The organism is Paraburkholderia rhynchosiae, assembly GCF_002879865.1.
In the GTDB taxonomy this organism is placed as follows: domain Bacteria; phylum Pseudomonadota; class Gammaproteobacteria; order Burkholderiales; family Burkholderiaceae; genus Paraburkholderia; species Paraburkholderia rhynchosiae.
Window position 1 is genome coordinate 57,672 of sequence record NZ_PNXY01000014.1, and the last position, 57,671, is coordinate 115,342.

The 57,671-nt window shown below is 63.2% G+C and carries 47 protein-coding genes (2 of these 47 cut by a window edge); 15 read left to right on the forward strand and 32 right to left on the reverse strand.

Going from position 1 to position 57,671, the window contains the following annotated elements:
• Together car and C0Z16_RS20185 are read right to left on the reverse strand one after the other, a co-directional pair.
• Nucleotides 1-1,296, reverse strand: partial view of a carboxylic acid reductase gene (gene car / locus C0Z16_RS20180; protein ID WP_208638635.1) — the start only. It extends 2,259 nt beyond the left edge of the window; only the first 1,296 of its 3,555 coding nucleotides appear in the window; it begins with the start codon at nt 1,294-1,296; the stop codon falls past the left edge of the window.
• Nucleotides 1,297-1,474: 178 nt separating this feature from the next.
• Nucleotides 1,475-2,539, reverse strand: a complete 1,065-nt coding sequence (locus tag C0Z16_RS20185; RefSeq protein ID WP_102633876.1) for a hypothetical protein — start codon at nt 2,537-2,539, stop codon at nt 1,475-1,477.
• 272 nt (nt 2,540-2,811) lie between these two features.
• Between C0Z16_RS20185 and C0Z16_RS20190 the strand changes: the two genes are divergently transcribed.
• Entirely contained in the window at nt 2,812-3,747 is a 936-nt protein-coding gene (locus tag C0Z16_RS20190) for a FadR/GntR family transcriptional regulator (RefSeq protein ID WP_102633877.1), read from the forward strand.
• Between the two features lie 123 nt (nt 3,748-3,870).
• Here the strand turns inward: C0Z16_RS20190 and guaA are convergent, their stop codons facing one another.
• From guaA to guaB, 3 genes are all read right to left on the reverse strand, one after another.
• Nucleotides 3,871-5,454, reverse strand: coding sequence for a glutamine-hydrolyzing GMP synthase (guaA, locus tag C0Z16_RS20195; protein WP_102633878.1), 1,584 nt, complete (start codon nt 5,452-5,454; stop codon nt 3,871-3,873).
• 232 nt (nt 5,455-5,686) lie between these two features.
• Nucleotides 5,687-6,469 (reverse strand): hypothetical protein, encoded by a 783-nt coding sequence (locus C0Z16_RS20205; protein WP_102633880.1) that lies wholly within the window; start codon nt 6,467-6,469, stop codon nt 5,687-5,689.
• A 6-nt stretch (nt 6,470-6,475) separates the two neighbouring features.
• Nucleotides 6,476-7,936, reverse strand: a complete 1,461-nt coding sequence (gene guaB, locus C0Z16_RS20210; protein ID WP_102633881.1) for an IMP dehydrogenase — start codon at nt 7,934-7,936, stop codon at nt 6,476-6,478.
• 248 nt (nt 7,937-8,184) lie between these two features.
• Here guaB and C0Z16_RS20215 point away from each other — a divergent pair, with 248 nt between their 5' ends.
• Nucleotides 8,185-9,162: a DMT family transporter gene (locus C0Z16_RS20215; protein ID WP_102633882.1), complete on the forward strand. Its 978-nt coding sequence runs from the start codon at nt 8,185-8,187 to the stop codon at nt 9,160-9,162.
• Between the two features lie 134 nt (nt 9,163-9,296).
• Here the strand turns inward: C0Z16_RS20215 and C0Z16_RS20220 are convergent, their stop codons facing one another.
• Both C0Z16_RS20220 and C0Z16_RS20225 read right to left on the reverse strand, forming a co-directional pair.
• Complete coding sequence (locus C0Z16_RS20220; protein WP_102633883.1) at nt 9,297-9,629, reverse strand: RnfH family protein; 333 nt, start codon at nt 9,627-9,629, stop codon at nt 9,297-9,299.
• Entirely contained in the window at nt 9,626-10,063 is a 438-nt protein-coding gene (locus tag C0Z16_RS20225; protein ID WP_102633884.1) for a type II toxin-antitoxin system RatA family toxin, read from the reverse strand. Before C0Z16_RS20225 ends, C0Z16_RS20220 begins: the two co-directional genes overlap by 4 nt.
• A 100-nt stretch (nt 10,064-10,163) precedes the next feature.
• On the opposite strand from C0Z16_RS20225, the gene smpB reads away from it, so the two are divergent.
• Nucleotides 10,164-10,610: an SsrA-binding protein SmpB gene (gene smpB / locus C0Z16_RS20230; RefSeq protein ID WP_020065648.1), complete on the forward strand. Its 447-nt coding sequence runs from the start codon at nt 10,164-10,166 to the stop codon at nt 10,608-10,610.
• Between the two features lie 202 nt (nt 10,611-10,812).
• On the opposite strand, the gene C0Z16_RS20235 is transcribed toward smpB, so the two are convergent.
• From C0Z16_RS20235 to ppsA, 3 genes are all read right to left on the reverse strand, one after another.
• Nucleotides 10,813-11,745: an SPFH domain-containing protein gene (locus C0Z16_RS20235; RefSeq protein WP_102633885.1), complete on the reverse strand. Its 933-nt coding sequence runs from the start codon at nt 11,743-11,745 to the stop codon at nt 10,813-10,815.
• 54 nt (nt 11,746-11,799) lie between these two features.
• Complete coding sequence (locus tag C0Z16_RS20240; protein WP_102633886.1) at nt 11,800-12,255, reverse strand: NfeD family protein; 456 nt, start codon at nt 12,253-12,255, stop codon at nt 11,800-11,802.
• A gap of 166 nt (nt 12,256-12,421) precedes the next feature.
• Nucleotides 12,422-14,827 (reverse strand): phosphoenolpyruvate synthase, encoded by a 2,406-nt coding sequence (gene ppsA, locus C0Z16_RS20245; RefSeq protein ID WP_102633887.1) that lies wholly within the window; start codon nt 14,825-14,827, stop codon nt 12,422-12,424.
• A gap of 530 nt (nt 14,828-15,357) precedes the next feature.
• Between ppsA and ppsR the strand changes: the two genes are divergently transcribed.
• Nucleotides 15,358-16,173: a posphoenolpyruvate synthetase regulatory kinase/phosphorylase PpsR gene (gene ppsR, locus C0Z16_RS20255; protein ID WP_102633889.1), complete on the forward strand. Its 816-nt coding sequence runs from the start codon at nt 15,358-15,360 to the stop codon at nt 16,171-16,173.
• Between the two features lie 45 nt (nt 16,174-16,218).
• On the opposite strand, the gene C0Z16_RS20260 is transcribed toward ppsR, so the two are convergent.
• The 16 genes from C0Z16_RS20260 to rpsB form a co-directional block, all read right to left on the reverse strand.
• Entirely contained in the window at nt 16,219-17,004 is a 786-nt protein-coding gene (locus C0Z16_RS20260) for a TrmH family RNA methyltransferase (protein ID WP_102633890.1), read from the reverse strand.
• A 113-nt stretch (nt 17,005-17,117) separates the two neighbouring features.
• Nucleotides 17,118-17,879, reverse strand: coding sequence for a ribonuclease HII (rnhB, locus tag C0Z16_RS20265; protein WP_102633891.1), 762 nt, complete (start codon nt 17,877-17,879; stop codon nt 17,118-17,120).
• Nucleotides 17,876-19,045, reverse strand: coding sequence for a lipid-A-disaccharide synthase (gene lpxB / locus C0Z16_RS20270; protein WP_102633892.1), 1,170 nt, complete (start codon nt 19,043-19,045; stop codon nt 17,876-17,878). Before lpxB ends, rnhB begins: the two co-directional genes overlap by 4 nt.
• Nucleotides 19,046-19,048: 3 nt before the next feature.
• Complete coding sequence (lpxA, locus tag C0Z16_RS20275) at nt 19,049-19,837, reverse strand: acyl-ACP--UDP-N-acetylglucosamine O-acyltransferase (protein ID WP_102633893.1); 789 nt, start codon at nt 19,835-19,837, stop codon at nt 19,049-19,051.
• Between the two features lie 92 nt (nt 19,838-19,929).
• Entirely contained in the window at nt 19,930-20,394 is a 465-nt protein-coding gene (gene fabZ, locus C0Z16_RS20280; RefSeq protein WP_020065638.1) for a 3-hydroxyacyl-ACP dehydratase FabZ, read from the reverse strand.
• 185 nt (nt 20,395-20,579) lie between these two features.
• Complete coding sequence (lpxD, locus tag C0Z16_RS20285; protein WP_102633894.1) at nt 20,580-21,692, reverse strand: UDP-3-O-(3-hydroxymyristoyl)glucosamine N-acyltransferase; 1,113 nt, start codon at nt 21,690-21,692, stop codon at nt 20,580-20,582.
• Nucleotides 21,693-21,791: 99 nt separating this feature from the next.
• The gene (locus tag C0Z16_RS20290) at nt 21,792-22,313 is read right to left on the reverse strand and encodes an OmpH family outer membrane protein (RefSeq protein ID WP_027799514.1); all 522 of its coding nucleotides are present in this window, start codon (nt 22,311-22,313) and stop codon (nt 21,792-21,794) included.
• A 47-nt stretch (nt 22,314-22,360) separates the two neighbouring features.
• On the reverse strand, nt 22,361-24,673 hold the full coding sequence (bamA, locus tag C0Z16_RS20295; RefSeq protein WP_102633895.1) for an outer membrane protein assembly factor BamA: 2,313 nt from the start codon (nt 24,671-24,673) through the stop codon (nt 22,361-22,363).
• A 67-nt stretch (nt 24,674-24,740) separates the two neighbouring features.
• A complete protein-coding gene (rseP, locus tag C0Z16_RS20300) occupies nt 24,741-26,198 on the reverse strand; it encodes an RIP metalloprotease RseP (protein ID WP_102633896.1) in 1,458 nt (485 codons plus the stop codon).
• A gap of 7 nt (nt 26,199-26,205) precedes the next feature.
• Entirely contained in the window at nt 26,206-27,411 is a 1,206-nt protein-coding gene (locus C0Z16_RS20305; RefSeq protein ID WP_102633897.1) for a 1-deoxy-D-xylulose-5-phosphate reductoisomerase, read from the reverse strand.
• A 10-nt stretch (nt 27,412-27,421) separates the two neighbouring features.
• Entirely contained in the window at nt 27,422-28,243 is an 822-nt protein-coding gene (locus C0Z16_RS20310; RefSeq protein ID WP_102633898.1) for a phosphatidate cytidylyltransferase, read from the reverse strand.
• Nucleotides 28,237-29,019: a polyprenyl diphosphate synthase gene (gene uppS / locus C0Z16_RS20315; protein WP_102633899.1), complete on the reverse strand. Its 783-nt coding sequence runs from the start codon at nt 29,017-29,019 to the stop codon at nt 28,237-28,239. Before uppS ends, C0Z16_RS20310 begins: the two co-directional genes overlap by 7 nt.
• Before the next feature lie 164 nt (nt 29,020-29,183).
• Entirely contained in the window at nt 29,184-29,744 is a 561-nt protein-coding gene (frr, locus tag C0Z16_RS20320) for a ribosome recycling factor (RefSeq protein ID WP_095418998.1), read from the reverse strand.
• Between the two features lie 100 nt (nt 29,745-29,844).
• Nucleotides 29,845-30,558: a UMP kinase gene (gene pyrH, locus C0Z16_RS20325; RefSeq protein ID WP_006048674.1), complete on the reverse strand. Its 714-nt coding sequence runs from the start codon at nt 30,556-30,558 to the stop codon at nt 29,845-29,847.
• A 221-nt stretch (nt 30,559-30,779) separates the two neighbouring features.
• On the reverse strand, nt 30,780-31,661 hold the full coding sequence (tsf, locus tag C0Z16_RS20330; RefSeq protein WP_102633900.1) for a translation elongation factor Ts: 882 nt from the start codon (nt 31,659-31,661) through the stop codon (nt 30,780-30,782).
• Between the two features lie 227 nt (nt 31,662-31,888).
• A complete protein-coding gene (gene rpsB, locus C0Z16_RS20335) occupies nt 31,889-32,641 on the reverse strand; it encodes a 30S ribosomal protein S2 (protein WP_102633901.1) in 753 nt (250 codons plus the stop codon).
• 557 nt (nt 32,642-33,198) lie between these two features.
• Between rpsB and map the strand changes: the two genes are divergently transcribed.
• The 3 genes from map (at nt 33,199) to C0Z16_RS20350 (ending at nt 38,865) form a co-directional block, all read left to right on the forward strand.
• Nucleotides 33,199-34,008 carry a type I methionyl aminopeptidase gene (gene map, locus C0Z16_RS20340; RefSeq protein ID WP_102633902.1) on the forward strand — a complete coding sequence of 270 codons (810 nt, stop codon included), beginning with the start codon at nt 33,199-33,201 and terminating at the stop codon, nt 34,006-34,008.
• Between the two features lie 75 nt (nt 34,009-34,083).
• Nucleotides 34,084-36,663: a [protein-PII] uridylyltransferase gene (locus C0Z16_RS20345; protein WP_102633903.1), complete on the forward strand. Its 2,580-nt coding sequence runs from the start codon at nt 34,084-34,086 to the stop codon at nt 36,661-36,663.
• Between the two features lie 6 nt (nt 36,664-36,669).
• Nucleotides 36,670-38,865: a pseudouridine synthase gene (locus C0Z16_RS20350; RefSeq protein WP_102633904.1), complete on the forward strand. Its 2,196-nt coding sequence runs from the start codon at nt 36,670-36,672 to the stop codon at nt 38,863-38,865.
• Nucleotides 38,866-39,000: 135 nt separating this feature from the next.
• On the opposite strand, the gene def is transcribed toward C0Z16_RS20350, so the two are convergent.
• The 5 genes from def to C0Z16_RS20375 form a co-directional block, all read right to left on the reverse strand.
• The gene (def, locus tag C0Z16_RS20355) at nt 39,001-39,534 is read right to left on the reverse strand and encodes a peptide deformylase (protein WP_102633905.1); all 534 of its coding nucleotides are present in this window, start codon (nt 39,532-39,534) and stop codon (nt 39,001-39,003) included.
• The gene (gene ligA / locus C0Z16_RS20360; protein WP_102633906.1) at nt 39,531-41,597 is read right to left on the reverse strand and encodes an NAD-dependent DNA ligase LigA; all 2,067 of its coding nucleotides are present in this window, start codon (nt 41,595-41,597) and stop codon (nt 39,531-39,533) included. Before ligA ends, def begins: the two co-directional genes overlap by 4 nt.
• A gap of 186 nt (nt 41,598-41,783) precedes the next feature.
• Nucleotides 41,784-43,076, reverse strand: coding sequence for a cell division protein ZipA C-terminal FtsZ-binding domain-containing protein (locus tag C0Z16_RS20365; RefSeq protein WP_102633907.1), 1,293 nt, complete (start codon nt 43,074-43,076; stop codon nt 41,784-41,786).
• Nucleotides 43,077-43,194: 118 nt separating this feature from the next.
• Nucleotides 43,195-46,713: a chromosome segregation protein SMC gene (smc, locus tag C0Z16_RS20370; protein WP_102633980.1), complete on the reverse strand. Its 3,519-nt coding sequence runs from the start codon at nt 46,711-46,713 to the stop codon at nt 43,195-43,197.
• 159 nt (nt 46,714-46,872) lie between these two features.
• Nucleotides 46,873-47,877 (reverse strand): DMT family transporter, encoded by a 1,005-nt coding sequence (locus C0Z16_RS20375; RefSeq protein ID WP_102633908.1) that lies wholly within the window; start codon nt 47,875-47,877, stop codon nt 46,873-46,875.
• 570 nt (nt 47,878-48,447) lie between these two features.
• On the opposite strand from C0Z16_RS20375, the gene dapC reads away from it, so the two are divergent.
• From dapC to cls, 6 genes are all read left to right on the forward strand, one after another.
• Nucleotides 48,448-49,665, forward strand: a complete 1,218-nt coding sequence (dapC, locus tag C0Z16_RS20380; RefSeq protein ID WP_102633909.1) for a succinyldiaminopimelate transaminase — start codon at nt 48,448-48,450, stop codon at nt 49,663-49,665.
• Nucleotides 49,666-49,776: 111 nt separating this feature from the next.
• Complete coding sequence (dapD, locus tag C0Z16_RS20385; protein ID WP_102633910.1) at nt 49,777-50,604, forward strand: 2,3,4,5-tetrahydropyridine-2,6-dicarboxylate N-succinyltransferase; 828 nt, start codon at nt 49,777-49,779, stop codon at nt 50,602-50,604.
• Nucleotides 50,604-50,969: an ArsC family reductase gene (locus tag C0Z16_RS20390; RefSeq protein WP_102633911.1), complete on the forward strand. Its 366-nt coding sequence runs from the start codon at nt 50,604-50,606 to the stop codon at nt 50,967-50,969. Before dapD ends, C0Z16_RS20390 begins: the two co-directional genes overlap by 1 nt.
• Before the next feature lie 135 nt (nt 50,970-51,104).
• On the forward strand, nt 51,105-52,244 hold the full coding sequence (dapE, locus tag C0Z16_RS20395; RefSeq protein ID WP_102633912.1) for a succinyl-diaminopimelate desuccinylase: 1,140 nt from the start codon (nt 51,105-51,107) through the stop codon (nt 52,242-52,244).
• Nucleotides 52,245-52,271: 27 nt separating this feature from the next.
• On the forward strand, nt 52,272-53,156 hold the full coding sequence (gene prmB, locus C0Z16_RS20400; RefSeq protein ID WP_102633913.1) for a 50S ribosomal protein L3 N(5)-glutamine methyltransferase: 885 nt from the start codon (nt 52,272-52,274) through the stop codon (nt 53,154-53,156).
• Nucleotides 53,157-53,440: 284 nt separating this feature from the next.
• On the forward strand, nt 53,441-54,892 hold the full coding sequence (cls, locus tag C0Z16_RS20410) for a cardiolipin synthase (RefSeq protein ID WP_102633915.1): 1,452 nt from the start codon (nt 53,441-53,443) through the stop codon (nt 54,890-54,892).
• 24 nt (nt 54,893-54,916) lie between these two features.
• Here cls and C0Z16_RS20415 read toward each other — a convergent pair whose 3' ends face one another.
• Nucleotides 54,917-55,396, reverse strand: a complete 480-nt coding sequence (locus C0Z16_RS20415) for a glutathione peroxidase (protein WP_102633916.1) — start codon at nt 55,394-55,396, stop codon at nt 54,917-54,919.
• Nucleotides 55,397-55,553: 157 nt separating this feature from the next.
• On the opposite strand from C0Z16_RS20415, the gene C0Z16_RS20420 reads away from it, so the two are divergent.
• Nucleotides 55,554-57,506 (forward strand): ATP-binding cassette domain-containing protein, encoded by a 1,953-nt coding sequence (locus C0Z16_RS20420; protein WP_102633917.1) that lies wholly within the window; start codon nt 55,554-55,556, stop codon nt 57,504-57,506.
• A 142-nt stretch (nt 57,507-57,648) separates the two neighbouring features.
• Nucleotides 57,649-57,671: the beginning of a CaiB/BaiF CoA transferase family protein gene (locus C0Z16_RS20425; RefSeq protein WP_407070682.1), read on the forward strand. It continues 1,027 nt past the right edge of the window; only the first 23 of its 1,050 coding nucleotides appear in the window; the start codon lies at nt 57,649-57,651; its stop codon lies off the right edge, out of view.

Consider the following 57,671-nt stretch of genomic DNA (forward strand, 5'->3'; position numbering starts at 1 on the left):
GCCGGAAATCTCAGTTGCACCGTAATGGTCGTCCAGCTTGAATCCAAGGCAATCTTCCATGAACTGCCGCAGATCGGGGGCGAGAGGTGCAGAGCCGAAGTTTCCACTTAGTAGGCGTCCGCCTAGCACCCGGTTTCGAACGTCCATCATTAGTTCACGCTTCAGCACAGCGATATCCACGCTCTCCGAGCGACGACGCTCAAGTCCAACGTGATACTGCTGATGGAGCATTTCACAAATACGCGGCACGATGCCCATCGAAGTCGGGCGGGCAAGGCCAATATCATCGAATAACGAAGATAGATCGGCCTTGGCGGTGAAGTGGCAGGTGCCTCCGGAGCCGAGCGTCAAAAACACCCCGCTGCGCCCGAAAGAATGATTCATCGGCATGTAATGCATATACAGCAGCGGCAGCGACGAGACCGCGCACCAACTCGCTTTCACCATCAGCTCCGGGTACATGGCGCCCTTGGGCGATCCAGTGCTGCCGGAAGTGTAATAGATCGTGCACATCCTCCTTTCGGTGTCCTCTTCCGAATAGAGCGGCGCTGGCTCCAGTCGGCTTCCACCATCAATGGCGGCCTGCAAGATCAGCAAAAGGTCGGACATGCCTGACGCAGCTAGTCTCGTCTGCGCGCGCTCGTAACGCTCCCGCTCGTCATCGACCTCCGGGTGATAGTCGAATAGCAACAGGCCCGAAGGACGATGCCCGTCCAGCACGAGATCTATTGCGGTTTCGAGACACTCGAGGCTCGTCGCCAGCCATCGTGGCTGGACCTCCTTGACGATATCGCGTAACTGCTGCTGGGGCGCATTGGTCTGAAGCGGGACGACAACCACGCCGTTGTGGATTGCTGCGAGGTCAACAGTCGTAAAATCGACACCAGCAAACGCGATCACACAAAGGAGATCGTTCGCGCGCAGCGGACTGCTCTCGCTGTGGTACCAGGTATTCGCCAGTGCCCGTGCTCGGGACCACAGTTGCCGATACGTCAACGTCTCGAAAGCAGGTTCCAGCCGAAGGGAAGCGCGCCCCGTCACGGGATCGGCCACGACGCTGGTCGCCCGTCGCGCCAGCGCCGGCCGGTCTGCATACGCTTCGAGACAAACAGCGACGATCTGCGCCAGGCCCAAGCCGGGACGCAGCTTTGCTTCGTTCACGGCTGCTATCGGCATTGCATCCCGAAACTGCCGGTCCTGAGCGGCGAGTCCTTCGATCCGGCCTTCAATCTGACCAGGTCCACCGGCACCGACCTTTTCGCTCTCTGCCTTCTCCTTCGCTTTGCTCGCCAACACTGTCGTTCCCTCGCTTCAATGATCAGGCCTGCCACGCAAAGGTGCAGCGACGTTCGGTAGGCGAGCGTCGCAGATGGCACCGAATTGCGTATCCATTCCAAGGTGTATGAAATTACAACTCGCTTTCCCGTCGCTTGCTGCGTCAGCAGGCTTGATCGCGAGAGCCTTGCCGGCGGTGTCAGTATTTGCGGAAGTTCACGCCGACTCGCGTGCCCAGGCCCGGCAGCCGATTGACCGGACGATCGCCGTGCTCCGGTGCTGCCTCTCCCCACGCAAACCAGACGTCCGGTTCGCGTGTGTCGCCAACGCGGCGCCACCGGCCGTCCACTTGCGGGTTCTTTAGCGTGCCGAGGCCGACCAGGCGCCCCTTCGGATCGGGCATGAACTCCCACTCTTCGCCGAACGCTGAGTAACGGATGCCTTCCTGCCAATACCCGTTCGCGCCGAAATCGATGGTGCCCGTCACGTCATAGGTAAAGCGCACCTCGCCTTTCTCGTTGCCGAGAATCGCGAAGCCGAACATGTCGTTACCGAGCGTGAAGTGGCCGAAGTCGATGCTGCCGTCCTTATAACGCGTCGCCCACGTGTACCAGACGAGTTCCAGCTTCTCCTGCACCAGCGCATCTTTCGTCTTGTAGATCTCGCCGCCCTCGTACATATGGATCGGATCGAAGCCGATCATGCCGCGCACCTTCTTTCCGAGTATCGTCCCTTCCATCTCGAAGATGTTCGCGACGTAGTACATGCCCGCGTCACGTCCCGGCAGATACCAGTGCATGCCGGGCTTGACGAGCTTGCCCTTGATATCCATGCCGTTCTCTTCGTACCAGCTGCAATCCTCGGGCGTCCAGGTCACGTGAAAGCGGTTGCCGGGCGCCTGCGGATGGCTACGCCAGTGGATGCGGTCACCTTCGAGCTCTCTCGAAAAGCCATCGTTCGGCACCGACTGCTTGCCGACCGGATGCATGTGCATACCGTCGTCATGGCCGAGTGTCGTACACAGATAAAAGCGGCGGCGGGTGTCCTTTGCGTCCGTCCGGAGACCGGCGGGGATCCGCCGCATCGGGCAGTAGATTTCTCCATCCTCGTCGCGAAACGTTCCCCACAGATACAGCGCCTCCGGCGGCATGCCGAAGTAGGCGCGGTTTGACAGCATGTCCTCGATGGTGGGCTCGAAGGCACTCACGAGGGGCTGCCAACCAAAGTCGCCGCGGCGCGGCATGGTGGGTTTCGTGTCGCTCATGGTCGATATCCGGTCACGGTAATGAAGTGGTTGAGGAGACCTACTATAGGTATCCCGGCTCGCTGAGAAAAATCAACCGATCTGCGCGCACCGCCCTCCACCCACCGCCCGCGAAAATCGCGGAGCCCAATTGACGCTAACGCGTTGATTTGACGGCCTTCCCATTCGCGCGCGCGAACCCATCGGCTGTCCCGTCAGAAAACTCCGTTACATGTAACGCCACGTGCGGTATATTGAACGGCATTCGTGTTTTTATATCGCCGAATCACAAAATGGCAAAGTCGTCCGCAGAACGGGTCGCCGACTATCGCGCACGCAAGACGGCCCAGGGTATGGCGAGCCTGACGTTGATCGTGCCGGCAGCCGATGTCGCGCTCTTTAACCAGTTCGCTGCGCAACGCCGCGAGAAGCTGCGTGAAGGCACGCATCCGGTCGACGCGCCTCGTCAGCAATGGCTTTCGATGCTGACCGCGATGACGCCGGTACTAACTGCACCCGTCACGCTCCGACGCAAACGCAACGCGTTCGGCGCACCGGTCACGCGCGCGCAGACGCTGTTCATCTCGATCCTGAAGCACATCATCGAACTGGGATGGCCAGTGGGACTGCCGCTCGGCTCCGAGCAGGAGTTAATGAAAATCCATGGAGCAAGCCGCGCCGCGTTGCGCGGAGCGATCCGGCTGCTCGAGCACCACTCGATCGCGAAAGTGCAGCGCGGCACCGGCGCGGGCCTGTTCGTCGCTCGGCCCGATCTGAGCGCGACGATGCAGGCAGTCAGCGTCTACCTGGAGTATGCGGGCGTCGCGCCGCGCGATATTCTCGCGACGCGCCACGCGCTTGAACTGGCCGCCCTGGATCTCGTCATCGAACGACTGGATGATGAAGGGGAACAAAGACTGCGCGAGCAGGTACAGGGCGAGGCGCAACTCGACGGCGGCGCCGGCGCCGATGAACTGCTGCGCTTTCATTTCCTGCTTGCCGAACTATGCGGTGACCCCGCACTGCGACTGTTCGACTGCATCGTCCTGCAGCTGGCTGATGCGCATTCCACCTTTCACCGGCGCGGCCGCGCCGACCGCGATCGCGTCGTGGCAAGGATCAAGGAATACCATCGAGGGGTCGCACTGGCGGTCATCGCCCGTGACAAGGAACAGGCTCGCGGAAAGATGGCCGAGTACATCGCGGGCATCAGGACGTGGCTGGAGTAGCAGCCGCCCTGCCCGGCTCACGGATCGCCGAGTTCGATCGACCGTCCGCTACGGCCGGACCCGATCACCGCCGCCGCCGCCCGGTGCGCGTGCAGTCTGCAGACTGCTGCAGAGCAGCCTGAATTACTCCCACTCAATCGTCGCCGGCGGCTTCCCGGAAATGTCGTACACCACCCGGTTGATCCCGCGCACTTCATTAATGATCCGGTTCGACACATGCCCCAGTAGCTCGTGCGGCAGATGCGCCCAGTGCGCGGTCATGAAGTCCAACGTCTGCACGGCGCGCAATGCGACCACGTATTCATAAGTCCGACCATCACCCATCACACCGACGCTCTTCACCGGCAGAAACACCGCGAACGCCTGGCTCGTCAGGTCGTACCAGGACTTGCCGGTTTCCTTGTCGATGAACGTGCGCAGCGTCTCGATGAAAATCGCGTCCGCGCGGCGCAGCAGGTCCGCGAAATCGCGCTTCACTTCGCCGAGAATCCGCACGCCAAGACCGGGGCCCGGGAACGGATGGCGGTACACCATTGCCGGCGGCAAACCGAGCTTGACGCCAAGTTCGCGCACTTCGTCCTTGAACAGTTCGCGCAGCGGTTCGAGCAGCTTGAGATTCAGCGTCTCAGGCAGGCCGCCCACATTGTGGTGGCTCTTGATGGTCTGCGTGGCCTTCTTGCCCTTGCCCGCCGATTCGATCACATCCGGATAGATCGTGCCTTGCGCGAGCCACTTAGCGTCAGTCAGCTTGCCCGCTTCCTTCTGGAACACTTCGACGAATTCCGCGCCGATGATCTTGCGCTTCGCTTCCGGATCGGTCACGCCTTCGAGCTTGCGCAGGAATACGTCGCTCGCGTCCACATGAATCACTTTGACGCCGAGGTGATCCGCGAACGTGGCCATCACCTGCTCGGCTTCGTTCAGGCGCAAGAGGCCGTGATCGACAAACACGCACGTCAGTTGATCGCCAATCGCGCGATGCAGCAGCGCCGCCGCCACCGACGAATCCACGCCGCCCGACAAGCCAAGAATCACATGCTGGCCGCCGACCTGCTCGCGAATCTTCGTGACGGCTTCGTCGATATAGTGGCCCATTTCCCAGTCGGGCCGCGCGCGGCAAATCTGCAGCACGAAGCGCTCGAGCATCGCGCGGCCCTGCACGGTGTGCGTGACTTCCGGATGCCATTGCAAGCCGTAGAAGCGGCGCGTCTCGTCGGCCATGGCCGCGATCGGGCACGATTCCGTCGACGCCATCAGCGCGAAGCCCGGCGGCATTTCGAGCACTTTGTCGCCGTGGCTCATCCACACCTTCAGCATGCCGTGACCTTCGGGCGTGGTGAAGTCGCTGATGCCTTCGAGAAGGCTCGTGTGATTGCGCGCGCGCACTTCGGCGTAACCGAACTCGCGCAGATGGCCGATGTCGACCTTGCCGCCGAGTTGCTCGGCCATGGCCTGCATGCCGTAGCAGATGCCGAGCACCGGCACGCCGAGTTCGAACACCGCTTGCGGCACGCGCGGCGTGTCCGTCTCGGTGACCGAACTCGGGCCGCCGGAAAGGATCACGCCCTTCGGCGCGAAGTCGCGGATGAACGAAGCGTCGACGTCATACGGATGAATTTCCGAATACACGTTGGCTTCGCGAACACGACGTGCAATCAGTTGGGTGACTTGCGAACCAAAGTCGAGGATCAGTATCTTGTCGTGCATGGCAGCGGACGGAGTCAAAAGTGAGCGAATACGGAATGCCGCGCACGAAGCGCGACGTTGAATTTAAAGCGGTCCACCTGGGAACCATCGGCCAGAAATTTGGCTGTGAAGCGCGACGATGAAGCCTGTCGGAACTTGCACCACCACCGCGCGGCCACGGCCGCAGCAGCTTGCCTGCGGCGCGCGCGTACGGATTCCGGCGGCTTCTGCGGACGGAGCGGCGCGCGGCGCGTCAACCATGAAACGGCGGCCGGGGCGCGCCCGGCGCGTCGGCGGCGGACTTGCGGGCGTCGTCGCGAGCAGCTGCCGCTTCGGCGCGTGCGGCACGCTCTGACGCGCTCAGGCCCGACTCGTTGGTCGTGGCATGCAACGACATTGAAGATGCGGGACCGGCCGGCCGCGTGGCTGGAGCGACGGGCACAGCAGGCGCAGCGGGAAGAACCGGCTCGACGACCGGCTCCGCGTGATACACCGGAAAGCCCGCCGTGGCCGGAACCACGGGTTCGCGCCGGGTGGCCGCGCTGTTTGCAGCACTATTCGCCGCATTTTTCGCGGCGTCTTTCGCAGCCTGCTTTTCCGCGCGCTCCGCGGCAACGGCTTCAGCGACGCGCAACCTTTCGCGCCGCCGCACCGCGCCCGACAACCGCACGCCGCCCAGACCCAACACGAGCAGCACGACACCTGTCAGCACCGAGACGATCTGCCCGAAGCCGTTAAGCGCCGGCGTATGCAGCCCGAGCAGCCAGACCAGCATCAGCACGCCGGTCAACCAGTTCACGTGGCCCACCACCCTCGCAACGGACGACGTCAGCCCACCGTCGATCGACGCATGCAAGGCGAGCCACCCAAGCCCTATCAGCGCGACGCCAAACGCCTGGCCGGCCAGCGCCGGCTGCGTTTGCACCAACAGCAGCGCGTTGTACAACGAAGTCCAGGGCGTCAGCAGAAACAGCAGGCCGAACCCAAGCAGCAACAACGCATCGACGATCAGTACAGCGCGCAGCAATGGCTTCATTGGCGTTTAGTCCACGTGATAGTTGGGCGCTTCCTTGGTGATCTGCACATCATGCACGTGCGACTCGCGCAAGCCCGCGCCCGTGATCTGCACGAACTCGGCCTTCTCGTTCATCTCGGCAATCGTGCGGCAGCCGCAGTAACCCATGCTGGCGCGCACGCCGCCGATCAGCTGGAACAGGATCGCATTGACCGAGCCCTTGTAGGCAACACGGCCTTCGATACCTTCCGGCACCAGCTTGTCGATATTCGCCGAGTTGTCCTGGAAGTAGCGGTCCGCCGCGCCGTCCTTCATCGCGCCGACCGAGCCCATGCCGCGGTAGGACTTGTACTGGCGGCCCTGATACAGGAACACGTCGCCCGGCGCTTCTTCAGTGCCGGCGAACATGCTGCCCATCATCACCGCGTTCGCGCCTGCTGCGAGCGCCTTGCTGACGTCGCCCGAAAAGCGCACGCCGCCGTCGGCGATAACCGGCACGCCCGTGCCCTTCAGCGCTTCCGATACGTTCGAGATCGCGGTGACCTGCGGCACGCCGACCCCGGCGACGATGCGCGTCGTGCAGATCGAACCCGGGCCGATACCGACCTTCACGCCGTCAGCGCCGTATTCGACGAGCGCCTTGGCTGCCGCCGCGGTGGCGATGTTGCCGCCGATCACTTCGACATGCGGGAACTTCTGCTTGACCCAGCGCACGCGCTCGAGCACGCCCTTGCTGTGTCCGTGCGCGGTATCGACGACGATCACGTCCACGCCCGCCTGCACCAGCAGTTCCACGCGCTCTTCGTTGTCTGCGCCGACGCCGACCGCGGCGCCCGCGCGCAGCTTGCCGTGTTCGTCTTTACACGCGTCCGGGTGTTCGGTCTGCTTCGTGATGTCCTTCACCGTCATCAGGCCGCGCAGTTCGAATGCGTCGTTGATGACCAGCACGCGCTCGAGGCGGTGGCTGTGCATCAGCGCCTTGGCCTCGGCGAGCGAAGTGCCTTCCTTGACGGTCACGAGCCGCTCACGCGGCGTCATGATGCTGCGCACCGGTTCGTCCAGACGCTCTTCGAAGCGCAGGTCGCGATTGGTAACGATACCGATCAACTGCGCGCCTTCCACCACCGGAAAGCCCGAAATGCCATGCTGTTGCGACAGCGCGATCACGTCGCGCACCTTCATTTGCGGCGGCACCGTGATCGGATCGCGCACGACGCCGGACTCGAACCGCTTGACCTTGGCAACTTCACGCGCCTGCTCGGCCGCCGTGAGGTTCTTGTGGATGATGCCCACGCCGCCCATTTGCGCCATTGCGATGGCGAGGCGGGCTTCGGTGACGGTGTCCATGGCGGCGGACACGAGCGGCATATTGAGGGAGATGTTGCGGGTCAGCCGGGTCTTGAGGCTGGTGTCGCGCGGCAAAACATCGGAGAAGGCCGGGACGAGGAGCACGTCATCGAACGTGAGTGCTGTTTGGATCAGACGCATGGCAAATCCTATAGGCGCAAAAGCGAATTATACGCGATACCTCCCCGCTTTTCACTGCGCGAACAGCAGCTTAGCGAATTTCGGGGGCTTTTTTTCATGGCTTCGAGGCCCTTCATTTCGCTTCATCTTTCACCTCGGGTTCGATCGTGTTTCGTTTGCTCGGGCCCGAATGCAGAATCAAACAAGACGCCCTCGCCGCCGAACGGCTAATCTGCGGACCATTCGAGTTTTCTTTGCAGGGGCAGTCGATGCAGCGCGGTGTGGCATATGGAGTCATGGCCGGGGCCTTATGGGGCATGGTCTTTCTGGTCCCGCGGGTGCTGCCGGACTTTTCGCCGCTGCTGCTTTCCGCCGGCCGCTACACCATGTACGGCATCGTTTCGCTGGCGGCGGCGTTGCCCATGGCGCGCTCGCTCGTCAAACGGCTGACTCGCGAGGATCTCGCCGCGCTGGTGAAACTCGCGCTGGCCGGCAATCTCCTGTACTACGTGCTGCTGACCGCCGCCGTCCATCTGGTCGGGATCGCGCCGGCCTCGCTGATCGTCGGCGTGCTGCCCGTCACGGTGACGCTCGCCGGCCGCGGCGATCGCGGCGCGGTGCCGCTTGCCCGCCTTGCATGGCCGCTCGCGATGGTGATGGCGGGCATCGCCTGCATCAATGTCGACGTGTTCACGGTTGCGGACGGCACGCCCGGCGGCATTCTCACGAAACTGCTCGGGCTGGCCTGCGCGGTCGGCGCGCTCGGCTGCTGGACCTGGTTCGCTGTCGAAAACACCCGCTACCTGCAACGGCAGACGCATTTCAGCGGCAACGAGTGGTCGGTGCTGTGGGGCGTGGTGACGGGCGTGCTCGCCGCGGCACTCTGGCTCGCCATCGCCGTGCTGCCGCCAGGCGGCCCACAAGGCGAACTCGCCGACGGCCGCTGGCACAGCTTCTGGATGCTCAATCTCGGTCTCGCGATCGGCGCGTCGTGGCTCGGCAACGGGCTGTGGAACGCGGCGTCGAAACGGCTGCCGCTGACGCTTTCCGGTCAGATGATCGTGTTCGAAACGCTGTTCGCGCTGCTCTACGCGTTCATCTACGACGAACGGCTGCCGCGGCCGCTGGAAGTCGCCGCGATCCTGTTGCTGGTGGCGGGCGTGTGCTGGTCGGTGCGACAGCATGCGGACGACGGTTCCGGCAGCGCGGCATCCACCGTGAAAAAAGCGCAGGGTTCAGCGCCTTGAGGTGAGTGGCGCGGCCTGTGTGCGAAGTGCCGCTTCTGCGCGAGGCGCGGTGTGTGCGGGGCGCGGTTGCTATACAGGGCGTGGTCTTGTCTGCCGCGCGGACACCTGAAGGCCGCGCGCCCGAGAACCGGCGCCTAGCGCGAATCCCTGTTCTGCCAGCGGCGTCCTTCGATCGAGCCCGCCTTGCGCGTTTTCTCGACGCGGCGTTGGCGAGACACTTTCGGATCCACCAGCAGCGGCCGGTAGATTTCGACGCGGTCCTGATCGGCCAGCACGGTATCGAGCGGCTTGAGCTTGCCGAACACGCCGACCTTCTGCGTGTCGAGGTCGATCTGAGGATAACGCTGCAAGACGCCGCTCGCCTCGATGGCCTGCCGCAGCGTGGCACCCACCGGCAGTTCGACGGCAATCAGCACCTGCTCATTGGCGAGCGCATAGCAGACCTGAATCGACAGACGCTCGCTCATGCCTTACCGTAGCGCTGATCGGCGCGCTTCACGAACGATTCGACGAAAGTATTGGCGATGTGATTGAACACCGGCCCAATGATCTTTTCGAGAATGATGTTGGTGAATTCGTAGTGCAGCGCGAATTCGATCTTGCAGGCGTCCGCGCGCAACGGCGTGAAGCGCCAGAAGCCAGTGAACTTGCGAAATGGGCCGTCGGCGAACTCCATGTCGATTCGTGTGGGCCGCTCCATGCTGTTGCGTGTGGCAAAGTGCTGCTTGATGCCCTTGAAGTTGATGTCGATCTTCGCCTCCATGCTGGTATCGTCCCGATGACGGACTTCGACTCCGCCGCACCAGGGCAGGAAGTTGGGGTAGTCGGCGACGTCGGTGACGAGGTCGAACATCTGTTGCGCCGAATGGCGAATCAACACGGTTTTCTGGACATCTGCCATAAATTGAACAGCGCGTGGCAAGGGTGGACAAGCGCCGCGGGCTTTCCTTGCCCCGCTTTGCTAAAATCGTGATTTTAAACGAGTTGGGCACTTTCCATTCATGAGCATTATCGACAACAGAAAAGCGTTCTACGACTACTCGGTCGAAGAACGCTACGAAGCAGGGCTCGTGCTCGAAGGATGGGAGGTCAAGGCCTTGCGTGCCGGGCGCGGCCAGATCAAGGAAGGTTACGTCGTGATCCGTAACAATGAGCTGTTCCTGATCGGCACGCATATCAGCCCGCTGCCGGAGGCCTCGACCCACATCACGCCTGACCCGGTCCGTACGCGCAAGCTCCTTTTGCACAGCGAAGAGATCAGCAAACTCATCGGCAAGGTCGAGCAACGCGGCTATACGCTGGTGCCGCTGAACTTCCACTACAAGGGCGGCCGCGTCAAATGCGAGATCGGTCTGGCTAAGGGCAAGAAGCAGCACGACAAGCGCGAAACTGAGAAGAAGCGCGACTGGGAGCGGGAAAAGGCGCGTTTGATGCGCTCGCCGGGCTGAGGCGCGATCCGCCTCGCGCGCTTCTCGTCAAGCATGCCAAGTGTTGCACGGATATGCCGCGCTTCGTCTTAGGCAAGCTCACGTCTTTCGACAGGTCCAACGAAAATAGCCCACACGGTGCGGGCCATTTTTTTTGCCAATTTCTCTTCGACAATTTCTTTCTTGTCAGCGCCGTTCCAAAGCCGCGTATGAGCCCACACGATCAGCGTGCATCCGGCACGCCCTTGCCTTTGTTCACAATGGCGAGCGCCGACGCGATCATCGAACTCATATCCGACAGGTTGCCAGGCACGATCAACGTGGTGCCCTGCTTCGCCAGATTGCCAAACGCGTTCACGTACTGTTCGGCCACCTTCAGGTTCACCGCTTCCATACCGCCATGCGACTGGATCGCAGCGGCAATCTTCTGGATCGCCTGCGAATTCGCGTCGGCCACCGCAAGAATCGCCGCCGCCTGACCTTGCGCCTGATTGATTGCTGCCTGCCGCTCGCCTTCAGACTTCTGGATCGCGGCTTCACGCCCGCCCGAGGCGATATTGATCTGCTCCTGCTTGCGCCCTTCGGACGCCGCGATCAGCGCGCGTTTCTCGCGCTCGGCGGTGATCTGCGCCTGCATTGCGTGAAGGATTTCCTTGGGCGGCGTCAGGTCCTTGATCTCGTAGCGCAAAACCTTCACGCCCCAGTTGGCCGCCGCTTCGTCGAGCGAGGAAACAATGCTGTGGTTGATGAAGTCGCGCTCCTCGAAAGTCTTGTCGAGCTCCAGTCTGCCGATCACCGAGCGCAGCGTGGTCTGCGACAACTGCGTAATCGCGAACACGAAGTTGCTCGATCCATACGACGCCTTCATCGGATCGGTGACCTGGAAGTACAGCACGCCGTCCACCTGCAACTGCGTGTTGTCGCGCGTGATGCAGACCTGGCTCGGCACCTCGAGCGGAATTTCCTTGAGGATGTGCTTGTACGCAATCCGGTCGACGAACGGGAACACGAAGCTCAAGCCCGGCGTCAGCGTGCGGTGATAGCGGCCGAGCCGCTCGAGCACCCACGCATGCTGCTGCGGCACGATCTTGATGGTCTGCGCCGCCAGCACGATCACGATAACCAGCAGCACCGCCCCGACGATGGTCGAATCCATTTCCGCCCTCCGATCTTTAGTTCGATTAATTAAATTTTCGGGATTTTGCCAATCTCAACGAAGCATGGCGCTGGGGCTCGCGCGCTGTCTCGCCACGACGACAAGGCAACTGCCGCGCAACTCCGTGATCTCGTAGACCTGCGCATCTTCAGGCTCGCCCGGTGCGAGTTCGACGTCCCATTCCGCGCCGCGATAATTGACCCGCGCACGGCGCTCGTGCCACGCCGGCACGCTCACCGTCTGTCCGATGTCGAGATTGACGTCAGGATTCCTCGACGCCTCCTTGCGCGTTCTGCGACCGAACCCTGAACGCCTGAGCAGCAGCACGGCCGCGAGCGCGACGATCGCCGCGACGGCGAACTGCACGTCGGCGGCAGCGCCCGCTATGTGCGCGATGGCCGCCGCCACACAACCGAGCGCGATCATCAGCAGATAGAAAGTGCCGCTCAGCAGTTCCAGCACGACCAGCACACCCGCCCCGACCCACCAGAACAATCCACCTGGCGCCACGTTGACCTCCACAAAGCAAAACACCCCGGATCTACCGGGGTGTTTATAGCACGAAGCGGATGCGGATTACCGGCGCAAACCGCGCGCTCGGACTGGCCTTTAACGCGCCTTTGATATACCGCACCTTTCGCTATGCGTGCCGCTTAGGACGCGGCAAGCGGCTCACTCACTTCGTCGACGACTTCGCCAGTTGCTGCCACGTCTCGATGATCGTGTCGGGGTTCAGCGAGATCGACGCAATGCCTTCGTCCGTCAGCCATTGCGCGAAGTCCGGATGATCCGACGGGCCCTGGCCGCAGATACCAACGTACTTGTCCAGGCGCAGGCAGGTTTCGATCGCGCGCTTGAGCATGAACTTGACCGCCGGGTCGCGTTCGTCGAAATCGACGGCCAGCAGTTCCATGCCGGAGTCGCGGTCGAGGCCGAGCGTGAGTTGCGTCAGGTCGTTCGAGCCAATCGAGAAACCGTCGAAGAATTGCAGGAACTCCTCAGCGAGAATCGCGTTCGACGGCACTTCACACATCATAATCAGGCGCAGGCCTTTTTCGCCGCGCTTCAGGCCGAACTTTTCCAGCAGGCCAACCACGCGCTCCGCCTGCTTCAGCGTGCGCACGAACGGCACCATGATCTCGACGTTGTCGAGGCCCATCTCTTCGCGCACCTTCTTCAGCGCGATGCATTCCATCTGGAACGCCTCGGCAAAGTCTTCGGCGATGTAGCGCGATGCGCCGCGGAAACCAAGCATCGGATTTTCTTCGTCCGGCTCGTAACGCGAACCGCCGATCAGCTTCTTGTACTCGTTCGACTTGAAGTCCGACAGACGCACGATCACGGGCTTCGGATAGAAGGCCGCAGCGATTGTCGCGATACCTTCGGTCAGCTTGTCGACGTAGAACGCGCGCGGCGACGCGTGACCGCGAGCGACGCTTTCCACGGCCTTCTTCAGATCCTGATCGATGTTCGGATACTCGAGGATCGCCTTCGGATGCACGCCGATGTTGTTGTTGATGATGAACTCGAGCCGCGCGAGACCCACACCTGCGTTCGGCAGTTGCGAGAAGTCGAAAGCCAGTTGCGGGTTGCCGACGTTCATCATGATCTTCACCGGAATCGGCGGCAGTTCGCCGCGCTGCACTTCGGTGATTTCCGTTTCGAGCAGGCCGTCGTAGATCTTGCCTTCGTCGCCTTCCGCGCACGACACGGTCACGAGCGCGCCCTCCTTCAGCACGTCGGTTGCGTCGCCGCAGCCCACGACTGCCGGCACGCCCAGCTCACGCGCGATGATCGCCGCGTGGCAGGTCCGGCCGCCACGGTTCGTGACGATCGCGGACGCGCGCTTCATGACCGGCTCCCAGTTCGGGTCGGTCATGTCGGCAACCAGCACGTCGCCAGGCTGCACACGGTCCATTTCCGACGGATCGTGGATCACGCGAACCGGACCTGCGCCGATCTTCTGGCCGATTGCGCGGCCCGTGGCCAGCACGTTCGATTGGCCCTTCAGCTTGAAGCGCTGTTCGGCCTTGCCTGCGGCCTGGCTCTTCACTGTTTCCGGACGTGCCTGCAGAATGAAGATCTTGCCGTCGCGGCCGTCCTTGCCCCACTCGATGTCCATCGGACGCTCGTAGTGCTTCTCGATGATGACCGCGTATTTCGCGAGCTCGATCACGTCTTCGTCGGTGATCGAGAAGCGGTTGCGCTGCTCGTGCGACACGTCCACGGTCTTCACGCGGCCTTCTTCGCCGGCCTTCGTGAATTCCATCTTGATCAGCTTGGAGCCAATCGAACGGCGGATGATCGGATACTTGCCTTGCGCGAGCGTGGTCTTGTAGACGTAGAACTCGTCCGGATTCACTGCGCCTTGCACGACGGTTTCGCCGAGACCATAGCTCGACGTGATGAAAACAGCATCCTTGAAGCCGGATTCCGTGTCCAGCGTGAACATCACGCCGGCCGCGCCGACGTCGGAGCGCACCATGCGCTGCACGCCCGCTGACAACGCGACTTCAGCATGCGTGAAGCCCTTGTGGACGCGATAGGAGATGGCGCGGTCGTTATACAGCGACGCGAACACGTGCTTCATGCGATCGAGCACGTCCTCGATGCCGACCACGTTCAGGTAGCTTTCCTGCTGACCCGCGAACGATGCGTCCGGCAAGTCTTCCGCCGTTGCCGACGAACGAACGGCAAACGACAGCTCTTCAGGCGAGCTGTTTTGCAAGGTGTCGAAGCCTGCGCGGATATCAGCCTCGAGCTGCGGCTGCATCGGCGCGTCGACGATCCATTGACGGATCTCCTTGCCCGCTTCGGCGAGCGCCTTCACGTCGTCGACGTCGAGTGTTTCGAGACGTTTGGCGATGCGTTCGGTGAGGTTGTTGTGATGCAGGAAGTCACGGAAAGCCAGCGCCGTCGTGGCGAAACCGGTCGGCACACGCACGCCGGCTTCGGCGAGCTGACTGATCATCTCGCCTAGCGACGCGTTCTTGCCGCCGACAATCTCCACGTCGGTCATCCGCAACTGCTCGAACGGAACTACATACGCCTTATCCTTTGCGACGGTAACTGCGTTAGTCATACAAGCCCCTAAGTGTGAAAGAAATTCACGGCTGTGCAAGTGGGCTCGAACGCGAGACGCTCATTGGAAGCGTTTGAACTCGCGTCTTGCACAACCTGTTGGAGAAGCAATCGCGCGCGGCGCCTAACAGCTTACTAAGCGCGAAGAAGAAGGCGAATGAACGAATTTCGTGTTCGATTCCTCCCGTTCCGCTCAATTTGGCGGGGATAGCGTCGCGTTGAACGACCGTTCCCAGCGAGTTAGACGCCAATCGCCCGCAATTGCTTATCCAACAGGTTGCCGCTATTCTACCGTGCCGACTCTCGAAATGTGACCGTCGGACGTGAATTGCGCTTCCAACCGCGCCTGGACCCGCCGAAGGGCTCTCTCGAGGCCTTGAAAGAGTCCCTCGGCCGGCCCGGCGTAGTTGCGGTGCCCACGGCGCGCTGTGTCGACACCCTCTGCTTCTGCGGCTAGCCACCGCGCAGCGAAGTCAATGCAGCGATGTTCCATTCGAGCGCTTTTTGCCGCTCACGTTCCCTGCCCCACTGATGCCGCCCACCGTATTCATCGTCTCCGACGGTACCGGGATCACTGCCGAAACCTTCGCGCATTCGATCCTCTCCCAGTTCGACCAGAAATTCCGTCTGGTCCGTGTGCCTTTCGTCGACTCGACAGAGAAGGCCTATGCCACGCTCGAAAAGATCAACGAAGCGATCCAGCAGGACGGCCGCCGTCCGATCGTGTTCACGACGCTTGTCGATAGCGCGTCGAATCAGATCGTCAAAGGCTCGAACGCGCTCGTGCTGGACATGTTCCAGACGTTTGTCGAGCCGCTGGAACAGGAACTGGAACTGAAGTCGAGCCACGCGATGGGGCGTGGCCACCAGAACGCGGACACCGAGGAATACAAGAACCGGATCGAGGCGATCAACTTCTCGCTCGCGCACGACGACGGCCAGTCGAACCGCAATCTCGCCGATGCCGACGTGATTCTGGTCGGCGTATCGCGCAGCGGCAAGACGCCGACGAGCCTCTATCTCGCCATGCAGTACGGCGTGAAAGCAGCCAACTATCCGCTCATTCCGGAAGACTTCGAACGCGGCAAACTGCCTACGCCGCTATTGGCGCATCGGCAGAAAATGTTTGGATTGTCGATCGATCCGCAGCGGCTATCGGAGATCCGCAACGAACGCAGGCCAGGCAGCAAATACGCCGCGCCGGAGAATTGCCGTTACGAGATCAACGAAGCCGAAGCGATGATGCGCCGCGAAGGGGTCAAGTGGCTGTCTTCGACGCATAAGTCGATCGAAGAAATCGCGACCACGATCCTGCAGGAAATCAAGCTGGACCGGCCGTCTTATTGAGCGGAAAAACGTGCGCGCCGCAGCCAATGTCGCGGCCCGGCTTCATCACTTAAGCACGCGCTGCTGCCTGCATTGCTCGAACACGCAGACGGCCGCGGCGGCGGCGACATTGAGCGACTCCATGCCGCCCGGCTGGGGAATCGTCACTCGCAATGAGACGGCGTCGCGCCAGATTTGCGACACACCCGCCCCTTCATTGCCGAACACCCACGCAAGCGGACCGCTCAGGTCGCAATCGTAAATCGCCTCGGCGCCGTGCGAGTCTGTAATCACGACAGGCACCGCAAGGCGTTCGATCAACGTCTGCGCTTCGACGTCTTCATGAATCTGCAGCAGGAAGTGCGCGCCCATGCCGGAGCGCAGCACCTTCGATGACCACGCGTACGCCGTGCCCGCTGCGCAAAACACCTGCTGAATGCCGGCCGCAGCCGCGCTGCGCAGAATCGAGCCGACGTTGCCTGCGTCCTGCACACCGTCGAGCACGAGGCACGTTTGCGCGACGGTCTCCGGCAGTGGCGTATCGAGCTTTTCCACGAGCAACAGAATCCCGACACCGTGCACGACATTCGACAACTGCCCGAACAACGCATCCGGCAGCGTGACGACGCGATGATCCTCGATGCGCGAAACGATCGCCTGAGCTTCGTCGTGACGAAGCGCGCCGTCGGTGACGATGCACATTTCCGGCTGTCCCGCCACGTCGAGATAGGCGCTCGCGAGATGAAACCCTTCGAGCAGCGCATGGCCGCTGCGGCGCTGTTGATGCGTCGAGCCGGCGAGAGCCTTCAGGCGTTTATAGAGCGGATTGTCCCGCGAGGTGATGGCTTTCACAGGCAGCGAAGACGGTGAGGAGTGAGGAAAAGGTTGGCGGGCGTAGCGTTATGCTTCGGGCGATCACGCACGATACGGCAGCGACGCTGCCGCTTGCCCCTCATGCGCAACGCTCACGCGCCGAGCTGTTCGCCGAAGGCGTCGTCGTCGAGCATGCCGTCGCCAAGCGTCTCGGGCACGACGATGACCTCGCCCGCCGGCAGAGGCACACCCGTGCCGAATCGCAGATGCGCCTCGCGCACGGGCGCAAACGAGCGCCGATGATGCTCGCAAGGTCCATGCTCCCACAGCGCCGCGAGATGCTGTGGCGTGCCATAGCCGGCATGCGCGTTGAAGCCGTAAGCGGGGAACGTCTGATGCAGTTCGAGCAGCATCCTGTCACGCGTGACTTTGGCGAGAATCGACGCCGCCGAAATGCATTTCACCAGCGCATCGCCGCCAATCACCGCTTCGCTGCGAACGCTCAGCGTGGGGCAGCGATTGCCGTCGACCTTCACCAGCGTAGGCGTGACGGACAAACCCTCCACCGCGCGCTTCATCGCGAGCATGGTTGCATGAAGGATGTTGAGCGAATCGATTTCTTCGACCGTTGCCGAAGCGACGCAGTACGCCAGCGCGCGGTCGACGATCTTGTCGTACAGCTCGTCGCGCTTTTTCGCGCTCAGCGCTTTGGAGTCGTCGAGGCCGCGAATCATCGGCTTCGACGGATCGAAAATCACCGCTGCGGCCACGACTGGACCGGCCAGCGGCCCGCGCCCTGCTTCATCCACGCCGCAGATAATGTCGTCCGGCGTCTCGAAGTTCAGGCCGACTTGCCGCGCGGCCGCGCCGGCAACGGCAACGGTCTTGCGGCGCGGTGCGCGTGCCTCGGTCACGGCCGCGCCTTCCGCTTTTCGACGACGTTCGCGACGACCTCGGCCGCACGCTGCGCGGTGTTCTGCTTCAGCACGTGATGCATCTCCGTGAAGATTTCCGTCAGCGTGCGCCGGTTCGCTTCATCGCGCAACTGTTTCAGCGTGGCTTCGGCCAGCGCTTGGGGTGTCGCGAAATGCTGGAGGATTTCCGGCACAACGAAGCGTCCAGCCAGGATGTTCGGCAAACCGACATACGGCAGATAGCCCTGCCGGCGCATGATCTGCCCGGTCAGCCAGGGCACCTTGTACGAGATGACCATTGGCTTTTTCAGCAGCGCCGCTTCGAGCGTGACGGTGCCGCTTTTCACGAGGATCGCGTCGGCGGCGGTCATGGCGAGTTGCGACTGACCGTCCGTAATGGTGAGCGCCAAGCCGGGGTGCGAGTCGACCAGCGGGCGCAGCATTTCGCGCAACGCCGGCGTGGCCGCCGGCATCACGAAGCGAAGACCGGGCTCCTGGTGCTGCATCATTTCCATCGCGGCGAAGAACGTCGGCCCGATCAGGTCGATCTCCGAGCGGCGGCTGCCAGGCAGCACCGCGATGACAGGCCCGCTTTCCGCGAGACCGAGCGCCCGGCGCGCGCCGAGCGTGTCCGGCTCGAGCGGAATCTCGTCAGCGAGCGGATGACCCACGTACGATGCAGCGACGCCCGCCTTTTCCAACAGCGCGGTTTCGAACGGGAATACACACAGCATATGGTCGACCGCTTTGGCGATCTTCTTGATGCGCCCGCCGCGCCACGCCCAGATGGACGGACAAACGAAGTGAACCGTCGGAATGCCCGCCTCACGCAACGGATGCTCGAGCCCGAAATTGAAATCGGGCGCGTCCACGCCGACGAACACCGCGGGCGGCTCAGCCAGCAGTTGGCGCTTCAGATCGTTGCGAATGCGGAGGATCTCGGGAATGTGCCGCAGCGCTTCGACATAGCCGCGCACCGACAGCTTTTCCATCGGCCAATGCGCGTCGAAACCCGTGGCGATCATGCGCGGGCCGCCGATCCCGTAGAAGTGCGTGGCGGCAGGCAGGCGGCTCGCGAGACCGCCCAACAGCGACGACGCCAGCAGGTCGCCGGACGGCTCGCCGGCCACCATCGCGATGCGCAGCGGACTGGGTTGCAATGCCATCGCTTAGCGGATGATGCCGCGTTGCGACGCTTCGACAAACGCAAGCAGCGTTTGCACCGGTTCATCGCCATCGCCGCCGGCGGACGCCAGCTCACGCAATTGCACTTTCGCTTCTTCGAGCGACAGGCTGTTCTTGTACAGCAGACGGTAAGCGGAGCGCAGCGCCGAAATAGCGTCCGGCGAGAAGCCGCGGCGGCGCAGACCTTCGACGTTGATGCCGTGCGGCTCGGCCTTGTTGCCCGCTGCGATCACGAACGGCGGGATGTCCTGAACGAGCGCCGAAGCGCCTCCCAGCATCGAATGCGCGCCGATGCGCACGAACTGGTGCACGCCCGACATGCCGCCCACGATCGCATAGTCGCCGATCGTAACGTGGCCGGCCATCTGCGCATTGCTAGACAGAATGACGTTGTTGCCGACGTGGCAGTCGTGCCCGATGTGCACGTACGCCATGATCCAGTTGTCGTCGCCGAGCGTGGTCACGCCCGCGTCCTGCACCGTCCCGGTGTGGATCGTGGTGAACTCACGGATCATGTTGCGGTTGCCGATCTCGAGCCGGGTCGGCTCGTCTTTGTACTTCATGTCCTGCGGACGGCCGCCGACCGATGCGTAGTGGCCGATCCGGTTGTCTTCACCGAGCGTGGTGTGGCCTTCGATCACGCTGTGCGAACCGACCGTGGTCCGCGCGCCGATCGTGACATGCGCGCCGATCACCGCATACGGTCCGATTTCGACGGATTCGTCGAGTTGTGCGCCCGGTTCGACGATCGCAGTGGGATGAATCCTGCTCATGCGTCCTCGCTTCTGATTCTGTTGCGTTGTCTGGATGGGCTGGGTCGAGCCGGCTGCGCTTCTCAGGAGGCGCCGGCTGCCCGAACCTCGACTCAGGCGTCTTTGTCCGTGTGCCGCACGGCGCACATCAGGTCGGCTTCCGCCGCCACCGCGCCATCCACCTCGGCTCGTGCCTTGAACTTCCAGATGCCGCGCATATGCCGCTCGAACGTGCAGTTCAGAATGAGCTGATCGCCCGGCTCCACGACGCGCTTGAAGCGCGCATTGTCGATACCGACAAACAGGTACAGTGTGTTCGACGGATCGCTCGGCTCTTCCGAGAACGTCAGCAGCGCCGCCGTTTGCGCGAGCGCTTCGAGGATCAGCACGCCTGGCATGACCGGACGCGTCGGGAAATGCCCCTGGAAATACGGCTCATTGATCGACACGTTCTTCAACGCTTTGATGCTCTTGTGCGGCTCAAGTTCGAGCACCCGGTCGACCAGCAAGATCGGGTAACGATGTGGCAGCAGCGTGAGAATCTTATGGATGTCGAGATTGATTTTTTCGGTGCTCATGGTGTTTCTGCTCACGCATTGACTGCGCGGTGATGACTGCGGATGCTGGTGCAGGTGGGTTGGTAACGCGTGCCGCCGGCGCTCGCCGCGAACCGGCGGCCGTGCCACCCGGTCACGGCAACCGACTTCGCTGCCTGATATTCGCCCGCTATTTTACGCGGTGTCGGCGAGGCTGCCCTGATATCTCAGGTTTTGTCGCTCTGTGAATTACCCGACACGCCGGATGCCGCATTCGACGGCTTGTCCGCTGCGGCGTTCTCCAGCGCCTTGATACGGTCGCGGAGCTTGTCGATATTGCGCAGCAAAGCCGCACTTTTGTTCCAGTCCGCGTGATTCACGGCCGGGAACGCGCTCGTGTACATGCCGGGTTTCAGCAGCGACTTCGATACACCCGACTTCGCGGTGACGATCACATAATCGGCCAGCGTCACGTGCCCGGCAATGCCGACCGCGCCACCGATCATGCAATGACGCCCAATCGTCGTGCTGCCCGCAATGCCCGCGCAACCGGCGATCACCGTATAGGCGCCGACCTTGCAGTTGTGGCCGATCTGCACGAGGTTGTCGATCTTCACGCACTCTTCGATGATCGTGTCGGCCATCGCGCCACGGTCGATCGTGGTGTTTGCGCCGATTTCGACGTCTGCCGCAATCGACACGCCACCCACTTGCGGAATCTTCACCCAGCTACCCGTGCGCGCTTCACCTTCGCCGACGAAATCCGGCGCGAATCCGAACCCGTCTGAGCCGATCACGGCGCCCGCGTGCACGATCACGCGCTCAGCGAGCTTGCAGCCGTGGTACACGGCCACATTCGGATAAAGATGCGAACCCGCGCCGATGCGCGTGCCACGGCCGATCACGACATTCGCGTCGAGCCGCACATTTTCCCCGATGACCGCACCGGCTTCCACCGTGACGTGCGGCCCGATTACCGCGCTCGCGGCAATCTGCGCGGACGGGTCGATCGTCGCGCTCGGATGAATACCGGGGGTGACTTCGGGAGCGGCCAGATCGATGAAGGTTTGCGCGACGCGCGCGAAGTAAGCATACGGATTCGGCGTGACGATGAAGTTACGCGCGCTGCGAGATGCAAGCTTGGCGAGGTCATCGGCATTGATCAGGACGGCGCCGGCACGGGTCGTGTCCACTTGCGACAGGTACTTCGGATTGGCGAGGAACGCCAACTGGTCCGGGCCTGCCTGGTCGAGCGGCGCAAGACTGCCGACGCGCTGCGAACCGTCTCCGACTACTTCACCGCCGAACCGTTGGACGATGTCCTCGAGCGTAAATGCCATGCCTATCCTGTCTCCTGCTGTTCAGTCCAACTTGTACCGCTGATATCAGCCGCGCCCGAGGCCGTTTTTCCATCCGGCCTCAACGGCCGGCTGCAGCGTTCAATTGCCCGAGGCCGCGAGAGCCTTGAGCACCTGATCCGTGATGTCGATACGCGGGCTCACATACACCGCTTCCTGCACGATCAGATCGTAGTGCTGCGCCTCGGCGATCTGCTTGATCACCTTGTTCGCGCGGTCCAGCACCGCTGCCAGCTCTTCATTGCGACGCTGATTCAGGTCTTCGCGAAATTCGCGTTGCTTGCGCTGAAAGTCCGTGTCCAGTTGCGACAGATCGCGCTGCTTTTGCGCACGATCCGCCGATGACATCGACGCGCCGCTCTTGTCGAGCGAATCGGACATCGACTTCAGCTTCTGCGCCATGTCCGCGAGATCCTTGTCGCGCTTGGCGAACTCGGCCTCCAGCTTGACCTGGGCCGCTTTCGCCGCAGCGGATTCCCGCAAAATCCGGTCGGAATTCACCGCGGCAATCCTGGCTTCCTGTGCGTGCGCCACTCCGACGCCCAGCGTCATTGCCAGCGCCAGCGCGCAAGCCACACGTTTCGAAAACATACCGGTTAGCAAAGTCATCCTCTCGATACTGTTGTTTGGCGAGCCGCCCGCAGCGCGGATCAGAACGCCGTCCCAATCTGGAACTGGAACTTCTGATACTGGTCGCCCGTATGCTTGGTGAGCGGGAAGCCCAGGCTGAGCTTGAGCGGTCCGATCGGCGAAATCCATGCAAGACCGACACCGTAGCCGTAACGCAGACCGTTCGCACCGTTCGACGTGGCGGCGTTACTCGCGTCGGCCCACACGTTACCGGCATCCAGGAACGTGAACACGCGCAAGGTCCGATCGTAGCCGGTGCCCGGCAGCGGGAAGGTCAATTCGATATTGCCGACGAGCAGCTTCGAGCCGCCGATCGGATCGCCGGTCGTGGCGTCGCGCGGGCCGAGCGAGCTCGGCTCGTAGCCGCGGACCGAACCGATACCGCCCGCGTAGTAGTTCTTGAAAATCGGGTATGGCTTGCCGCCCATGCCCTTGCCGTAGCCGCCCTGGAAGTTGAAGCCCAGCACGAAGCCGCGCGAAAACGAGTAATAGTACTGCGCGTTGATGTCGGCCTTGTAGTATTGCGTGCCGCCAATCGGCGTGCCGTATTCAGCGTTCGCCTGCGTAAAGTAGCCGCGGCTCGGCACAAGCGCGCTGTCACGCGCGTCGCGCGACCAGCCCACCGTTACCGGCACATTGTTCGAAACGCGGCCGAAATCCTTCACGTATTGCTTGTACGACGCAGGCGTATTGGCGTCGACGTCGAGCTGGTTCTGCTCAAGACCCGCGCCGAAATACACGGTGTCGACTTCCGAGAAGGGAATGCCGAACTTCAGGTCTCCACCAACCGTGACGATCTTGAAGCTGGAATCGGTCGAGTAGTACAGCGGCTGATACGTACGGTAGTAGACGTCGGTAATACGCTTGATGCCGTCGACCGTGAAGTACGGGTCGACCTGCGTGACCGTCAACGTACGGTAGGTTTTCGCGGTGTTGATGTTCACCGCGAGACTCGTGCCCGAACCGAACACGTTGTCCTGCGAGACGCCTGCCGAGAGCACCACCTTGTCGGTCGACGAAAAGCCCGCGCCCAGCGTGATCGCGCCGGTCGGCTTTTCAGCGACCTTGACGTCCACGTCGACCTGGTCCGGCGTACCTTCCACGGGAATCGTGGTCACGTCGACGTCGGTAAAGTAGCCGAGACGGTTGATACGGTCTTTCGAGAGCGCGAGGCGGTTCGAGTCGAACCACGAGCTTTCGAGTTGGCGCATTTCGCGGCGCACCACTTCGTCGCGCGTGCGCGTGTTGCCGACCACATTGATACGGCGCACGTAGACCCGGCGGCTCGGGTCCACCTGCAGCGTCAGGTCGACCTTGTGGTTGGTCTGGTCGATTTGCGGCTGCGCGTTGACAGTCGCAAACGCATAGCCGTATTCGCCCAGTTTGTCGACGATAGCCTTGGTGGTGGATTGCAGCTTTTCAGCCGAAAAGCGGTCGCCCGGTTTGATCTTGATGAGCTTGGCCAATTCCGGCTCGCGGTCGAGCAGATTGCCGGCCAGCTTGATGTTCGAGATCGTGTACGGCTCGCCTTCATGCAGCGTGACCGTCAGATACATGTCCTTCTTGTCCGGCGTGATCGACACCTGGGTCGACTCGATATTGAACTCGAGATAGCCGCGGTTCAGATAATACGAGCGGACATTTTCCAGGTCGCCGGTGAGCTTGTCTTTCGCGTACAGGTCGTTCTTCGTGTACCACGAGAACCAGTTCGGCGTGGACAACTGCATTTCGTCGCGCAGCGTGCCCGTGCTGAACGCCTTGTTGCCGATGAAGTTGATCTGGCGGATCTTCGCGCTCGGCCCTTCGGCCACCGAGAACAGCACCGAGACGCGATTGCGGTCGATCGGCGTGATGGTGGTCGTGACTTCGGCCGCGTAGTAGCCGCGCGTCAGATACTGACGCTTCAGCTCCTGCTCGGCCTTGTCGACCAGCGCCTTGTCATAGTAACGGCCTTGCGACAAGCCGACGGCACGCAGCGCCTTGGTCAGGTTTTCCTTGTCGAACTCGTGAATGCCCGCGAAATCGATGGTGCCGATAGCCGGACGCTCCAGCACCTGCACGATGACCACATTGCCTTCGGTCGCGATCTTGACGTCGTTGAAAAAGCCCGTTGCGTACAGTGCGCGAATGGCTTCCGATGCCTTGTCGTCGCTGAACGTGTCACCCTGCTTGATGGGCAGATAGGCGAACACGGTACCAGGTTCGACGCGTTGCAATCCCTCGATCCGGATGTCTTGCACCACGAAGGGCGTGGTTGCGTGTGCAACCAGCCCATGCGCGGCGATTGCCGCGGTTATAACCGTCTTCGGAACAAAGCGATGAGGTTTAAACAACGTGCTTCCCCAGTGTGTATAGCTGCATCAGGTCGGACGGTCGCCATTGTGAGCGCCGCCGGACACTTTAAAAGTGGATTAAACGAGCGAGATCGTTGAACAGTGCAATCGCCGACAAAGCGACGATGCAGGCGAGACCCGCCCTCTGAAAAACGAGTTGCCAGCGATCGGAGACAACTTTACCGGTCACGGCTTCAACCAAATAATATAACAGATGACCCCCGTCCAATACCGGAATCGGTAACAGGTTCAGTACGCCGAGGCTAATACTGACAAGGGCCAGGAACGACAAAAATGCAGAAGGACCTAGACGTGCGCTCTTTCCTGCGTAATCGGCGATCGTCACAGGACCCGAAAGATTTTTTAGCGAAGCATCGCCAACGATCATGCGGCCGAACATGCGCACCGAGTAAACCGCGAGATCCCACGTACGGCGCGCGCCCAGTTGCAGGCTTTCGACAGGTCCGTAACGCACGTTGATCGACGGCACCTGGGTCGACAGTTCCGCGCCGATGCGGCCAATCTGCTGCCCGGTTGCTTCGTCGCGCTGCGCTTGCGGAACGATCGTGATGTCTTCGAGCTTGCCTTGACCTTGACCTTGACCTTGACCTTGACCTTCACCTTGACCTTGACCTTGACCTTCACCTTGCCGCTGCGCCTGGCCTGGAACTCCACGTTCGACTTGCAGCGTCAAAGGCTTGCCGGCGTGCGATTTTACATACCCGATGAAGGCCGTGGCGCTGTCGGTTGCGATACCGTTGACCGCCCGCAAGCGATCGCCAGGAACAAGGCCCGCTTTCTGCGCTGCACTACCTGGCTGTACGCCCGCAACCGTCAGCTTGCCGCCGCCGGGTTCGAAACCGAGCCGCGACATGAAGTCGTCGTCGACATCCTTCTCGCTGATATCGCGCAGATCGAGCTGAAAATCGGACGTGCCGTTCTGGCCTTTGGCGCTCAGCACGATGCGCTTGTGATCGAACGCCGCACCGAGCAGCTTCCAGCGCAGATCCGACCACGAGCGCACCGGCTCCGATTCGGCGGCGTTCTCGCCGCGCACCGCGACCACGGTTTCCGCGCCTTCGAAACCGGCGGCGGCCGCTGCGGTGTTCGGCGCGGGCGTGGCCAGAATGGCCGCCGGTTCGGTCACGCCCGTGGCGAACACGAGGCCGAACAGCACGATAGCCAGCAGGAAGTTCGCAACGGGCCCAGCCGCGACGATCGCGATACGGCGCCACACAGACTGCCGGTTGAACGCATGCGGCAACGACTCAGCGGGGATCGGCGGACCGCCGGTCTCACGCTCGTCGAGCATCTTCACGTAACCGCCGAGCGGCAGCGCGGCAATAGTCCACTCGGTGCCGCTCTTCGGACTGACCCACTGAAATAGCGGCTTGCCGAAGCCGATCGAAAAGCGCAGCACCTTGACGCCGCACAGCCGCGCCACGCTGTAATGCCCATATTCGTGGACGACCACAAGCACGCCAATCGCGACCGCGAAGGCGAGTAGTTCGATCAGCAGATTCATATGCGCCTCACTGGACGGCGCGTTCCGTGCGACGGGCGGCGTCAGGCAGACGTGCAATGAATTCGGCGGCGGCACGGCGCGCGACGGCGTCCGCTTCGATCACGTCTTCAAGCGCGTGCGCGCTGCGGTTCGGCAACGCGTTCAGCACCGAGTCGACCACTTGCGCGATCGCCATGAAGCCGATCTGGCGCGACAGGAACGCTTCAACAGCAATTTCGTTCGCGGCGTTAAGCGCCGCGCTGGCGACGCCGCCTTCGGCGAGCGCCTTCATAGCCAGTGCCAGACACGGGAAACGCGTATAGTCCGGCTTCTCAAACGACAGCGACGCGATTTGCACCAGATCGAGTTGCGCGACGCCCGAGTCCACGCGATCCGGGAACGCGAGCGCGTGGGCGATCGGCGTGCGCATGTCGGGATTGCCGAGTTGTGCGAGGACCGAGCCGTCGGCGTACGAAACCAGCGAGTGAATCACGCTTTGCGGATGAATCAGCACGTCGATGCGCTCGCCCGGCAAACCGAACAGCCAATGCGCCTCGATCACTTCGAGGCCTTTGTTCATCATCGTGGCAGAGTCGACCGAGATCTTGCGGCCCATCACCCAGTTCGGATGCTTGCAGGCTTCTTCCGGCGTGACGTCGACAAGCGTGGCCGGTTCACGCGTGCGAAACGGTCCGCCCGAAGCGGTGAGAATGATCTTGGAGACGCCGCCATGCAGTGCGGCTTCGCGCGGCAGGCACTGGAAAATCGCGTTATGTTCGCTGTCGACCGGCAACAGCACAGCGCCGTTGTCGTGGACCGCGTCCATGAAGATCGCGCCGGACATGACCAGCGCTTCCTTGTTGGCAAGCAGAATCCGCTTGCCGGCGCACGCGGCGGCGAGGCTCGGCGCGAGGCCCGCCGCGCCGACGATTGCCGCCACCACGGTGTCGCAGCCGCTGCTCTCCGACACGTCGACGAGCGCCTGAGCCCCGTAGGTGACTTCGGTCTTGCAGCCGGCTTCGCGCAGCTTGCCCGCGACGCGCGCGGCGGTGTCGGCGTCGCCGACCACCGCAACTTCGGGCTGAAAGCGCAGGCATTGCTCGACGAGCTTGTCGCCGTTGCGGTGCGCGGTGAGCGCATAAATCGAAAACCGCTGCGGATGACGCGCGACGACGTCGAGCGTGCTGTCTCCAATCGAGCCCGTGGAACCGAGCAATGTCAGACGTTTTTGCATATCTCTTTCTCTAGCCGAGCAGCAGCATGGCAAGCGGCAGCACCGGCAACAAAGCGTCGATGCGATCGAGCACGCCGCCGTGCCCCGGCAACAGGCCGCTCGAATCTTTCACGCCGGCCTGGCGTTTCAACATGGATTCAAAAAGGTCACCCACCACGCTGAATGCCACCAGCAAGGTCAGTACGAGCAGCGTGCGCGCGGCGCCCCAATGGGCCCATAACTCAGAATACAAGGTCGGCCCGAACACATGCAAAAAGACGGCCGCCGCCGCGACGATCATCACCACGACCCAGCCGCCGATTGCGCCCTCCCACGTCTTGCCCGGACTGATGGCGGGCGCGAGCTTGTGCTTGCCGAACGCCTTCCCAGAGAAGTATGCGCCGATATCGGCGAGCCATACCAACAGGAGCAGCGACAGCACGAAAGACACGCCCTGCATCCGCGCGGCGACGAGAGCATGCCAGCACGCGACGAATACCACAATCCCGGCAAGGAACAGGAAGCTGCGCCAGGCGCCTTGCGCGAGCGCCGGCTTGCGCAGCAGCACGAACGGACCGGCGATCACCCAGAAGATAGCGGCCGCCTGATAAAACGGCCGGGCTCCGTCGACGCCGATGCCAAGCCGCGTGCTCGCGACCAGTGCGACCGCGGCGACCAGCGCGTAGATCACCGGGCCGGCGCCGCCGAGCTTGAGCAGGCGCGCCCACTCCCATGCGGCGAACACGACAACGAAAGCGATCAGCGCGCCGAATGCGCCAACCGGAGCGAACAACGTGACGGGCAGGAACACCGCCAGGAGCACAATCGCCGTGATGACACGGGTTTTTAGCATGGAAGCGAATCGACGTTTTGCGATTGCGGCTCGAGTTGAGCACTGGTGCGGCCGAAACGGCGCTCGCGCTCCGCATACGAAGCGATAGCGTGACCGAGCGCGTCGGCGTCGAAATCCGGCCAGAACGTGTCGGTGAAGTAGAACTCTGTGTAGGCGAGCTGCCAGAGCAGGAAATTGCTGACGCGCCGCTCGCCGCCGGTGCGGATGAACAGATCCGGCTCTGGCGCATAAGCCATGGACAGGTGCTCGGCGAACGATTCCTCGTTGATCTCGACGGCCTTGCCCGCCAGCGCCGATTGTTCCGCAAGCTTGCGGGTGGCCTGCATGATGTCCCAGCGGCCGCCGTAATTCGCGGCGATAGTGAGCGTGAGGCGCGTATTGCGCGCGGTCTTGGTCTCCGCGCGCTTGATCAGGTCACGGATGCGCGCATCGAACCGATCGAGGTCGCCGACCACCCGCAGACGGATGCCGTTCGCGTGCAGCTTGCCAATTTCGCGCTCAAGCGCGGTGACGAACAGGCGCATGAGGAACGACACTTCGTCGTTCGGGCGGCGCCAGTTTTCCGAGCTGAAGGCAAACAGCGTCAGGTATTCGACGCCCTGGCGGGCGCACGCCTCGACGGCCGCACGCACCGCGTCGACGCCGCGCGTATGCCCGGCCACGCGCGGCAAGCGGCGCTGGGTGGCCCAGCGGCCGTTGCCATCCATGATGATCGCGATATGTCGCGGCACCGCGGCGACATCAGGCACGCGCACGGTTGAGCTGGTGTAGGTCATGGCCGTCGGGACAATAACTGCAAATGAAGAAGTAAAAACCGTGAAACTGGTGCGTGCTCCAGAGCTGGCGCTTCACGGTTCACATTTCGCGCCGGCCCGGAAGCTGCACGAAAACCGCAAGAAAACCGGGGGCGGCCCGGCGTTTTCTTCGAAGCCGGATGAGCTCAGACCGTCATGATCTCCGCTTCTTTGGTCACGACGAGCTTGTCGATCTCAGCGACGAATTTGTCCGTCAACTTCTGAACGTCGTCGCCTGCGCGACGCTCGTCGTCTTCTGAAATTTCCTTATCTTTAACGAGCTTCTTCAGTTGCTCGTTCGCATCACGGCGCAGGTTGCGGACAGCGATCTTGGCCGTTTCGGCTTCGCTCTTGACCACTTTGGTCAGTTCGCGGCGGCGTTCTTCGGTCAGCGCGGGCATCGGCACGCGTATCACGTCGCCCTGGGTGGCCGGGTTCAGACCGAGGTCCGACTCGCGGATCGCCTTTTCGACCACCTGAACCATCTTCTTTTCCCACGGCTGCACGCCGATCGTGCGTGCGTCGATCAGCGTCAGGTTCGCCACTTGGGAAATCGGCACCGGCGAACCGTAGTAATCGCACTGGATGTGATCGAGCAGGCCCGTGTGTGCACGGCCCGTCCGGATTTTCGACAGATCGTTCTTGAACGCGTCGATGGAGCGCTGCATCTTTTGTTCAGCGCCCTTTCTGATATCAGCCACAGACATTTTTAAACCTCCGAACCTTCAAAACGGTGTGAGCCGGCCAGCACGCGCGGTATGCGGCGGCCCGGGCTCGCGTCAAAGCCCACGTTATGTGAACGAGAGTTTACACGTGGACGAGCGTGCCTTCGTCCTCGCCGAGCACGATGCGCTTCAGCGCACCCGGCTTGACGATCGAAAACACGCGAATCGGCAGCTTCTGATCGCGGCACAACGCGAACGCCGTGGCGTCCATGACCTGCAGATTGCGGCCGATTGCCTCGTCGAAGCTGATCGTGGTGTAGCGCGTCGCGCTCGGATCTTTCTTCGGGTCGGCTGAATAGACGCCGTCAACCTTGGTGGCTTTCAGCACGACTTCCGCGCCGATTTCCGAACCGCGCAGCGCAGCGGCCGTGTCGGTCGTGAAGAACGGGTTGCCGGTGCCGGCCGCAAAAATCACGACTTTTCCTTCTTCGAGCTGGCGAATCGCGCGCGGACGGATGTACGGCTCGACCACCTGATCCATACGCAGCGCCGATTGCACACGCGCCTCGATGCCGGCATGACGCATGGCATCCTGCAACGCCAGCGCGTTCATCATGGTGGCCAGCATGCCCATATAGTCGGCTGTAGCACGGTCCATACCGGCCGCGCCGCCCGCGACGCCGCGAAAAATATTGCCGCCGCCAATCACCACGGCCAACTGCGTTCCGAGACGGACCACTTCGGCCACGTCCGCCACCATTCGTTCGATGGTCGCGCGATTGATGCCAAAGGCATCGTCGCCCATCAGAGCTTCACCGGAGAGTTTGAGCAGGACGCGTTTGTAGGCAGTGGGCATAGGGGGTATCCAGATCGCGCAGAACAGGGCAACAACAAGGGACTAATGTAGGGGTGAAACGCTGATTCGGGCAAGCGCCGCCAAATTGATGAGCCCTCGGGACTCGTCAACGGCGGCTGCGCAGCGAGGATCCGCCCGCGCGCAGCCTTGCGGCGCCGCCGACCGCGGCACAGTCTTGCTCTGCCGCGGGTACCACGGTACTGGCTAAAGCTCGTTGAAACTTATTGTTGCTTTGCAGCAGCCACTTGAGCGGCAACTTCAGCAGCGAAGTCGTCCTGCTTCTTCTCGATGCCTTCGCCGACCACGAACAGTGCGAACTTCTGGACGCTCGCGTTGCCAGCCTTCAGCATCTGTTCGATCGTCTGCTTGTCGTTCTTAACGAACGTCTGGTTCAGCAGCGATACTTCCTTCAGGTACTTCTGCACGCTGCCCTCGACCATCTTGGCGACGATTTCAGCCGGCTTGCCGGATTCGGCGGCCTTCTGTTCAGCGATGCTGCGTTCCTTGGCGATCAGGTCCGCCGGCACGTCGTCCGACGACAGCGAGACGGGCTTCATGGCGGCGATGTGCATGGCCACGTCCTTGCCCACCTGCTCGTCCGCGCCCGTGTACTCAACCAGCACGCCGATGCGTGTGCCGTGCAGGTACGCCGCCAGCTTGTTCGACGTCTCGAAGCGCACGAAACGGCGGATTGACAGGTTTTCACCGATCTTGCCGACCAGTGCGAGGCGCACTGCGTCGACGGTTTGGCCGTCGAGCGGCAGCGCCGACAGGGCAGCGACGTCAGCCGGGTTTTGCGCGGCGACCAGCTCGGCGATCTTCTTCGAGAAAGCCAGGAAGTCGTCGTTCTTCGAAACGAAGTCGGTTTCGCAGTTCAGCTCGACGAGCGATCCTGCGTTGCCGCCGATGAACGAAGCGACCACGCCTTCAGCCGTGACGCGCGATGCAGCCTTGCTCGCCTTGTTGCCCAGCTTCACGCGCAGCAGCTCTTCAGCGCGCGCCATGTCGCCGTCGGCTTCCGTCAGCGCCTTCTTGCATTCCATCATCGGCGCGTCGGTCTTTGCGCGCAGTTCTGCAACCATGCTTGCGGTAATTGCCGCCATCATTTGCTCCTTGAGTTCCGTCTGTGTTGCGTCTGTGTTTGCGTCTATCACACGCCGCCCGGACTTCGATACCGGCGGCAAGAATTCGTTTCAGCGTTATGCGCATCTTTTTGCGAACAACGCTTCGGGCACCGCTCCAGCAAGGAGACAGCGCCCCACTACAACGTCGCGACTTAAAAAAAGGGGGCCTGTAGAAAGCCCCCTTTTTTGCCGGACACGGGGCAGCTTTACGCTTCCGCGTTGACCTCGACGAACTCGTCGCCGTCGTCGCCGCGCGCAGCCTGCACCACTTCGTTGACCGCATTGGCGCGGCCTTCGAGGATCGCGTCAGCCACGCCGGCCGCGTACAGAGCGACGGCCTTGCTGGCGTCGTCGTTACCTGGGATCACGTAGTCGATGCCTTCCGGCGAGTGGTTCGTATCGACCACTGCGATGACCGGCACGCCGAGCTTGTTCGCTTCGGTCACGGCAATCTTGTGGTAGCCGACGTCGACCACGAAAATCGCGTCCGGAATACCGCCCATGTCCTTCACGCCGCCGATCGACTTTTGCAGCTTGGCCATTTCGCGTTCGAACAGCAGCGCTTCCTTCTTGCTCATGCGTTCGGTTTCGCCTGCTTCCAGCGCCGCTTCCATGTCCTTCAGGCGCTTGATCGATACCTTCAGCGTCTTGAAGTTGGTCAGCATGCCGCCGAGCCAGCGTGCGTTGACGAACGGCATGCCGGCGCGCTGCGCTTCCTGGGCGATCGTGTCGCGCGACTGACGCTTCGTGCCGACGAACAGGATGGTGCCGCGATTTGCCGCCAGCTGACGCGCGTACTTCAGCGCGTCGTTGTACATCGGCAGCGTCTTTTCGAGGTTGATGATGTGAATCTTGTTGCGATGGCCGAAAATGAAGGGAGCCATCTTCGGGTTCCAGAAGCGCGTTTGGTGACCGAAGTGGACACCGGCTTCCAGCATTTGACGCATGGTAACTGCCATGAAAATCTCCGCGAGGGTTGGGTCTTAAGCCGGCTGCCGTATCTGCCGCGCTGCCATGTCAAGTCTTGTCTTGCCTGGCTGAACGCGGCGGACACCCTGGGTGCGCCGGCTTGCGAGTCTGCTGCCTTGGTGTTGCGTGGTGTTGGCTCGGTGTTGCCTTGCTGCTGCTTTCACCCCCGTGGCTCAGGCAGCATGCGCCACGGGAAGCCTCACTCCAATCTGCTTTTCAATGCCGCTGACTCGATGCTGCCATTTTCAGCCCAGAGTCGGTCCGAACCATGACAACGATCACACAATAGGCACAGCAAAGGCAAAACGGGGATCGACTTAGCCAAAGATTATAGCACGCGGCTATCGGCCGACTCAACCCGCCGGTAGCTCCGCTTGCCGCCGCCGGGTTGCACCGGACGCTCGCCGGCCGAGTCGTCAGCGGCGTTGTTTGCCAAGAGCGCAAAGGCGCGCCATATTTGAAAAGGCCGGCAAAAGGCGGCAAAACACTGCGGCAGCCACAATATGGTGCGATAATCCCGAAATAAATCGCATTTCAGGCCCGACTCATGGCTATTACGCTCAAAAACGAACACGATATCGCGCAGATGCGCGTCGCCTGCAAGCTTGCGAGCGAAGTGCTCGACTACATCACGCCGTTCGTCACCGCCGGCATTACGACCGGCGAGCTCGACCGCCTGTGTCACGAATACATGCTGAAGGAACAGGGCACGGTGCCCGCGCCGCTGAACTATCAGCCGCCGGGCTATCCGCCCTACCCCAAGGCCACCTGCATTTCCGTCAACGACGTGATCTGCCACGGCATTCCTGGCGACAAGACGCTGAAGAACGGCGACGCGCTGAACATCGACATCACGGTGATCAAAGAAGGCTATTTCGGCGATACGAGCCGCATGTTCATCGTCGGCGAGGGTTCGATTCTCGCGAAGCGGCTCGTTCAGACGACTTTCGAGTGCATGTGGCTCGGCATCGACCAGGTGCGCCCGGGCGCGCATCTTGGCGACATCGGCTATGCAATCCAGAAGCACGCCGAGGCGCAAGGCTACAGCGTGGTGCGCGAATATTGCGGACATGGCATCGGCACGGTGTTCCACGAAGATCCGCAGATTCTGCATTACGGCCGTCCCGGCACGGGGTTCGAGTTGCAAGCCGGCATGATCTTCACTATCGAGCCGATGATCAACGCCGGCCGGCGCGACATCCGCACCATGCCGGACCAGTGGACCGTCAAGACCAAGGACCGCAGCCTCTCGGCCCAATGGGAGCACACGGTGCTGGTGACGGAAACCGGCTACGACGTACTGACCGTTTCGGCGGGCACGCCCGCGCGCCCGACGATGGCCGCCGCGACGGCCTGACTGCCGGTTTCGCCGGACCTCGCCCCGATTTCGCCCAGAATTTCGCCCCGATTGTGCCCTGAAGCCAGCCTGCCCATGAGTAGTGTCCCAGCCGTCGCCTCATCCCATGCCAGGTCGCTCAAGGCGGACTACAAAGTGGCCAAAGCCCAGTTGCTGGAACGCTTCAAGACCGCCACCAACGTAGAAGCGTTGATGGCGGCGCTCTCGCGCGCCACTGACGACTCGTTGCGCGCCGCCTGGAACACCTGCGAGTTGCCGGCCGATCTCGCCTTGCTAGCCGTGGGCGGTTATGGCCGGGGCGAACTGGCGCCGCATTCGGACATCGACATTCTGGTGCTGTTGCCCGACGCACCGCTCGGGCATCTCGAAGCGCGCATCGAGCGCTTTATCAGCCTCGCATGGGATCTGGGGCTCGAACTCGGCAGCAGCGTGCGCAGCGTCTCGCAATGTCTCGAAGAAGCCGCCAACGACGTGACCGTGCGTACATCGCTGCTCGAAGCGCGGCGTATCACGGGCAGCGCCGCCTTGTTCGACGACTTCGCGAAGCGTTATCGCGAAGCGCTCGATCCGAAAGCGTTCTTCCAGGCGAAGGTGCTGGAAATGCGCCAGCGGCATGCCAAATTTCAGGACACGCCGTACGCGCTCGAGCCGAACATCAAGGAAAGCCCGGGGGGGCTGCGCGATCTCCAGTTGATTTTGTGGGTCACCCAGGCGGCCGGTTTCGGCAGCAGCTGGCGCGAACTCGAGGCGCGCGGTCTCATCACGGAGCGCGAAGCGCAGGAGCTGCGGCGCAACGAAGGCTTCCTGAAGTCGCTGCGCGCCCGGCTGCACGTCACGGCCGGACGCCGTCAGGACATTCTGGTGTTCGACCTGCAAACGCCGGTGGCCGAAAGTTTCGGCTACAAGCCTACCGCCACCAAGCGCGCCAGCGAACAGCTGATGCGTCGCTATTACTGGGCGGCCAAGGCGGTCACGCAGCTCGCCACGATCCTGATCCAGAACATCGAGGCACAGCTTTTCCCGAGCACGAGCGGCATTACGCGGGTGCTGTCGGACCGCTTCGTCGAGAAGCAAGGCATGCTGGAAATCGCCAGCGACGACCTGTTCCAGCGCGAGCCGAACGCAATTCTCGAAGCCTTCCTGCTGTACGAACAGACGCCGGGCGTCAAGGGGCTATCTGCGCGCACGCTGCGGGCCATCTACAACGCCCGCGACGTGATGGACCAGCACTGGCGGCGTGATCCGGAAAACCGGCGCCTGTTCATGGACATCCTGAAGCAGCCGGCCGGCATCACGCACGCATTGCGCCTGATGAACCAGACGAGCGTGCTCGGGCGCTACCTGCTCAACTTCCGGCGCATCGTCGGACAGATGCAGCACGACCTGTATCACGTCTACACCGTCGACCAGCATATTCTGATGGTGCTGCGCAATCTGCGGCGCTTCGCGGTCGCCGAGCACGCGCATGAATATCCGTTTTGCAGCCAGTTGATCGTCAGCTTCGACCGGCCGTGGGTGCTGTACGTCGCGGCGCTGTTTCACGACATCGCCAAGGGTCGCGGCGGCGACCATTCCACGCTCGGCATGGCCGACGCGCGGCGTTTCTGCCGCAATCATGGCATCGAGGGCGAGGACGGCGAACTGGTCGTCTGGCTGGTGCAGCAGCATCTGACCATGAGCCAGGTCGCGCAAAAGCAGGACACGAGCGATCCGGAAGTCATCAAGCGTTTCGCTGAACTGGTCGGCACCGAACGACGCCTGACCGCGCTTTATTTGCTGACGGTGGCGGATATCCGCGGGACCAGTCCGAAAGTCTGGAACACGTGGAAAGGCAAACTGCTCGAGGACCTGTACCGCGCGACGCTAGCCGTGCTCGGCGGCGCGCGGCCCGATGCGCATTCGGAACTCGAGTCGCGTCAGGAAGAGGCGCTCGCCCTGCTGCGCCTCGAAACCGTGCCGGAAGGCGCCCAAAAAGCGCTATGGGACAAGCTCGACATCGGCTATTTTCTGCGCCATGACGCGGCGGACATCGCGTGGCAAACGCGTGTGCTGTACCGTCATGTCGAAACGCCGACGCCGATCGTGCGAGCCCGCCCCTCGCCGATTGGCGAAGCGCTTCAGGTGCTGGTGTACGTGAAGGACCAGCCCGATCTGTTCGCGGGCATTTGCGCATATTTTGACCGGAACGGCCTGTCCGTGCTCGATGCGCGGGTCAGCACGACGCGTCACGGCTACGCGCTGGATAATTTCCTCGTCGCGCATACCGAAGAAGACGTGCATTATCGCGACATTGCCAACCTCGTCGAGCAGGAACTGACCGCGCGCCTCAGCGGCGACGGCACCTGGCTCCCCGGGCCGTCGAAGGGCCGCTTGTCGCGGCTGTCGCGGACCTTCCCTGTTACGCCGCGCGTCGACCTTCGGGCCGACGAGCGCGGCCAATACTACATCCTGTCCGTGTCGGCGAACGACCGGCCAGGCCTTCTTTATTCGATCGCGCGCGTGCTGGCCGAACACCGGGTCGGCGTCGCGTCGGCGCGGATCAATACGCTCGGCGAACGCGTCGAGGACGTGTTCCTGCTGGATGGGCACGGTCTGTCGGACAACCGCCTGCAAATTCAGGTCGAGACCGAACTGCTGCGCGCGATTGCAGTGTGAGATTTCATGCGACTCAAATTAACAGCCAAGCACCCGCGGCCGGCTTCGTCCGAACGCGCCCCGGTCCGTAGCGGCAGCACGTCGGCGCGCAAACCGGTACGCCCCGTGGGACCGAAACCGTCGACGGCGGGCCCCAGCGGCGCGCGAGGCGAAGGCGCGGGTACGTCGTCCGGCGCCAGGCGTCCGGCTGGCACAGGCGCGCGTGCCCCGCGCGCTCCCCGCGAGGAAGGCTCGTTTTCGCGCGAGCGCGATGCAGGCGCCGCCGGCGGCGCGCGACGCGCGACGTCGGAGCGGCCGCCGCGCCGCGAAGGCGCAGGCGGCGCGCCTGCCCGGCGTTTCGAAGGAAGCGGTGAGCGCGGTCCGCGCCGCGAGGGTGGCGAACGAACGCCGCGCAAGTTTGAAGGCGGCGGCGAACGTGGGGAACGCGCACCGCGTCGCGCGGATGGCGAGCGAGGCGAAGGCGCGCCCCGCAGATTTGAAGGCGGTGGCGAACGTGGGCCGCGTCGGGATATGGGGGAACGCGCCCCGCGCCGGTTTGAAAGTCGCGCGGGTGGCGACGAGCGGGCGCCTCGTGGCGCGGGTGGCGAGCGCAGCGAACGTGCGCCGCGCCGGTTTGAAGATCGTACGGGCAGCAGCGAGCGAGCCCCTCGTCGATTTGAGGGCAGCGGCGATCGCGGCGAACGTGCACCTCGTCGCGTTGAAGGCGGCACAGACCGCGGTGAACGCGCGCCTCGTCGCTTTGAAGGTGGCGCCGATCGCAGCGAACGCGCGCCTCGGCGCTTCGAAGGTGGTGGCGATCGCAGCGAACGCGCACCGCGCCGCTTCGAAGGAAGTACGGACCGCGGCCCCTCGCGCAGCGTCGACGGCAATCGCGCACCGCGCCGCGACGATGGCGAACGCCGTCCCTTCAGCGCACCGCGCGCGGGAGCAGGACGCCCAGCGGAAGGCGGCCCACGCGGCGAGCGTCCGATGCGCCGCGAACGTGATGCGACCGACCGTCCGCGTTTGAACGATGAGCGCGGCGCTTCGCAAGAGCGTCGCAGCGGTGAACGCGGGCCGCGTGGCGACAGCGCACCGCGCCGTTCTGAAGGCGAACGCAGCTTTGCAAAGCCAGTCAAGAGCGGCTATGACGACCGCACAGACCGTCCGGCACGTGCACCCCGCGGCGACCGAGGAGAACGAAGCGAACGCGCACCGGTCCGCCGGGAATCCGGCGACCGCCCGACGCGAACCGACTCGCGCGCTGCGCCGCGCACCGCTCACACCGATCGTGGCGAACGCCCGGCCCGCAGCTTCGACAAAGCACCGGCGGCCGAGCGCCGTTTCAGCGATGACCGCCCGACGCGAACCGGCAAACCCAAGCCGCGCGGCGCCGCGCCAGCCGAACGCCGCGCGAACACTGACGCCGCGCCGCGCACACCGCGTCGCGATATCGAAGACGCGCCCGGCACACTGCGCCTCTCCAAGCTGATGTCCGAACTGGGCCTCTGCTCACGCCGCGAAGCCGACGAATGGATCGAGAAAGGCTGGGTGCTGGTCGACGGCGAGCGCATCGACACCTTGGGCACGAAGGTTCGCCCCGATCAGCGCATCGAGATCGACCCCGCTGCCGAAGCCGCGCAGGCGAGCCAGGTCACGGTACTGATCCATAAGACAGTCGGCTATGTGTCGGGCCAGGCGGAAGACGGCTATCAACCGGCCATCACGCTGGTCACGCCGGAGAACCGCTGGGAAGGCGATCGCTCGGAGATCCGCTTTTCGGTCGCGCATCTGCGCCAGCTTGCTCCGGCCGGCCGCCTCGACATCGACTCCACCGGCTTGCTGGTATTGACGCAGGACGGCCGCATCGCCAAGCAACTGATCGGCGGCCATTCGGAGATCGACAAGGAATACCTGGTGCGCGTGGCCTACGGCGAGCACACCGTCGACGTCGAAAACCACTTCCCACCGGAAAGCCTCGCACTGCTGCGCCACGGCCTTTCGCTCGACGACGTGCCGCTCAAGCCCGCCGACGTCAGTTGGCAAAACGGCGAGCAGTTGCGTTTCGTGCTGCGCGAGGGCAAGAAGCGTCAGATTCGCCGGATGTGCGAACTGGTCGGCCTGGAAGTGCTCGGCTTGAAACGCGTGCGAATGGGTCGTGTAATGCTCGGCGCACTGCCGCCGGGACAATGGCGCTACCTCGCGCCCGACGAGTCGTTCTGACAACACGGCCACGAGCGCTTCTGGCTTGATCGATCGATTCGCGCAACCAATCTGGACGCGCGATCGTCCGCCAAATAAAAAACCCACGCGTTGCGTGGGTTTTTTATTGCCACCGCGACATCCGCCGCACAGCAGTCAATCGTCGCTATTCGGGTCCATGTCCGGAAACAGCACCTCTGTGAAGCCGAACTTCGCGAAATCGGTGATCCGCATTGGATACAGTTTGCCGATCAGATGATCGCATTCATGCTGCACCACCCGTGCATGAAAACCTTCGGCGACCCGGTCGATCGGCTTGCCGTATTGATCGAAGCCGTGATACTTGATCATCGAGAAACGGCTGACCGCGCCGCGCAGGCCCGGCACCGACAGGCAGCCCTCCCAGCCCTCTTCCATATCGAGCGAAACCGGCGAGATGGTCGGATTGATCAGCACCGTTTCCGGCACCGCCGGCGCATCCGGATACCGTTCGTTGCTCCCGAATCCGAAAATCACCACCTGCAGGTTGACGCCGATCTGCGGCGCGGCGAGCCCCGCCCCGTTCGCGTCGTGCATGGTCTCGAACATGTCTCTGACAAGCTCATGCAGTTCCGGTGTGTCGAAGTGATCGACCGGATCGGCAATGCGCAGCAGGCGCGGATCGCCCATCTTGAGAATTTCGCGGATCATAACTGCCCCTCCAGGAGCTTACGCATACCATCTTCGTCGAGTACGGGAATGCCGAGTTCCTCGGCCTTCGCCAACTTGCTGCCAGCTTCGGCCCCCGCCACCACATAGTCTGTTTTCTTCGACACCGAGCCGGCCACTTTTGCGCCGGCCGCCTCGAGCATTTCCTTCGCCTCTTCGCGAGCAAGGTTCGGCAAACTGCCGGTCAGCACGACCGTCTTGCCGGCCAGCACGCCTTGCGGAGCCTTCGGCGCGGGTGGCCCTTCAGGCCATGTGACCTTGCCCGGCGCGCGCAGTTGCTCGATCACCGTGCGGTTGTGCTCTTCGGCGAAAAACTGGTGAATCGATTCGGCGACAACCGGCCCTACATCGTTGACTTCCAGCAACGCTTCCACCGACGCGTCCATGATCGGGTCGAGCGAGCCGAAGTGCTTGGCCAGATCTTTCGCCGTCGATTCGCCGACATGGCGGATGCCGAGCGCGTAGATGAAGCGGGCAAGCGTAGTGTGCTTGGCCTTTTCGAGCGAGTCGAGCAGGTTCTGCGCGGATTTGTCGGCGAAGCGGTCGAGTTCGGCAAGCGTCGAAAAGCCGACGTTGAACAGATCGGCGGGCGTGCGCACCAGGTTCTGCGCGACCAGTTGGTCGATGATCTTTTCGCCCAGCCCGTCGATGTCCAACGCTCGCCGCTGCGCGAAGTGCCACAGCGCCTGCTTGCGCTGCGCCGGACAGAACAGGCCGCCCGTGCAACGCGCGATCGCCTCGTCGGGCAGCCGCTCGATGTTCGAGCCGCACACCGGACAATGTGTGGGCATCACGAATTCGCGAGCGTCGTCCGGCCGACGGTCGATGAGCGCGCTCACCACCTCCGGAATCACGTCGCCAGCCCGCCGCACGATCACCGTGTCGCCGATACGGATGTCCTTGCGACGTACTTCGTCTTCGTTATGCAGCGTGGCATTCGTGACCGTCGCGCCGCCGACGAACACCGGCTCCAGGCGCGCCACCGGCGTGATGGCGCCGGTGCGCCCGACCTGCACGTCGATCGCGACGAGTTTCGTCAGCGCTTCCTGCGCGGGGAATTTGTGCGCCAGCGCAAAACGGGGCGCACGCGACACGAAGCCGAGCGCGTCCTGCTCGTCGCGCCGGTTGACCTTGTACACGACGCCGTCGATATCGTACGGCAGCTTCTCGCGCTTCTCACCGACCGCGTGGAAAAACGCCAGCAACCCTTCGGCGCCCTTCACGACCGCACGCTCCGCATTGACCGGCAGGCCGAGTTCCTTGTACCAGTCGAGCAGTTCGCTGTGCGTGGCAGGCATCTCCATGCCGTCGAGCACGCCGATGCCGTACGCAAAAAACGACAGCGGCCTTTGCGCGGTTATCTTCGAGTCGAGCTGACGCAAGCTGCCCGCCGCGGCGTTGCGCGGATTGGCAAACTCCTTGTGGCCCGCGACTCGCTGACGTTCGTTCAGGCGCTCGAAATCGCGCTTGAACATCAGCACTTCGCCGCGCACGTCGAGTATGTGCGGTACGCGCTTGCCCTTGAGCTTGAGCGGAATCGAGCGGATCGTGCGGACGTTTTCGGTGACGTTCTCACCCGTCGTGCCGTCGCCGCGCGTAGCGGCCTGCACGAACGCGCCGTCGACATAGCGCAGTGAAATGGCGAGGCCGTCGAACTTCAATTCCGTCGCGTAGTCGACCGGCACCGGCGGCTCCTTGGCATTGTTGCCAAGTATGTCGCCGACGCGCTTGTCGAACGCGATGATGTCTTCGTCCGCGAAACCGTTGTTCAGCGACAGCATGGGCTGGTCGTGCAGGACCGGCTCAAATCCGCTCGCCGCCTCGCCGCCCACGCGCTGAGTGGGCGAATCCGGCACGATCAGATCCGGATGCTCCGCCTCGATGCTCTCCAGCTCCTTGAACAGCTTGTCGTATTCCGCGTCCGGCAGGTCTGGTTGATCGAGCACGTAGTACGCGTAATTGGCGCGTTCAAGTTCCGCGCGCAGCCACGCGGCCCGCTCGGCCGGAGCGCTGACTGCTGCATTTGAGGCGGGAGTTCGAGCCATGCTGTGGAAAGCTTCTTCAGTGAAATCGGACACTGGATTATCGCAGGAAGCGTGCCCCTTTACATCGGCCGAATGGCCAGGTTGCGGGCCCGAGCGCGAGCACGCGAAAGTGTGCGCGATGGCTCTTCGAAACGACAACGGCCGCGCATCGCGCGGCCGTTCGAGGCGCCTGAAAACCGCAGCGGGTTACTGACTGAACAAACGCCGCGTGGCCGGCGAACCCGCCGGAATACCAGCCTGTTCCAGCTTCGCGTAGAGCGTCATCAACTGCTTTTCGATGGCGAGCAGAGCGGTCTCGGGCAGCGGACGGCGGCCGTCGTCGACCACCCGGCCGCCGATGCGCTCCGCCAACGACTTCGCGTAGTCGCACATCAGACGGAAAGGCAGGATGTCTTCATCGGCCACCGGCACGTCGAGCACCAGCGTGATCATCTGGCCGCCCTTGTACGTGAGGTCGTCGCGCAGGAAATTCGTGTCGCCGAATTGCAGCATGAACACCGGGCTCTGGCGCCCGTCGAGCTTGACGAAACGCGTGCCGTCGCGCGAGAGCAGCAGGCCATCTTGCGATGCCACGGCCTGCACGTAGTTGGCCGACCACGGCGCGCCGTCGGAGAGCACGTTGATCGACAGCTGCGCGTCGCATTGCGCGGCGAAACCGTCGAGCTCACGCGCCATCGCGACCGTTTCGAGCATGTCGGGAAATTCCGGTGAGGCGTCGATCGCGTCGGCGAACTGCTGCACGCCCGTCACGAACTCGGAGAATTCCAGCTCGTTGAGCGCACCGCTGCGATTGGCCAACTGCGCGGCGGCGCGCAACTCTTCATAACGCGCGCCGTTTTGCAGCAGCTCCCATGCGCCGCCCTCGAGCTTGCCTTCAATATGCACCGGCTTGCTGCCCGCGCGGCGCAGACGCTGCGCGAGCGGAATCACCTTGTCGCCGGCAACCGGTCCATTCAGACGAAGCGGCACGATGCAGTCGATGCGGCGATCGACGATAGCCGGCGGCGCCGACGAGATCGTTGTGGCGGCGGGCAGAATCGGCTCGTTCCGTTCGTCGGATTCACGCAGCTCTTGTGCTTTCGCTGCGTCCTGATCAGCCTCGGAAGCATCGCCGCCTTCTGCGCCATTCTCGGCTTCCATATAGCCGTTCGGCGTGGTCGTCTCTGCCTGAATATCGGCCGGCGTGTCGAGCGGCGCCGCGCCCACCGGCGCGCCAAAAGTCGGTTCGACGCGCGCCGACGCCTTATCGGCTGGCGCGTCCGCCCCGACCACCGGCGCGCGGCGCGTGGTCGGCCGGGCCGGTTCGATAAACGGACTCTGCTCCTGATGATCGTCGCGCGCCAAGCTTTCCGCGGTGTCCGCGGGCATCGGCCGCGGCATCTTGCGGCGCACTTTTGCGCTCTGCCACGCGTTGTATACGACCACGCCCCCGACCACCACGGCACCTGCGCCGATCAAACCGAGTGTCAACTCGTCCATGCATGCTCCATCAGCAATTCTTTTATCCGCGCGGCTCTGCGCCCGCGCCACGTGTCGCGCGGCACTGGCCGCAGCGCTGAACGCGGGCGCCCGCGTTTCATCGATTCAAAACGAAAACTTAAACGATATTCTGGGCGAAACCCGCGGCCGTTTCCATGTCGACGGCAACGATGCGCGACACGCCCTGCTCCTGCATCGTTACGCCGATCAGTTGCTGCGCCATTTCCATCGCGATCTTGTTGTGCGAGATGAAAAGGAACTGGGTTTTGTCCGACATTGCGCGCACCAGATTCGCGAAACGTTCGGTGTTGGCGTCGTCAAGCGGCGCGTCCACTTCGTCCAGCAGACAGAACGGCGCAGGATTCAACTGGAACATCGCGAACACGAGTGCCGTGGCGGTCAGCGCTTTTTCGCCGCCCGACAGCAAATGGATCGTCGAATTCTTCTTGCCCGGAGGCTGCGCCATCACCTGCACGCCGGCGTCGAGAATTTCGTCGCCGGTCATGATCAGCTTCGCCTGACCGCCGCCGAAAAGACGCGGGAACAGTTCACCGAAATGACGGTTCACTTCGTCGAACGTGCCTTGCAACAGCGTGCGCGTTTCGGCGTCGATCTTGCGGATCGCGTCTTCGAGCGTTTCGATCGCGCTCGTCAAGTCGGCAGACTGCGAGTCGAGGAACGACTTGCGCTCCGTGGCCGCCTTCAGTTCGTCGAGCGCGGCCATGTTGACCGGACCGAGCGCAGTGATCGCGTTGTTGATGCGAGTGACTTCGCCCTGCAGATACGACGGCTTCATGTCCGGCGTGAGCTTGGCTTGCAACTCGGCCTCATCGACGCCGGCCGCCGCCAGTTGTTCGATGAACTGCTCGCCATTCAGCCGCGCGGCCTGTTCCTTCAGTTGCAATTCGTTGATGCGATCGCGCAGCGGCTGCAACGCGCGCTCGGCGGTCAAACGCGTTTCGTCGGCGGCGCGCAACTTGGCGGTCAGGTCGTCCAGCTCGAGGCGAGCGGCATGCAGTGCCTCTTCCTTGACCGCGCGGATGTCGAGCGCGTCCTGCAAGCCCGTGTGAGCGGCCTGCTCGTTGATCGTTTCCAGTTCCGCGCGCGCGTCTTCGAGCGACGCCGCCACGCGCTCGCTCTGCTCATGCGCGACCTGAATACTGCGCTTCAATTCGTCGATGCGATTCGCCATGTTGCGCGCGGCGAAGCGCGCGTCGGTCGCGGCGCGGTCGAGATCGCGCGCCTCGCCGCGCGCGGCGGTGAGCGCTTCATCGAGCGCCTCGAAAGCGAGTTGATGATCTTCGAAACGTGCCTGCAATTCCGCGAGTTCGCCGTCGTGACGCTCGAAGTTCGCTTCGGATTCGGCACGCATCGCGCGCTGTTCTTCGATCTGCGCGTTGATCTCTTCGAGCTCCTCGCGAATCTGCGTGCTGCGCTGCGTGTAACGCTCGTGCGCCTGCGTGAGCTTGAGCACGTCGAGTTGCAACGCATGCACGCGTTGCGTCGCGCGCTCGGCCTGCTGGCGCACGTCGGTCAGCACCTGCGCGGCTTGCGTGTGCGCGGCTTCGGCCCGGATCGCGGCGGCCTTCGCTTCATCGGCGAGGAGCGCCTGAGCGCGCACCTGACGCGCGAGATTTTCGATTTCCTGCTGACGGGCCAGCATGCCGGCCTGTTCGGAATCGGCGGCATACAGTTGCACGCCGACGCGCGTCACCACATGTCCCGCCTTCACGACGAACGAGCCGCCTTCCGGCAATTGCGAGCGCATGCTAAGCGCCTGCTGCAGATCGTCGGCGACGAACGAAAGGCCGAGCCAGTCGTTGAGCACCGCGCGAATGCCGGCGTCGTCGATCCGCACCAGCGAGAGCAGCGGCCGCAAGGCAGGCGGCGCCGCGGCCGGCTGACCGGCGGCAGGTGGCGCGTAGAACGCGAGCTTGGCGGGCGGCGCGTCGGTCGCGAAAGCCTTGACCCAGTCGAGGTTCGACACTTCGAGCGCGGCGAGCCGCTCGCGCAGCACCGCTTCGAGCGCGGTTTCCCAACCGGCTTCGACGTGCAGCTTCTTCCACAGACGCGGCAGGCCGCCCAGCTCATGCTTTTCGAGCCACGGCTGAATCTTGCCTTCGGTCTGGACGTTTTCCTGCAACTGCTTGAGTGCGGCAAGACGCGCGTCGAGCTGATGGATCTGCGCGCTTTCCGTCTGCACGCGCTCCTGCGCGGCGCGCCGTTCAGCGTCCAGACGCGGCAGCGTTTCCTGCGCCTCAGCAAGGCGCGCCTGCGCGTCGTGCAGGATTTCTTCATGCTCGGCGAGTTGCATCCGCAGTGCTTCGAGCTGCGCTTCGTCCGGCGCGTCCAGACCGCCCGCCTCCGACTTCAGCCGCTCATGACGCTGCTGCAACTGCTGCAATTGTTGATCGGCATTGCGCTGATGCGCGGCTTCGAGCTTGAGCGCCTGCTCGGTCTGCGCGATGCCGCCGCGCTCCGCGTTCAGTTCCGCTTGCGCATCGCGCCAGCGCGCTTCGAGCGCGGGCATTGCGTCGTGTTTCGCGGCGGCTTCTTCTTCGGCGAGCGCGGCCTTTTCTTCCGCGACGGCGAGTTGCTCTTCGGCGTCTTCGAGATCGCCTTGCGCTTTTTCAGCCTGTGACTGCCACTGCTCACGCTGTGCGGTCAGCGCGGCGATCTGCGCCTGCACGCGGTTGCGCGATTCGACGATGAACTTGATCTCGGCTTCAAGCCGGCTGACTTCCGCATTCGCCTCGTAGAGCGCGCCTTGCGCGCCCTGCATGGCGTCGCTCGCCGAGTAATTCGCGACGCGCAGCGTTTCAAGCTGCGCTTCGACTTCGCGCAGCTTCGCGGTTTGCGCTTCGAGGTCGATCTGTGCCTGTTCGATTGCGCGCTGCTGACGTTCCTGCTCGCTGCCGGCCTCGTTCTTGCGCAACAGCCACAAGAGACGCTGCTTCTCTTCGCCGTCGGTCTGCAGTTCCTTGTAGCGCGTGGCGACTACCGCCTGCCCTTCGAGCTTCTCGAGATTCGTGCCCAGTTCACGGACGATGTCCTCGACCCGCGTCAGGTTTTCACGCGTGTCATGCAGACGGTTCTCGGTCTCGCGGCGGCGTTCCTTGTACTTCGATACGCCCGCGGCTTCTTCGAGAAACACGCGCAGTTCTTCCGGCTTCGCTTCGATCAGGCGCGCGATCATGCCCTGCCCGATGATCGCGTAAGCGCGCGGCCCGAGACCGGTGCCGAGGAAGATGTCCTGAATGTCGCGGCGGCGTGCTGGCAGATTGTTGATGTAGTAGCTAGACGTGCCGTCGCGCGTGAGCACGCGCTTGACGGCGATCTCGGCATACTGGCCCCACTGGCCGGCAGCGCGGCCGTCGGCGTTGTCGAACACGAGTTCGACGCTGGCACGACTACCCGGCTTGCGCGCAGTCGAGCCATTGAAGATCACGTCCTGCATCGACTCGCCGCGCAGCTCGGAGGCGCGTGATTCGCCGAGCACCCAGCGCACGGCGTCGATAATGTTGGACTTGCCGCATCCATTCGGTCCGACCACGCCGACTAGCTGGCCCGGAACCTGGAAATGCGTGGGATCGACGAATGACTTGAATCCAGCGAGTTTGATCGAGGTCAGACGCACGGCGATTTCGCTGTTTGAAAAGGGAAAATAATAGGTGGCTCGCAAAGGCCGCGCGAGCCGTTCGCCGATACAGCGACACGGCCCGCGCTCCCCGCCAACCCTCGGGATAAGGGCGCCGATTGCGCGCGCGTCGCGCATGCGTCGGCTAATGAGGGGCAATCATACCATCGCGCGTGGGCGGTTCTTGCCGTCCTTATGGTCGCCGCGTTTGTCGATGTCCGCCTCGCATGCAGTCGCGACGCCCGGGTCCTGATTGGCGGGATCGGGCGGCATTGTCTTCGTCCGATGCATCCAGCTGGACAGCGCCGATGCAAGCACGATGCACGCGCCGCCCGCCCATTCGCGCGGGCCGGGTATCTCGCCGGCAAAGAGCCACGCGGACATGGCCGTGACCACGAGTTCGAACAGCATGATGATCGACGCCCGGTTGGCCGGCACGCGCGCGAGCCCGTACTGCACAAGCATATTGTTCGACGCCAGCAGAAAACCGAGCCCGAGCACGAGCCACCCGGCGGTGCTGAGATGGGCGCCCGTGGGCGGCGCGGGCATCGCTTCGAACAGCGACGCGCAAGCGCTAAAAATCGCCGCGCCGCCGAAGATTGTCGCGGTGCGCATCTCCGGTTTCATCTGCGGCAACACGCGGCTCGTCTTGAGGATCAGAACGTTGCTCATCGCGAAGCCCATGCCGCCCGCGAGGCCCGCCCATTCGGCAAGATTGCCGGGCAACGGGATGCCGAGTTGCGGCGACCACAGCATGGTCATCGCGCCGGCGAGCGACAGCGCGGCGAGACCCGCACCCGACCACGTCAGGCGTTCATGCAGGATGAAGTGCGCGAAGAGCGCGGTCCACGCTGGCGTCAGATAGAAGAGCAGAAGCACGCGCATCACCTGCCCGTGGATCGATCCCCACACGAAGCCGAGATTCGTGATGCCCGCGGCGAGCGCGAGAGCCGGCAGCAGCCAATGCCAGCGCACGGTCTTGAGCGCCCGATGGCGCACCAGCAGCACGAACAGGCAACCGGCGGCGCTCGTCAGCGCGCTCGCGGCCGTGCCCGTGACACCGAGCGACGCGAGCATACGCAGCGGATACCAGATCATTCCCCACACCGAGGCGCCCAGCATGATCGCGAGCGTCGGCCAGCCTGTGCGAAGCCAGTTGCTCATAGTGCCGGGCTCCCAGAGTCGGTGCTGGCGGCGGTGCAACTGCTGATCCCGCGGTTGGTTGTGCTGCCAAGGACTGCGGCGTTCCCGCGCCTGCTTTGTCCGGACATCTGCGCGACTGCTGCGTACATTGCTGCTCCTGCTTTGTTCCTGCCTTGTTCCTGGAAAGCCGTCCGCGGTCCGCGTCGTTCTCACTTTGGCGCATTGCCAGCGCCGCCTGGCGAGCAGTGCTGTCTGGGTGTTGTCCTGGCCGGTCGCGCCGCCTGGCCGCCGCGCTACCTGACTGTGCTACCTATCTGTGCTGCCTGGCTGCGCTCCGTGGCTCGGCTGCGCGGGCTGGCAACGCTGCCCGACTGTGCCGCAGGTATCGCACGACGCCGCCGTCGACATAAGCCACGCCGCCACACCAGACTCGTCCGCGAGCCGCTGCGCGCCACGTTATAATCCTCTGCTCGCCGCCGCTGCCGTCCGACGCTGACGTCTTGCCGCCTCCGTCCCCCGGCCGGCCGGTCCGCAGCGCATGCGCCGGCCTGCATCCTTCTGCGTCCTCTTCGATCAGGCTCGATCCGCCCAGTGAATCCGCTACTCGACTCCCTTCAGCCCTATCCGTTCGAAAAGCTTCGCGCGCTTTTCAAGGACGTCACGCCCGCCGCCGGCCTTGCACACATCAGCTTCGGCATCGGCGAACCCAAACATCCCACGCCCGCGCTGATACGTGATGCGGTGGTGGCTTCGCTCGGTGGTTTGTCCTCGTATCCGGCCACTCTCGGCTCGCTGCCGTTGCGCGAGTCGATTGCGAACTGGGTCACGCAGCGCTACAGCCTGCCGCCCGTCGATCCCGCAACCCAGGTGCTGCCCGTGTCGGGCTCGCGTGAGGCGCTGTTCGCTCTCGCCCAGACTGTGATCGACCCCAGGCGCAGCGCCGAAGGTGAACCTGCGATCGTACTCTGTCCGAACCCGTTCTACCAAATCTATGAAGGGGCGGCGATTCTCGCGGGTGCAGAGCCGTATTTCGTGAATAGCGGCCCGGCGCGCAACTTCGCGTGCGACTACTCTGCTGTGCCCGCCGACGTCTGGGCCCGCACGCAACTGCTGTACGTCTGCTCGCCTGGCAATCCGACGGGCGCGGTGCTGACGCTCGACGACTGGCGCGAACTCTTCGCGCTGTCGGACCGTCACGGCTTCGTGATTGCCTCGGACGAGTGCTACTCCGAGATCTATTTTGACGAAGCCAATCCGCCGCTCGGCGGCCTTGAAGCCGCGCACAAGCTCGGCCGCGGCTACGAGCGGCTCGTCATGCTGTCGAGCCTGTCCAAGCGTTCGAACGTGCCGGGCATGCGCTCGGGCTTCGTCGCGGGCGACGCCGCCATCCTCAAGGACTTCCTGCTGTACCGCACCTACCACGGCGCCGCCTTGTCAACGGTGTATCAAAGCGCGAGCATCGCGGCCTGGAACGACGAAGCGCATGTGCGCGAGAACCGCGAGAAATACGTGCAGAAGTTTGCCACCGTCACCCCGATGCTTGCCGAAGTGCTCGAAGTGCGCCTGCCGGACGCCGCGTTCTATCTGTGGGCGGACGTGTCGCGCACGGGCCTGACGGATACCGAGTTCGCCCAGCGTCTCTACGCCGACTATAATGTGACGGTTCTGCCGGGCTCTTTCCTCGCGCGCACCGCGCACGGCGTGAACCCCGGCCGCAATTTCGTGCGCATGGCGCTCGTCGCCGACGTCGACGAATGCACGCAAGGCGCACAACGAATCGTCGATTTTTGCCGTGGGCTTGCGGGCTGACTCGCGGCCTTAGGTTCGCAACAGGTTCGCTGCTACGTTGGCGGTTTCGCAGCGAACGCTCTGCGCACCGCCTCCCTTCTTCAGACTTCAACTCTTCAGAAAAGCACGCATATGTCGCAACAACTTCAGAGCATCATCGACACCGCCTGGGAAAACCGCACCGACCTGTCGCCCAAGGCCGCGCCCGCCGACGTGCGCGAAGCCGTCGCCCACGCCATCGAGCAACTGGATAAGGGCGCGCTGCGCGTCGCTGAAAAGAAGGACGGCGACTGGGTCGTCAATCAGTGGCTGAAGAAAGCCGTGCTGCTGTCGTTCCGCCTGGAAGACAACGCGCCGATGCCGGCCGGCGGCTACAGCCAGTTCTACGACAAGGTGCCGTCGAAGTTCGCCAACTACACCGCTGAAGACTTCGCCGCCGGCGGCTTTCGCGTCGTGCCGCCCGCCATCGCGCGCCGCGGCTCGTTCATCGCGAAGAACGTCGTGCTGATGCCGTCGTACACCAACATCGGCGCGTACGTCGACGAAGGCACGATGGTCGACACGTGGGCAACCGTCGGTTCCTGCGCGCAGATCGGCAAGAACGTGCACCTGTCGGGCGGCGTGGGCATCGGCGGCGTGCTGGAGCCGCTGCAGGCGAACCCGGTCATCATCGAAGACAACTGCTTTATCGGCGCGCGTTCCGAAGTGGTCGAAGGCGTGATCGTCGAAGAAAATTCGGTGATTTCGATGGGCGTGTACCTCGGCCAGAGCACCAAGATTTACGACCGCGAAACCGGCGAAGTCACGTACGGCCGCATTCCGGCGGGCTCGGTCGTGGTGGCCGGCAACCTGCCGTCGAAGGACGGCTCGCATAGCCTCTACTGCGCCGTAATCGTCAAGAAGGTCGACGCAAAGACGCGTGCGAAGGTCGGCCTGAACGAGCTGCTGCGAGGCGACTGATGGCGCGCGGCACCAAAACTGTCGTCTACGGTATTCCGAACTGCGACACCGTGAAGAAAGCGCGGGTGTGGCTTGAAGAGCACGGCGTGGAGTTCGAGTTTCACGACTTCAAGAAGGCTGGTGTGACCGAGCCGCTCGTGCAGGACTGGCTGAAGGACGTGAAGCTCGACGCGTTGCTGAACCGTCGCGGCACCACGTGGCGCGGCCTGTCGGACGACATGAAGGCGGCTGCGGACACGCAGCCGGGCGCGATTGCGTTGATGATCCACAAGCCGTCGGTCATCAAGCGGCCGGTGCTCGTGGTCAACGGACGCGTCAAGTCGCTCGGTTTTTCCGCGGAAGAATATGCGGCGCTGTTCGCTTAAGCGCGGTCTCTTCGCTTGAGCGCTGCGCTGTTCGCTTAAGCGCGGCCTCGCCGCGTTGCCTGAAAGCTGTTGCCGGCTGCGGTGCATCACCGCCTGCCGGCATTTTTTCATTTCCAAGTGGCTTGTACTGAATCCATGTCCGGCACCCTCGCCCTTACCGAACAACTGATCGCGCGCGCCTCCGTCACGCCCGACGACCAGCATTGCCAGCGCCTTCTGATCGAGCGCCTGTCCGCACTCGGCTTCGAGCACGAAACCATCGAATCAAACGGTGTGACGAACCTGTGGGCCGTCAAACGCGGCGTCGACGGCCGTGCGGGCAAGCTGCTCGCATTCGCCGGCCATACTGATGTGGTGCCGACCGGCCCGCTCGAGCAATGGCAATCGGCGCCGTTCGAACCGACGCATCGCGACGGCAAGCTGTACGGCCGCGGCGCGGCCGACATGAAAAGCTCGATCGCGGGCTTCGTGGTCGCTAGCGAGGAGTTCGTCGCTGCTCACCCGCAGCATCGCGGCTCGATTGCGTTTCTGATTACGAGCGACGAAGAGGGCCCCGCCACCGACGGCACCGTCAAAGTGGTCGAAGCGCTGCAAGCACGCGGCGAGCGCATGGACTACTGCGTCGTCGGCGAACCGACTTCCAGTGCGCAGTTCGGCGACACGGTCAAGAACGGCCGGCGCGGCTCGATGTCGGGCAAGCTGGTCGTCAAGGGCGTGCAAGGTCATATCGCCTATCCGCATCTGGCGAGGAACCCGGTACACCTGCTCGCCCCGGCGCTGGCGGATCTCGTCGCCGAACGCTGGGACGACGGCAACGAATACTTCCCGCCCACCACGTGGCAGGTGTCGAACATTCACAGCGGCACCGGGGCGACGAACGTGATCCCGGGGCACGCGGACGTGATGTTCAACTTCCGCTTCTCGACGGCCAGCACGGTGGAAGGTTTGCAGCAACGCGTCCACGCGATCCTCGACAGGCACGGCCTTGAATATGATCTGCACTGGAGCGTCAGCGGCCTGCCGTTCCTGACGCCGCACGGCGAGTTGTCGAACGCGTTGGCCAAAGCGATCAAGGACGAAACCGGCGTAAGCACCGAACTGTCGACCACCGGCGGCACGTCGGACGGCCGTTTCATCGCGCGCATCTGCCAACAGGTGGTCGAGTTCGGCCCGCTGAACGCCAGCATCCACAAGATCGACGAACATATCGAAGTCGCACACATCGAGCCGCTCAAGAACGTGTATCGCCGCGTGCTCGAACAACTGATCGCTTAACCCAGGATTATTCAAGGACTATTTGCGATGACGCTGCCCTTTTCCACCGTCCGCGACCTGCTGCGTTTCGCGGTATCGCGCTTCAACCAGGCCGGGCTGTCGTTCGGCCACGGCTCCGCGAATGCCTACGACGAAGCCGCCTATCTGGTCCTGCACACATTGCATCTGCCGCTCGATCTGCTCGACCCGTTCATGGATGCGCGCTTGAGCCCCGCCGAGATCGACGCGGTGCTGAACGTGATCGAGCGCCGCGCCGCCGAACGCGTGCCGGCCGCCTACATCACGCAGGAAGCGTGGATGCACGGCTTCCGCTTTTACGTGGATGAACGCGTGATCGTGCCGCGTTCGTTCATCGGCGAGTTGTTGCAGGACGGCCTGCAACCGTACGTGGAAGATCCCGAGCAGGTCAGCGCCGTACTCGAACTGTGCACGGGTTCAGGCTGCCTCGCGGTTCTCGCGGCGCATGCGTTCCCGAATGCAGACATCGACGCGGTCGATCTGTCCGCGTCGGCGCTGGAAGTCGCCGCGCGCAACGTGGCCGACTACAAGCTCGACGACCGCATCGCGCTCTTCGAAGGCGATCTCTATGCGCCGCTCGCCGAACGTCGCTATGACGTGATCATCAGCAATCCGCCGTATGTGAACGCGGCGTCGATGCAGGAACTGCCCGCCGAATACAAACACGAGCCGGAAATGGCGCTCGCGGGCGGGGCCGACGGCATGGACATCGTTCGGCGGATCATCAAGGACGCACGCAACTGGCTGACGGAAGACGGCGTGCTCGTGATCGAAATCGGCAACGAGCGCCAGCACGTTGAAGCGGCCTTCGGCGGTCTGAACCTGGTATGGCTGTCGACCAGCGCCGGCGACGACAACGTGTTCCTGATACAGGCCGCCGATCTGCCGGTCTGAAACTTTTATCGCCGGTTCAGCTTCAGGCACGCGTCGGCATGGATTCCGACGCGCGCCGTTTTTCATCACACTCGCCGGCCTTCACTCGCACGCGTTGAACATCAGGCGGCGCGCATCAACCTCGACGCCGCGCACATCAGCACGCATCAGCGTGAGCACGAACCACCCTCCAACGCACCGGAACCCGCCCCCAAGCCACGCGCGTTCGGTAAGATGGGCGCCGTTAGCTGCCCGCGGTTCGTCCAGCGAGCCCGTACGGCACATCGTCATTCCTTTGCTCGCCTATGCAATTCGACCTGCTTCACGTCGGCACGCTGGTGGCCCTCGCCCACATACTCGGCGTGGTCGCGGCGTGCCACGCGATTCTCAATACGCGCACGTCGCAAGGCGCGATCGCGTGGGCCGTGTCGCTGGTCGCAATGCCGTATCTGACGCTGGTCCCCTACCTCTTTCTTGGCCGCAGCAAGTTTGCCGGTTACGCAGACGCGCGCCGCGTCGAAAATGAATTGCTGCGTGCCCACGCGCATCCTCCCGAGTGGGACAGACTGGCCTCGTCAGCGGAACTGCCCGCGCACGCGCTCGGCGGCAGGCTCGTGCACTCGCTCACGCGGCTCGGCGGCATGCCTTTTTTGCCGGGCAATTCCGTACGCACGCTCGTGAACGGCACGGCGACGTTCGAGGCGATTTTCGAGGCCATCGAAAACGCGCGCCACTACGTGATCGTGCAGTTCTTCATCGTGCGCGACGATGCGCTCGGCGAAATGTTCAAGGACGCGCTGATCGCCCGCGCGCGGCAAGGCGTTCGCGTGTATTTCCTCTACGACAGCATCGGCAGCTTCGATCTGCCGCACCGCTATGTGGCGGCGCTGCGCGCGGGCGGCGTCGATATGCATCCGTTCGCCACCCACCGCCTTTTCGTCAACCGTCTGCAACTGAACTTCCGCAATCACCGCAAGATCGTTTCCGTGGACGGTGAACGCGCGTTTGTCGGCGGACACAATGTGGGCGTCGAATACCTCGGCGGCAAGCCGCCGCTCTCGCCGTGGCGCGACACGCATATCGAAGTACGAGGTCCGGCAGTCGCCAGCATCCAGTTCGTCTTCACCGAAGACTGGTACTGGGCGACGCAGCAACTGCCGCACCTCGATCTGCCGCCGATGCCCCCGCCGGATCCGGCAAGCGGCCGCGGCATGCACTGCCTCGTGGTGCCGAGCGGTCCGGCCGACAAACAGGAGACGTGTTCGCTCTTTTTCGTCGAGGCGATCAATGCGGCACGCGAGCGCGTCTGGATTACGACGCCGTACCTCGTGCCCGATGAAGCCGTGTTCTCGGCGTTGCGGCTCGCGGCGCTGCGCGGCGTGGACGTGCGCATTCTGATTCCGAGCCGGCGCGATCATGTGGTGGTGTTCGAGGCTTCGAAACTGTATGCATACGATTCGCTGCGCGCGGGCATCCGGATTTTTCGCTATCAGCCGGGGTTTCTGCACCAGAAAGTTGTGTTGATCGACAGCATAGCCGCGGCGGTCGGCAGCGCCAATCTCGACAACCGTTCGTTCCGGCTGAACTTCGAGATCATGGTGATGACCGTCGACCACGGCTTCGCGAAAGAAGTGGAAGCGATGCTGCTCGCCGACTTCGCGCAATCGCGTGAGATCGACCGCAACGAGTACCGGCAGGCGAGCGCATTGCGGCGCGTGCTGATGCATGTGGCAAGGCTGTTCTCGCCGATTCTTTGAAGCACTGCCGCGCGCGCCGCCGGCTTACAGCAATTTTTCGATGTCCTCGGCAATCGCCTCGGGCTTGGTCAACGGGGCATAGCGCTTGACCACGTTGCCGTCGCGACCGATCAGAAATTTCGTGAAATTCCACTTGATCCCTTCGAGGCCCAACAGACCCGGCGCCTCGCCCGTCAGATAACGGAACAGTGGATGCGCGTTCGCCCCGTTCACGTCGATCTTGTCGAACATCGGGAACGTCACGCCGTAATTCTTCTCGCAGAAGCTGCCGATTTGCGCGGCGTCGCCCGGCTCCTGCTTGCCGAACTGATTGCATGGAAAGCCAAGCACCGCGAGCCCGCGCGCCGCGTAGCCCTCATACAGCTTCTGCAAGCCCGCATATTGCGGCGTGAACCCGCATTCGCTCGCCGTGTTGACGATCAACAAGACCTTGCCCTCGTACTGGCCGAGGCTCACTTCCTCGCCGCCTAGCGTGCGAGCCGAAAAAGAATAAATCGATGTCATCTGCGCTCCCCACGAAAGCCGTCAGTCTATGCCAAAAGCGTGGCGATTACAGTCGGCCGGATGGCCGACGCCCGCTGAGCACGCGCCGAGCGTCCGCTGAATGCCCGGTGTCATCCCCGGCAGTCTAAAATAGCGTTTTTCTTCAGCCGGCCTCTTCGTGATCCGCTTTAACCAGTTCAGCCTCGCGCGCGGCACCAAGCCGCTCTTCGACAACACCACGTTCACCCTGAATCCCGGCGAAAAGGCGGGCCTCGTGGGCGCGAACGGCGCGGGCAAGTCGACGCTGTTTGCCGTGCTGCTCGGCGAACTGCACGCGGACGGCGGCGATTTTTCGATCCCGCCCACGTGGCAGATCGCGCACGTCGCCCAGGAAACGCCCGCCGCGGACAAGACCGCCCTCGCCTATACGCTCGACGGCGACGCGGCGTTGCGCGCAATCGAAGCGCGCATCGCCCACGCCTCGGCCGCGCATGACGGCGCGGCCGAAGCCGAGGCCCACGCGGCCTTCGCGGACGCCGACGGCTACACCGCGCCAGCGCGCGCAGAGGCCTTGTTGCTCGGTCTCGGCTTCACGCTCGACCAGACTCGCGAACCCGTCAGCAGCTTCTCGGGCGGCTGGCGCATGCGGCTGAACCTCGCGCAGGCGCTGATGTGCCGTTCCGATCTGCTGCTGCTCGACGAACCGACCAACCACCTGGATCTCGACGCAATCGTCTGGCTCGAAGACTGGCTGAACCGCTATCCGGGCACCCTGGTCGTGATCTCGCACGATCGCGAATTTCTCGATTCCGTGTGCAACGTCACGCTGCATCTCGAACAACAGCAGATCAAACGCTACGGCGGCAACTACTCGCAATTCGAAGTGCTGCGAGCGCAGCAGATCGCGTTGCAACAAAGCGCGTACGAGAAACAGCAGCGCACGGTCGAACATCTGCAGAGCTACATCAACCGTTTCAAGGCGCAGGCCACCAAGGCGCGCCAGGCGCAAAGCCGCGTGAAGGCGCTCGAAAAGATGGAGTTGATCGCGCCGGCGCACGCCGCGTCGCCATTCACATTCGAATTCCGCACGCCCGATTCCGCGCCGAATCCGATGATGGTGATGGAAGACGTGCGCTGCGGCTACCGCAGCGAAGAAGGCGTCGAGATTCCGATTGTCGAGCGCGTGATGCTGTCGATCCAGAACGGTCAGCGCATCGGCCTGCTGGGCGCCAACGGCCAGGGCAAGTCAACGTTGATCAAGACGCTGGCCGGCACGCTGGAAGCGCTTGGCGGCCACGTGCGCGAAGGCAAGGGCCTGCGCATCGGCTACTTCGCACAACATCAGCTCGAAACGCTGCGTGTAGACGACACGCCCTTGCAGCACCTCGCGCGTCTTGCGCCGGATACGCGCGAGCAGGAATTGCGCGACTTCCTCGGCAGCTTCAACTTTTCGGGCGAGATGGCGACGTCGAAGATCGCGCCCTTCTCCGGCGGCGAAAAGGCGCGGCTCGCACTGGCGCTGATCATCTGGCAAAAGCCTAACCTGCTGCTGCTCGATGAACCGACCAACCACCTGGATCTCGAAACGCGCCACGCGCTGACCATGGCGCTCGCGCAGTTCGAAGGCACGTTGATCCTCGTCTCGCACGACCGGCACTTGCTGCGCGCCACCACCGATCAATTCATGCTGGTCGCCAAGCACCGTTTGCAGGAGTTCGATGGCGACCTCGACGATTACCGCGACTGGCTGCTGCAGCACGCAGCGGAGCAGCGCGCGGCATTGAAGGCGGGCAATGCGTCGAACGGCGCGGACAGCGGTGCACCGAGCGGCACGGACAACGGCGTCAATCGCAAGGAACAGCGCCGGCGCGAAGCGGAAACGCGTCTGAAGTTCGCGCATCTGAAAAAGCCGCTGCAAAGCCGCATCACGAAGATCGAGAAGGAAATGGACGCGCTCAATGCAGAGAAGGCGGCGCTCGACGCGTTCGTCGCCGATCCGGCCAGCTACGAGCCGGCTCAGAAAAGCAAACTGACGGAGGCGATCCGCCGTCAGGCAGACGTGAACGCGCGCCTTGAAGCACTCGAAGCCGAATGGCTCGAAACGCACGAGGAACTCGAACAAATCGGCTAACGGGACGCTGTTTGCGCTCCACGCCGGCATCGATAAGAGGTTGGCTTTGTCATCTGCGACGTCTTCGGCTTCATCTTCTATCTCATCTGGAGAGTCGTCTTTTGCGGCCGCGGCGGCGGCCGCACCGCCTCCGCTAAAGGGCTTGCGTGTGCTCGACCTCACGCG

What these genes read in the sequence shown, in the direction of transcription:
- C0Z16_RS20415 (WP_102633916.1), bottom strand. Translation starts at nt 55,396, where the DNA reads ATGACATCGATTTATTCTTTTTCGGCTCGCACGCTAGGCGGCGAGGAA.
- C0Z16_RS20235 (WP_102633885.1), bottom strand. Translation starts at nt 11,745, where the DNA reads ATGGATTCGACCATCGTCGGGGCGGTGCTGCTGGTTATCGTGATCGTG.
- C0Z16_RS20390 (WP_102633911.1), top strand. Translation starts at nt 50,604, where the DNA reads ATGGCGCGCGGCACCAAAACTGTCGTCTACGGTATTCCGAACTGCGAC.
- dapE (WP_102633912.1), top strand. Translation starts at nt 51,105, where the DNA reads ATGTCCGGCACCCTCGCCCTTACCGAACAACTGATCGCGCGCGCCTCC.
- C0Z16_RS20215 (WP_102633882.1), top strand. Translation starts at nt 8,185, where the DNA reads ATGCAGCGCGGTGTGGCATATGGAGTCATGGCCGGGGCCTTATGGGGC.
- guaB (WP_102633881.1), bottom strand. Translation starts at nt 7,936, where the DNA reads ATGCGTCTGATCCAAACAGCACTCACGTTCGATGACGTGCTCCTCGTC.
- C0Z16_RS20220 (WP_102633883.1), bottom strand. Translation starts at nt 9,629, where the DNA reads ATGAGCGAGCGTCTGTCGATTCAGGTCTGCTATGCGCTCGCCAATGAG.
- tsf (WP_102633900.1), bottom strand. Translation starts at nt 31,661, where the DNA reads ATGGCGGCAATTACCGCAAGCATGGTTGCAGAACTGCGCGCAAAGACC.
- C0Z16_RS20225 (WP_102633884.1), bottom strand. Translation starts at nt 10,063, where the DNA reads ATGGCAGATGTCCAGAAAACCGTGTTGATTCGCCATTCGGCGCAACAG.
- C0Z16_RS20205 (WP_102633880.1), bottom strand. Translation starts at nt 6,469, where the DNA reads ATGAAGCCATTGCTGCGCGCTGTACTGATCGTCGATGCGTTGTTGCTG.
- smpB (WP_020065648.1), top strand. Translation starts at nt 10,164, where the DNA reads ATGAGCATTATCGACAACAGAAAAGCGTTCTACGACTACTCGGTCGAA.
- lpxA (WP_102633893.1), bottom strand. Translation starts at nt 19,837, where the DNA reads ATGAGCAGGATTCATCCCACTGCGATCGTCGAACCGGGCGCACAACTC.
- uppS (WP_102633899.1), bottom strand. Translation starts at nt 29,019, where the DNA reads ATGACCTACACCAGCTCAACCGTGCGCGTGCCTGATGTCGCCGCGGTG.
- C0Z16_RS20345 (WP_102633903.1), top strand. Translation starts at nt 34,084, where the DNA reads ATGAGTAGTGTCCCAGCCGTCGCCTCATCCCATGCCAGGTCGCTCAAG.
- guaA (WP_102633878.1), bottom strand. Translation starts at nt 5,454, where the DNA reads ATGCACGACAAGATACTGATCCTCGACTTTGGTTCGCAAGTCACCCAA.
- C0Z16_RS20185 (WP_102633876.1), bottom strand. Translation starts at nt 2,539, where the DNA reads ATGAGCGACACGAAACCCACCATGCCGCGCCGCGGCGACTTTGGTTGG.
- C0Z16_RS20190 (WP_102633877.1), top strand. Translation starts at nt 2,812, where the DNA reads ATGGCAAAGTCGTCCGCAGAACGGGTCGCCGACTATCGCGCACGCAAG.
- C0Z16_RS20365 (WP_102633907.1), bottom strand. Translation starts at nt 43,076, where the DNA reads ATGGACGAGTTGACACTCGGTTTGATCGGCGCAGGTGCCGTGGTGGTC.
- cls (WP_102633915.1), top strand. Translation starts at nt 53,441, where the DNA reads ATGCAATTCGACCTGCTTCACGTCGGCACGCTGGTGGCCCTCGCCCAC.
- frr (WP_095418998.1), bottom strand. Translation starts at nt 29,744, where the DNA reads ATGTCTGTGGCTGATATCAGAAAGGGCGCTGAACAAAAGATGCAGCGC.
- def (WP_102633905.1), bottom strand. Translation starts at nt 39,534, where the DNA reads ATGATCCGCGAAATTCTCAAGATGGGCGATCCGCGCCTGCTGCGCATT.
- ppsA (WP_102633887.1), bottom strand. Translation starts at nt 14,827, where the DNA reads ATGACTAACGCAGTTACCGTCGCAAAGGATAAGGCGTATGTAGTTCCG.
- rpsB (WP_102633901.1), bottom strand. Translation starts at nt 32,641, where the DNA reads ATGGCAGTTACCATGCGTCAAATGCTGGAAGCCGGTGTCCACTTCGGT.
- C0Z16_RS20375 (WP_102633908.1), bottom strand. Translation starts at nt 47,877, where the DNA reads ATGAGCAACTGGCTTCGCACAGGCTGGCCGACGCTCGCGATCATGCTG.
- C0Z16_RS20350 (WP_102633904.1), top strand. Translation starts at nt 36,670, where the DNA reads ATGCGACTCAAATTAACAGCCAAGCACCCGCGGCCGGCTTCGTCCGAA.
- lpxD (WP_102633894.1), bottom strand. Translation starts at nt 21,692, where the DNA reads ATGGCATTTACGCTCGAGGACATCGTCCAACGGTTCGGCGGTGAAGTA.
- rseP (WP_102633896.1), bottom strand. Translation starts at nt 26,198, where the DNA reads ATGAATCTGCTGATCGAACTACTCGCCTTCGCGGTCGCGATTGGCGTG.
- fabZ (WP_020065638.1), bottom strand. Translation starts at nt 20,394, where the DNA reads ATGAGCACCGAAAAAATCAATCTCGACATCCATAAGATTCTCACGCTG.
- lpxB (WP_102633892.1), bottom strand. Translation starts at nt 19,045, where the DNA reads ATGGCATTGCAACCCAGTCCGCTGCGCATCGCGATGGTGGCCGGCGAG.
- C0Z16_RS20305 (WP_102633897.1), bottom strand. Translation starts at nt 27,411, where the DNA reads ATGCAAAAACGTCTGACATTGCTCGGTTCCACGGGCTCGATTGGAGAC.
- map (WP_102633902.1), top strand. Translation starts at nt 33,199, where the DNA reads ATGGCTATTACGCTCAAAAACGAACACGATATCGCGCAGATGCGCGTC.
- ppsR (WP_102633889.1), top strand. Translation starts at nt 15,358, where the DNA reads ATGCCGCCCACCGTATTCATCGTCTCCGACGGTACCGGGATCACTGCC.
- pyrH (WP_006048674.1), bottom strand. Translation starts at nt 30,558, where the DNA reads ATGCCCACTGCCTACAAACGCGTCCTGCTCAAACTCTCCGGTGAAGCT.
- ligA (WP_102633906.1), bottom strand. Translation starts at nt 41,597, where the DNA reads ATGGCTCGAACTCCCGCCTCAAATGCAGCAGTCAGCGCTCCGGCCGAG.
- dapD (WP_102633910.1), top strand. Translation starts at nt 49,777, where the DNA reads ATGTCGCAACAACTTCAGAGCATCATCGACACCGCCTGGGAAAACCGC.
- prmB (WP_102633913.1), top strand. Translation starts at nt 52,272, where the DNA reads ATGACGCTGCCCTTTTCCACCGTCCGCGACCTGCTGCGTTTCGCGGTA.
- C0Z16_RS20310 (WP_102633898.1), bottom strand. Translation starts at nt 28,243, where the DNA reads ATGCTAAAAACCCGTGTCATCACGGCGATTGTGCTCCTGGCGGTGTTC.